This is a genomic window from Pseudomonas sp. RC10, from assembly GCF_038397775.1.
Taxonomy (GTDB): Bacteria; Pseudomonadota; Gammaproteobacteria; order Pseudomonadales; family Pseudomonadaceae; genus Aquipseudomonas; species Aquipseudomonas bambusae.
Genome location: NZ_CP151650.1, coordinates 5,704,364 through 5,762,034 on the forward strand (window position 1 = coordinate 5,704,364; position 57,671 = coordinate 5,762,034).

The 57,671-nt window shown below is 59.1% G+C and carries 46 protein-coding genes and 1 pseudogene (1 of these 47 cut by a window edge); 26 read left to right on the plus strand and 21 right to left on the minus strand.

All coding sequences use genetic code 11. The features are described from left to right. Nucleotides 1-29: 29 nt before the first annotated feature. The 5 genes from kdgD to AAEO81_RS25810 all read right to left on the minus strand — a co-directional run bounded on the left by kdgD (nucleotide 30) and on the right by AAEO81_RS25810 (nucleotide 5,956). Nucleotides 30-941, minus strand: coding sequence for a 5-dehydro-4-deoxyglucarate dehydratase (gene kdgD, locus AAEO81_RS25790; RefSeq protein WP_166593737.1), 912 nt, complete (start codon nucleotides 939-941; stop codon nucleotides 30-32). A gap of 492 nt (nucleotides 942-1,433) precedes the next feature. Further along, nucleotides 1,434-2,183, minus strand: coding sequence for a FadR/GntR family transcriptional regulator (locus AAEO81_RS25795; protein WP_166593738.1), 750 nt, complete (start codon nucleotides 2,181-2,183; stop codon nucleotides 1,434-1,436). A gap of 121 nt (nucleotides 2,184-2,304) precedes the next feature. Then, the gene (locus AAEO81_RS25800) at nucleotides 2,305-4,041 is read right to left on the minus strand and encodes an ABC transporter ATP-binding protein/permease (RefSeq protein WP_341959817.1); all 1,737 of its coding nucleotides are present in this window, start codon (nucleotides 4,039-4,041) and stop codon (nucleotides 2,305-2,307) included. A 98-nt stretch (nucleotides 4,042-4,139) separates the two neighbouring features. Beyond that, nucleotides 4,140-4,700, minus strand: a complete 561-nt coding sequence (locus tag AAEO81_RS25805; protein WP_166593740.1) for a response regulator transcription factor — start codon at nucleotides 4,698-4,700, stop codon at nucleotides 4,140-4,142. After that, nucleotides 4,697-5,956, minus strand: coding sequence for an ATP-binding protein (locus tag AAEO81_RS25810; protein ID WP_341959818.1), 1,260 nt, complete (start codon nucleotides 5,954-5,956; stop codon nucleotides 4,697-4,699). The genes AAEO81_RS25805 and AAEO81_RS25810 overlap by 4 nt, the downstream gene beginning before the upstream one ends. A 330-nt stretch (nucleotides 5,957-6,286) precedes the next feature. Here AAEO81_RS25810 and AAEO81_RS25815 point away from each other — a divergent pair, with 330 nt between their 5' ends. The 11 genes from AAEO81_RS25815 to AAEO81_RS25865 all read left to right on the plus strand — a co-directional run bounded on the left by AAEO81_RS25815 (nucleotide 6,287) and on the right by AAEO81_RS25865 (nucleotide 22,221). Then, nucleotides 6,287-7,003: an SIMPL domain-containing protein gene (locus AAEO81_RS25815; RefSeq protein ID WP_341959819.1), complete on the plus strand. Its 717-nt coding sequence runs from the start codon at nucleotides 6,287-6,289 to the stop codon at nucleotides 7,001-7,003. A 270-nt stretch (nucleotides 7,004-7,273) separates the two neighbouring features. Further along, nucleotides 7,274-9,445 (plus strand): HET-C-related protein, encoded by a 2,172-nt coding sequence (locus tag AAEO81_RS25820; RefSeq protein WP_341959820.1) that lies wholly within the window; start codon nucleotides 7,274-7,276, stop codon nucleotides 9,443-9,445. Between the two features lie 103 nt (nucleotides 9,446-9,548). Next, nucleotides 9,549-11,147, plus strand: a complete 1,599-nt coding sequence (locus AAEO81_RS25825) for an ABC transporter substrate-binding protein (RefSeq protein ID WP_341959821.1) — start codon at nucleotides 9,549-9,551, stop codon at nucleotides 11,145-11,147. 284 nt (nucleotides 11,148-11,431) lie between these two features. Further along, nucleotides 11,432-13,063, plus strand: a complete 1,632-nt coding sequence (locus AAEO81_RS25830) for an ABC transporter substrate-binding protein (protein ID WP_341959823.1) — start codon at nucleotides 11,432-11,434, stop codon at nucleotides 13,061-13,063. A 339-nt stretch (nucleotides 13,064-13,402) separates the two neighbouring features. After that, nucleotides 13,403-15,004, plus strand: a complete 1,602-nt coding sequence (locus AAEO81_RS25835) for an ABC transporter substrate-binding protein (protein WP_341959824.1) — start codon at nucleotides 13,403-13,405, stop codon at nucleotides 15,002-15,004. Nucleotides 15,005-15,160: 156 nt separating this feature from the next. Beyond that, nucleotides 15,161-16,543, plus strand: a complete 1,383-nt coding sequence (locus tag AAEO81_RS25840; protein ID WP_166593747.1) for an OprD family porin — start codon at nucleotides 15,161-15,163, stop codon at nucleotides 16,541-16,543. A gap of 154 nt (nucleotides 16,544-16,697) precedes the next feature. Next, on the plus strand, nucleotides 16,698-18,260 hold the full coding sequence (locus AAEO81_RS25845) for an ABC transporter substrate-binding protein (protein WP_341964621.1): 1,563 nt from the start codon (nucleotides 16,698-16,700) through the stop codon (nucleotides 18,258-18,260). Between the two features lie 74 nt (nucleotides 18,261-18,334). Then, on the plus strand, nucleotides 18,335-19,345 hold the full coding sequence (locus AAEO81_RS25850; protein WP_166593749.1) for an ABC transporter permease subunit: 1,011 nt from the start codon (nucleotides 18,335-18,337) through the stop codon (nucleotides 19,343-19,345). Nucleotides 19,346-19,356: 11 nt separating this feature from the next. Continuing rightward, nucleotides 19,357-20,268, plus strand: a complete 912-nt coding sequence (locus tag AAEO81_RS25855; RefSeq protein ID WP_341959826.1) for an ABC transporter permease subunit — start codon at nucleotides 19,357-19,359, stop codon at nucleotides 20,266-20,268. A gap of 10 nt (nucleotides 20,269-20,278) precedes the next feature. Beyond that, nucleotides 20,279-21,247, plus strand: coding sequence for an ABC transporter ATP-binding protein (locus tag AAEO81_RS25860; protein ID WP_341959827.1), 969 nt, complete (start codon nucleotides 20,279-20,281; stop codon nucleotides 21,245-21,247). Next, the gene (locus AAEO81_RS25865) at nucleotides 21,247-22,221 is read left to right on the plus strand and encodes a peptide ABC transporter ATP-binding protein (protein ID WP_166593752.1); all 975 of its coding nucleotides are present in this window, start codon (nucleotides 21,247-21,249) and stop codon (nucleotides 22,219-22,221) included. Before AAEO81_RS25860 ends, AAEO81_RS25865 begins: the two co-directional genes overlap by 1 nt. Nucleotides 22,222-22,484: 263 nt before the next feature. Here the strand turns inward: AAEO81_RS25865 and AAEO81_RS25870 are convergent, their stop codons facing one another. Further along, on the minus strand, nucleotides 22,485-25,049 hold the full coding sequence (locus AAEO81_RS25870; RefSeq protein ID WP_341964622.1) for a sulfite reductase flavoprotein subunit alpha: 2,565 nt from the start codon (nucleotides 25,047-25,049) through the stop codon (nucleotides 22,485-22,487). Between the two features lie 314 nt (nucleotides 25,050-25,363). Further along, the gene (locus AAEO81_RS25875) at nucleotides 25,364-27,616 is read right to left on the minus strand and encodes a TonB-dependent siderophore receptor (RefSeq protein ID WP_341959828.1); all 2,253 of its coding nucleotides are present in this window, start codon (nucleotides 27,614-27,616) and stop codon (nucleotides 25,364-25,366) included. A 193-nt stretch (nucleotides 27,617-27,809) separates the two neighbouring features. Here AAEO81_RS25875 and AAEO81_RS25880 point away from each other — a divergent pair, with 193 nt between their 5' ends. The 6 genes from AAEO81_RS25880 (at nucleotide 27,810) to AAEO81_RS25905 (ending at nucleotide 33,820) form a co-directional block, all read left to right on the plus strand. Continuing rightward, on the plus strand, nucleotides 27,810-28,490 hold the full coding sequence (locus tag AAEO81_RS25880; RefSeq protein WP_341959829.1) for a Fe2+-dependent dioxygenase: 681 nt from the start codon (nucleotides 27,810-27,812) through the stop codon (nucleotides 28,488-28,490). Between the two features lie 3 nt (nucleotides 28,491-28,493). After that, the gene (locus AAEO81_RS25885; RefSeq protein WP_341959831.1) at nucleotides 28,494-29,285 is read left to right on the plus strand and encodes a tetratricopeptide repeat protein; all 792 of its coding nucleotides are present in this window, start codon (nucleotides 28,494-28,496) and stop codon (nucleotides 29,283-29,285) included. A gap of 262 nt (nucleotides 29,286-29,547) precedes the next feature. Then, nucleotides 29,548-30,735, plus strand: a complete 1,188-nt coding sequence (locus tag AAEO81_RS25890; RefSeq protein ID WP_341959833.1) for an alpha-xenorhabdolysin family binary toxin subunit A — start codon at nucleotides 29,548-29,550, stop codon at nucleotides 30,733-30,735. Nucleotides 30,736-30,738: 3 nt separating this feature from the next. Then, nucleotides 30,739-31,737 (plus strand): alpha-xenorhabdolysin family binary toxin subunit B, encoded by a 999-nt coding sequence (locus AAEO81_RS25895; RefSeq protein ID WP_341959835.1) that lies wholly within the window; start codon nucleotides 30,739-30,741, stop codon nucleotides 31,735-31,737. Between the two features lie 210 nt (nucleotides 31,738-31,947). Continuing rightward, nucleotides 31,948-33,015 carry an alpha-xenorhabdolysin family binary toxin subunit A gene (locus tag AAEO81_RS25900; protein WP_341959837.1) on the plus strand — a complete coding sequence of 356 codons (1,068 nt, stop codon included), beginning with the start codon at nucleotides 31,948-31,950 and terminating at the stop codon, nucleotides 33,013-33,015. 28 nt (nucleotides 33,016-33,043) lie between these two features. Beyond that, nucleotides 33,044-33,820 (plus strand): hypothetical protein, encoded by a 777-nt coding sequence (locus tag AAEO81_RS25905; RefSeq protein ID WP_341959839.1) that lies wholly within the window; start codon nucleotides 33,044-33,046, stop codon nucleotides 33,818-33,820. A 54-nt stretch (nucleotides 33,821-33,874) separates the two neighbouring features. Here the strand turns inward: AAEO81_RS25905 and AAEO81_RS25910 are convergent, their stop codons facing one another. The 5 genes and pseudogenes from AAEO81_RS25910 to AAEO81_RS25930 form a co-directional block, all read right to left on the minus strand. Next, complete coding sequence (locus tag AAEO81_RS25910; protein ID WP_166593760.1) at nucleotides 33,875-35,038, minus strand: type III PLP-dependent enzyme; 1,164 nt, start codon at nucleotides 35,036-35,038, stop codon at nucleotides 33,875-33,877. A 625-nt stretch (nucleotides 35,039-35,663) separates the two neighbouring features. Beyond that, a complete protein-coding gene (locus AAEO81_RS25915) occupies nucleotides 35,664-36,833 on the minus strand; it encodes an ABC transporter ATP-binding protein (protein WP_341964623.1) in 1,170 nt (389 codons plus the stop codon). A gap of 11 nt (nucleotides 36,834-36,844) precedes the next feature. Then, complete coding sequence (locus AAEO81_RS25920; protein ID WP_166593761.1) at nucleotides 36,845-37,498, minus strand: ABC transporter permease; 654 nt, start codon at nucleotides 37,496-37,498, stop codon at nucleotides 36,845-36,847. Between the two features lie 59 nt (nucleotides 37,499-37,557). After that, nucleotides 37,558-38,451, minus strand: a pseudogene (locus AAEO81_RS25925) (glycine betaine ABC transporter substrate-binding protein); the annotation flags it as partial. Between the two features lie 26 nt (nucleotides 38,452-38,477). Beyond that, complete coding sequence (locus AAEO81_RS25930; RefSeq protein ID WP_341964624.1) at nucleotides 38,478-39,164, minus strand: ABC transporter permease; 687 nt, start codon at nucleotides 39,162-39,164, stop codon at nucleotides 38,478-38,480. A 358-nt stretch (nucleotides 39,165-39,522) separates the two neighbouring features. Here AAEO81_RS25930 and AAEO81_RS25935 point away from each other — a divergent pair, with 358 nt between their 5' ends. After that, nucleotides 39,523-41,106 (plus strand): peptide chain release factor 3, encoded by a 1,584-nt coding sequence (locus AAEO81_RS25935; RefSeq protein ID WP_166593764.1) that lies wholly within the window; start codon nucleotides 39,523-39,525, stop codon nucleotides 41,104-41,106. 187 nt (nucleotides 41,107-41,293) lie between these two features. On the opposite strand, the gene ggt is transcribed toward AAEO81_RS25935, so the two are convergent. Together ggt and AAEO81_RS25945 are read right to left on the minus strand one after the other, a co-directional pair. Beyond that, the gene (gene ggt, locus AAEO81_RS25940) at nucleotides 41,294-42,961 is read right to left on the minus strand and encodes a gamma-glutamyltransferase (RefSeq protein ID WP_341959840.1); all 1,668 of its coding nucleotides are present in this window, start codon (nucleotides 42,959-42,961) and stop codon (nucleotides 41,294-41,296) included. Nucleotides 42,962-43,122: 161 nt separating this feature from the next. Continuing rightward, on the minus strand, nucleotides 43,123-44,022 hold the full coding sequence (locus AAEO81_RS25945) for an NAD-dependent epimerase/dehydratase family protein (protein WP_341959841.1): 900 nt from the start codon (nucleotides 44,020-44,022) through the stop codon (nucleotides 43,123-43,125). 217 nt (nucleotides 44,023-44,239) lie between these two features. Between AAEO81_RS25945 and AAEO81_RS25950 the strand changes: the two genes are divergently transcribed. After that, on the plus strand, nucleotides 44,240-45,286 hold the full coding sequence (locus AAEO81_RS25950) for a hypothetical protein (RefSeq protein WP_341959843.1): 1,047 nt from the start codon (nucleotides 44,240-44,242) through the stop codon (nucleotides 45,284-45,286). Between the two features lie 24 nt (nucleotides 45,287-45,310). Here AAEO81_RS25950 and AAEO81_RS25955 read toward each other — a convergent pair whose 3' ends face one another. Both AAEO81_RS25955 and AAEO81_RS25960 read right to left on the minus strand, forming a co-directional pair. Then, nucleotides 45,311-46,207 carry a LysR family transcriptional regulator gene (locus AAEO81_RS25955; RefSeq protein WP_341959844.1) on the minus strand — a complete coding sequence of 299 codons (897 nt, stop codon included), beginning with the start codon at nucleotides 46,205-46,207 and terminating at the stop codon, nucleotides 45,311-45,313. Beyond that, on the minus strand, nucleotides 46,204-46,767 hold the full coding sequence (locus tag AAEO81_RS25960; RefSeq protein WP_341959845.1) for a TetR/AcrR family transcriptional regulator: 564 nt from the start codon (nucleotides 46,765-46,767) through the stop codon (nucleotides 46,204-46,206). The genes AAEO81_RS25955 and AAEO81_RS25960 overlap by 4 nt, the downstream gene beginning before the upstream one ends. Nucleotides 46,768-46,906: 139 nt before the next feature. Between AAEO81_RS25960 and AAEO81_RS25965 the strand changes: the two genes are divergently transcribed. After that, on the plus strand, nucleotides 46,907-47,551 hold the full coding sequence (locus tag AAEO81_RS25965) for a glutathione S-transferase (RefSeq protein WP_341959846.1): 645 nt from the start codon (nucleotides 46,907-46,909) through the stop codon (nucleotides 47,549-47,551). A gap of 81 nt (nucleotides 47,552-47,632) precedes the next feature. Further along, on the plus strand, nucleotides 47,633-48,604 hold the full coding sequence (locus tag AAEO81_RS25970) for an alpha/beta hydrolase (RefSeq protein ID WP_341959848.1): 972 nt from the start codon (nucleotides 47,633-47,635) through the stop codon (nucleotides 48,602-48,604). Nucleotides 48,605-48,643: 39 nt separating this feature from the next. Here the strand turns inward: AAEO81_RS25970 and AAEO81_RS25975 are convergent, their stop codons facing one another. Continuing rightward, on the minus strand, nucleotides 48,644-49,228 hold the full coding sequence (locus tag AAEO81_RS25975; RefSeq protein ID WP_341959850.1) for an NAD(P)H-dependent oxidoreductase: 585 nt from the start codon (nucleotides 49,226-49,228) through the stop codon (nucleotides 48,644-48,646). A gap of 227 nt (nucleotides 49,229-49,455) precedes the next feature. On the opposite strand from AAEO81_RS25975, the gene AAEO81_RS25980 reads away from it, so the two are divergent. Then, the gene (locus AAEO81_RS25980; protein ID WP_341959851.1) at nucleotides 49,456-49,770 is read left to right on the plus strand and encodes a putative quinol monooxygenase; all 315 of its coding nucleotides are present in this window, start codon (nucleotides 49,456-49,458) and stop codon (nucleotides 49,768-49,770) included. A 10-nt stretch (nucleotides 49,771-49,780) separates the two neighbouring features. On the opposite strand, the gene AAEO81_RS25985 is transcribed toward AAEO81_RS25980, so the two are convergent. Next, the gene (locus tag AAEO81_RS25985) at nucleotides 49,781-50,545 is read right to left on the minus strand and encodes a sulfite exporter TauE/SafE family protein (RefSeq protein ID WP_341959852.1); all 765 of its coding nucleotides are present in this window, start codon (nucleotides 50,543-50,545) and stop codon (nucleotides 49,781-49,783) included. A 253-nt stretch (nucleotides 50,546-50,798) separates the two neighbouring features. Between AAEO81_RS25985 and AAEO81_RS25990 the strand changes: the two genes are divergently transcribed. The 4 genes from AAEO81_RS25990 to argH all read left to right on the plus strand — a co-directional run bounded on the left by AAEO81_RS25990 (nucleotide 50,799) and on the right by argH (nucleotide 54,402). Then, nucleotides 50,799-51,737, plus strand: a complete 939-nt coding sequence (locus AAEO81_RS25990; RefSeq protein ID WP_341959853.1) for a LysR substrate-binding domain-containing protein — start codon at nucleotides 50,799-50,801, stop codon at nucleotides 51,735-51,737. A gap of 62 nt (nucleotides 51,738-51,799) precedes the next feature. Further along, nucleotides 51,800-52,144: a cupin domain-containing protein gene (locus AAEO81_RS25995; protein WP_166593775.1), complete on the plus strand. Its 345-nt coding sequence runs from the start codon at nucleotides 51,800-51,802 to the stop codon at nucleotides 52,142-52,144. Nucleotides 52,145-52,396: 252 nt separating this feature from the next. Next, on the plus strand, nucleotides 52,397-52,660 hold the full coding sequence (gene grxC / locus AAEO81_RS26000; RefSeq protein ID WP_166593776.1) for a glutaredoxin 3: 264 nt from the start codon (nucleotides 52,397-52,399) through the stop codon (nucleotides 52,658-52,660). Nucleotides 52,661-52,974: 314 nt separating this feature from the next. Further along, entirely contained in the window at nucleotides 52,975-54,402 is a 1,428-nt protein-coding gene (gene argH, locus AAEO81_RS26005; protein ID WP_341959855.1) for an argininosuccinate lyase, read from the plus strand. Nucleotides 54,403-54,574: 172 nt separating this feature from the next. On the opposite strand, the gene mmsB is transcribed toward argH, so the two are convergent. The 3 genes from mmsB to AAEO81_RS26020 form a co-directional block, all read right to left on the minus strand. After that, entirely contained in the window at nucleotides 54,575-55,462 is an 888-nt protein-coding gene (gene mmsB, locus AAEO81_RS26010) for a 3-hydroxyisobutyrate dehydrogenase (RefSeq protein ID WP_166593778.1), read from the minus strand. Between the two features lie 159 nt (nucleotides 55,463-55,621). Beyond that, on the minus strand, nucleotides 55,622-57,148 hold the full coding sequence (locus tag AAEO81_RS26015; protein ID WP_341959856.1) for a CoA-acylating methylmalonate-semialdehyde dehydrogenase: 1,527 nt from the start codon (nucleotides 57,146-57,148) through the stop codon (nucleotides 55,622-55,624). A gap of 55 nt (nucleotides 57,149-57,203) precedes the next feature. Next, on the minus strand, nucleotides 57,204-57,671 hold the final stretch of the coding sequence (locus AAEO81_RS26020) for an MFS transporter (RefSeq protein ID WP_341959857.1). 864 nt of this gene lie beyond the right edge of the window; 468 of the gene's 1,332 nt are visible here — the last part of the coding sequence; the start codon falls outside the window, past its right edge — the gene reads right to left on this strand; it ends in the stop codon at nucleotides 57,204-57,206.

Below are 57,671 nucleotides of genomic sequence, written 5' to 3' on the forward strand. Positions count from 1 at the left end.
CGCTCAGCGGTTTTGCGGCAGGTCGAGTGTTACTGCTGACCTTGCTTGTCCATCAGCGCAGCGAGCATTTCGAACTCTTCTGGCGTCAGGTCGGTCAATGGCGCACGCACCGGGCCTGCGTCGTAGCCAGCGATTTTCGCGCCCGCTTTCACGATGCTGACTGCGTAGCCGGCTTTGCGGTTACGGATGTCCAGGTACGGCAGGAAGAAGTCGTCGATCAGCTTGCCAACGGTGGCGTGATCGTCCTTGGCGATAGCGTGGTAGAAGTCCATCGCCAGCTTCGGTACGAAGTTGAACACCGCCGAGGAGTAGACCGGCACGCCCAGCGCCTTGTAAGCAGCGGCGTAGACTTCGGCAGTCGGCAGACCGCCCAGGTAGGAGAAACGGTCGCCCATGCGGCGGCGGATCGAAACCATCAGCTCAATGTCACCCAGACCGTCTTTGTAGCCGATCAGGTTCGGGCAGCGCTCAGCCAGTTGCTCCAGCAGCGCAGGGGTCAGGCGGCAGACGTTACGGTTGTAGACAACCACGCCGATCTTGACCGATTTGCAGACCGCTTCGACGTGAGCGGCAACGCCGTCCTGGCTGGCTTCAGTCAGGTAGTGAGGCAGCAGCAGCAGGCCTTTGGCGCCCAGACGTTCAGCTTCCTGAGCCTGTTGAATCGCTTGACGGGTCGGACCACCAACACCGGCCAGAATCGGTACGGTTTTCTCGCAGGTATCAACGGCGGTCTTGATGACGTCGGAATATTCGCTGCCGGTCAGGGAGAAGAACTCACCTGTACCGCCCGCGGCGAACAGTGCAGAGGCGCCGTACGGGGCCAGCCATTCGAGACGTTTGATGTAACCAGCGCGGTGGAAATCGCCCTGGGCATTGAAGTCGGTAACCGGGAAGGACAGCAGACCGTGGGAAAGGATGGACTTCAGTTCTTGTGGATTCATTATTCGAACACCCTGGGAAGCTAATTGTATGAATGGATCACCAGACCTGCGCTGATGTCGTAAGTCATCGTACAACTAGGAATGACATCTCTCAATAGGGAGGATGAATTATTTATGTCCGGACAGGATGAGTGGTGTTTGGGGGCTTTGCGGGTGATGAGGATAAACCTGTAGCGGCACGGCTTGGGGGCGGTGCGTCGTTGAAATTGCTGCTGACCGCACGCAATGCCCTTGTAGGAGCCGGCTTGCTGGCGAAAGCGTCGTGGCTAGAGCATCGGCATTGGTGGTCTGACGCATTCGCCAGCAAGCCGGCTCCTACAGAGGATGGTGTCGGGTCAGATAGGCCGTGCTAATGGCCGGCGCGTTCGCGGGCAAGCGCGCTCCTACAAACACGGTGACAGGGGCTGGCTCATTCACGGAGCTCCGGCACACCGCTCCTACAGATTTCGTGACACAGTGAACGATGCCTTGGCCATCGCAGGCCATACGACCTCAAGCCCGTTGCGACTCCGCCTCTTCATGGGCATGACGCAACCGCTCGCGGCTGTTGGTGAGGTGCAGGCGCATCGCGGCGCGGGCGGCGTCGGAGTCCTGGCGGGCGATGGCGTCGTAGATTTCTTCGTGTTCGCGGCTCAGACGGTTCATGTAATGCTGATGATCGTCATGGGCCAGACGCGCCGAATTCAAACGGGTGCGGGGAATGATGCTGGTGCCCAGGTGCGTCATGATGTCGGTGAAGTAGCGGTTGCCCGTGGACAGCGCAATCGCCATGTGGAACTGGAAATCCGCCCCGACTGCATCGCTGGCGTGGGAAGCACCTTCATTGAGGGCATCCAGCGCGGCACGCATGTCGGCCAGCTGTTCTGCGGAGCGACGTTGCGCCGCCAAGCCCGCCGATTCAACCTCAAGGCTGATGCGCAACTCCAGAATCGCCAACACATCACGCAGCGTGACGATGGTGGCCGGGTCGATGCGAAAGCCGCTTGGGCTTGGGGTGTCCAGAACGAAGGTGCCGATGCCGTGACGCGTCTCGACCAGCCCGGACGCCTGCAACCGGGAGATGGCTTCACGGACGACCGTACGGCTGACGCCCTGCTCTTCCATGATCGCGGATTCGGTCGGCAGTTTGTCGCCGCGCTTCAATTCGCCGTTGCGGATGCGCTCGGAGAGTTCGGTGACCAATTCTTGAGCCAGGCTGCGGTGCTTTCGACGTGCGCGAGGCGGAGCACTCTGATTTTCCATATCCAACAGGCATCTCTAAATACGGTGAAAGGCTAATGATAGCTCAACCGGGTTGTACGATCACATAACAAACCCGGCGTGTTCGTAGGTTTTTGCGGCAGATGGGCCCTTCGATGCCGTATCAGATTGCCGTTTCGGTAAGGGATTGTTCCTTCAACTGGCCCTCGTCGATGCGCACATGGCGGCGATGGAAACGCTTGAGGCTGCTGCGGTGGCCGATGCTGAGCAATGTCACCCCTGGCATCTCGTCGATTAACGCCTGATACAGCGCCGCTTCGTCTTCCTCGTCCATGGCCGAGGTGGCCTCGTCGAGGTACAGCCAGTCTGGCGCGAACAGCAGCGCACGGGCAAACGCCACACGTTGTTGCTCGCCCGGCGACAGCATGCGCTGCCAGTGATTGCTCTCGTCCAGACGCGGCACCAGATGGCTCAAACGGCACGTTTCCAGGACCTGCGCGAAACGCTCGGCGGGATAGACCTCTGGTGCCTGTGGATAGCTCAGGGCTTCGCGCAGGGTGCCAATCGGCAGATACGGTTTTTGCGGCAGGAAGAACGCACGCTTGGCGGGCAGTTTCACCGCGCCATGGCCTTCGTTCCACAGCCCGCCCATCGCCCGCAGCAGCGTACTCTTGCCGCTGCCGGAGCGACCGCTGAGCATGACTTTCTCGCCTGCGGCGATGTCGATGTTGGCGTTGTTCAGCAACTGGCGACCGCCGATCAATGACAAGTCCAAGCCCTGGACGTGCAGGGCATTGCTCTGGTGTGTCACTTCAATTGATGGCACGCGGGCTTCGTTTTCGTCCATGGCCTGACGGAAGCTGAGCAGACGATCACAGGTGGCGCGCCACGACGCCAATTGGGTGTACGCGTCGATGAACCAGCTGAAGTTCTCTTGTACGTTGCCGAACGCCGAGTTGATTTGCATCAGCTCGCCCAGTTCGATCTTGCCGGCAAAATAGCGCGGCGCAGCGACGACGAAAGCAAACACGATAGCGATCTGTGAGTAACCGGCGGTGAAGAACGTCAGGCGCTTCTGCACTTTCATGATGGTCCAGAAGTTACTCCAGACCATGCCAAATCGTGCGCTGAGACGCTGGTTTTCGTTGGCTTCACCTTCGGACAAGGCGATGCTTTCAGCGTTTTCGCGAACCCGCACCAGCGAGAAACGCATGTCGGCTTCGTAACGCTGTTGTTGGTTGCTCAGCACGATCAACTTTTTGCCGATCAGGTGAGTCAGCCAACTGCCGACAGCGGCGTAGAGCAGCGCGGCCCAGAACATGTAACCGGGGATGGTGATGCCGAACAGCTCGATGCTGCCGGACACGCCCCACAGGATCACCGAGAACGACACCAGACTCACGACAGTGCGCAGCAAGCCGAGGCTCAGACTCAGGGTGTCAGAAGTGAAATTATTGAGGTCTTCCGACAGACGTTGGTCCGGGTTATCGGTGTAACCGCCCTGCTCAAGCCGGTAATAATTCTTGTGGGCGAGCCATTTGGTGAAATGCTTTTCGGTGAGCCAGCGACGCCAGCGGATGGTCAGCATTTGCGTGAGGTAAAGGCGATACACCGCGCCGAGAATGGCGATGGCGGCGATGCCGCAGAAGTACAGAATCAGGTGGGTAAATGCCCCCAGATCCTTGTTTTGCAGCGCGTTGTAGAAATCCCGGTACCAGCTGTTGACCAGCACGGAGATAAAGACACTGAACAGCGAGAGCACGATCACTGCAATCAGCAGCACCCAGGCCATGCCCTTTTCTTCGCTACGCCAGTACGGCGTGACCAGTTTCCAGACTCGGGAAAAAAAGCTCCCGTTCACAGCGTCATTGACCCTGGATTCATCGATATCAACATTCATGGCAACGGCTCGGCGGCAGGCATTTAGTAGCGTTGACACCAATGTGCCAGACGCTACACGCGGTCTTCCATGAAAAAACTTTAACTGGCAATCCTCGCTCAGCGGCGAACCGGTCGCTTCTGCAACTTGCGCTGCAACGTACGCCGATGCATCCCCAAGGCCCGCGCCGTGGCCGAAATGTTGCCCTCATGTTCAGTCAGCACCCGCTGGATGTGCTCCCACTGCAGGCGGTCCACGGACATCGGGTTTTCCGGCACCAGCGTGTCCAGATCGGCGTGCTCGGACAGCAGCGCAGCCAATACGTCATCTGCGTCCGCCGGTTTGCACAGGTAGTTGCAGGCGCCGCGCTTGATGGCCTCGACAGCGGTGGCGATGCTCGAATAACCGGTCAGTATCAGGACACGCATTTCCGGGTCCAGTTCCAACAGCTTGGGCAGCAGCACCAGCCCCGAGTCCCCTTCCATTTTCAGATCGACCGTGGCGTAGTCGGGAATGTCCTGCTGCGCGAGCACCAGGCCTTCCTCGGCGGAACTGGCAGTGCTGACACGAAAACCACGGCGTGCCATCGCACGGGCCATCACGCGAGTGAAGGTGGCGTCGTCGTCCACCAGCAACAGGTGCGGCAGTTCTTCGCCCTCGACCTGGATGTCATCAGTCATGCTTCATCTCCTGTTGCGTTCCGGGGCAGGCGCAGCTCGGTGAGCGTGCCGCCTTCCTCGTGAGGATAGAGTTTCACCGAGCCACCGGCGCGGGTCACGCTGGCCTTGCTCAAGAACAGGCCCAAGCCGAAGCCTTTGCCCTTGGTGGTAAAAAACGGTTTGCCGATCTGCTCGGCGACCGCCAGCGGCACCCCGGCCCCGTGGTCGCGAATGGTGATGCTGATTTCCACGGCGCTCCAGTCCAGGCTCACCTCCAGCCCTTCCGGACAGGCATCGGCGGCGTTGTTCAGCAAGTTCAGCAGGGCCTGGGTCAGATCGGGAGGCGGCGCGACCATCGGTACGTCGCCTTGCCCCAGACGTTGAAAACGGTAGCTGGCTTCGGGCCGCATCAGGTGCCAGCGATTGAGCGCCTGATCGAGCCAGTGGGTGACGGTCTGCTCCTGCACGGCGAGACGGCGATTGGCCTCGGCGGCGCGCACCAGCTGTTGCAGGGTTTCCTTGCACAGTTTGACCTGGTCTTGAAGCACCGACAGGTCTTCTTGCAGCGCCGGGTCTTTGTGGTCCTGCTGCATTTCCTTGAGAAGCACGCTCATGGTCGCCAGCGGCGTACCCAATTCGTGGGCAGCGCCAGCAGCTTCAGTCGCGACAGCCAGCAGTTGCTGATCGCGAGCGCCTTCTTCTCGGCGTAGGGCGCGCATCTGTTCCTGACGGCGCAGTTCTTCGGCCATCCGCGCCGCGAAGAAGGTGATCACCCCCGCTGCCAGCGCAAAACTCAGCCACATGCCGTAGATCTGCATCTTCTCCCGCGCGATGGCGAAGGCCTCGACGGGGTAGAAGTTGGCAAGCATCAAGGTGTACAGCGCCAGAGCGATGCCCGAGAGAATGAGCGAATAGCGCCACGGCAGGGTCACGGCGGCAATCGTCAGCGGCACAAGATAATAAGAGACGAACGGGTTGGTCGACCCGCCGGAGAAAAACAGCAGCGCGCTGTGAATGAACAAGTCGAACGCCAGTTGCACCGCGTATTCCAGTTCGGTCACGGGCCAGGACGTGCGAAGTCTGATCGCCGTCAAAAGGCAAACGATGGCGGAAAAGCCCAAGGTGATGTCCAACTGGAGCCAAGGCAAAGGCAGCAGGTTGAACAGGTAGGCGAACCCTACCGAACCGGCTTGGGCACCGAGCACCAGAATGCGGATGAACGTCAGTCGCCAGAGATTCTGGCGCGTGGCAGACAGCAATTGAACGGGGGCGAGCATGAGCTCTCCTGATGAGCGCTCCAGGGGAATCCGAGCGAGTATAACCAATGCGACAGCGGTTTCCGTCAATGTGCGTCAAAGCGCCACAGCGATTGAGGGATCTTCAGACTGCAAACGCTTTCTGTGGGAGCGAATTCATTCGCGAATGGACAGTCAACCCGACGTATCCCTGTCGCCTGAGCCATTTTTTCGCGAATGAATTCGCTCCCACAGTGAGGTTCTGCGTTTGTTCCTCGCTGGAACAAGATCCCGGAAACACAGTCTGATGGGCATCCGTCCAGCAACGCTCCAACCTGCGCTCAGGACGGTTCGCCCAACAAGGAGTTTCACATGTTCAGCCTTCGCCCCACTGCCACTGCCCTTACCTTTGGCGCCGCCGCTGTGGCCAGCGCCTGCGTCATGGCCGAAGACGTTCATTACAATCAGGTGTCCGTGCGCGCCGAGGTCAATCAGGAAGTCCAGCGCGACCTGATGACCGTCACCGTGTACACCGAATCGCAGAATACCGATCCGGCCAAGCTCGCCGCCGGGATCACCGATTCCCTCAACAAAGCCCTCGGCGAGGCCCGCCAGGTCAAGGAAGTGACGATTCGCCAAGGCAGCCGCAACAGCTACCCCATCTATGATGACAAAGGTCAGAAAATCACCGGCTGGCGTGAGCGCGCTGAACTGCGACTGGAAAGCCCCGACTTCGCTGCGCTCTCCAAACTCACCGGAGAACTGCTCGGCAGCGATATGAAAATGGGCGGCATGGACTTCTCCATCTCCGACCCGGCGCGCAAAACCAGCGAAGACACCTTGCTGAAAAACGCCGTCACCGCATTCAAAGCCCGCGCGCAACTGGTCACTGATGCTCTGGGTGGCAGCGGCTATAAACTGGTGAACCTGAACCTCAACACCTCGGGCTACCCACAGCCTTATATGCGTGCGCCGGTCATGATGATGAAAGCGGCCCGCGCCGATGCCGCGCCAACGCCGGATGTCGAGGCCGGGACCAGCCAGGTCAGCGTGACCGCCGATGGCGTGATCGAAGTCGCGATTCCCTGATCCTCGCCCGCGGCAGCCAAGGGCTGCCGCGGTTTCCTCCCCCCTGCTGCACTCTTTTCCAGACGATCTGTCGCCCCTTCCCTTGCGACGCGCTAGCGCATCCTACACACCTCCGCGCCCTGTCCGATTTCCACGGCCCGTGCAATCCGTACACTCGACACCCGTACCACCAACAACACCTTCACGACTGGAGCGTCGGATGGGTCGGGATATTCCCGGACCCGCAACGCCAGACCGGTCGTTTATTACTGATTCAAGGAAGAATCCATCATGGCTTTTCAACCCGCGACAACCCGTTTCCTCGACCAACCCGACCTGACAGAGGCGCTCGTGCACAGCACGTTTGCCCTGGACCTGCTGACCCGGGTGGCGACGACACTTTCAGCCGATGGGTTCATTGAGAACATGGCGCGCATCTTTGGCCAGGACATTCCCGAAAGCATTTACTGCGCCCTGCAAGACCGGCTGATTGCCGGAGAAATCGACAACCCGGCCATCTTCATCGAGGACGGCGATCATCTCGCCGACTACAGCAACAGCGAGCGGGTCATCCGCATTCATTCCTCAATGATCGACAACGCCCTGAGCGACGTTCGGGTCGCCGAGTTTCTGGATATTCTTCTGCACGAGTTCGGCCATCACATCGATAACGTGCTGCGCCAGGACTTCGCCGATTATCTGGAAGAGGGTTCGACCCCTCTCGCCAAGGATGCCAACGGTGAAGAGGGCACTCGTTTCTCCCTCGCGATGGCTACGCTCGGCCAGTTCGACACCGATCGCGTGCGCATTGCCAGCTACCGGTCCGGGTCAGCCCGCCCGCTGGATATCGAAACCCAGTGGAGCAAAGTGCGCGTACGCATCGTGTGGCGCCACTCGAACCTCAACGAAACCTCAAACTCTCCCGACCCGCACCCAGAGCGTGAACGCTTTGAAGCAGGTGATGGCGATGAACATCACCATACCCACGAGACGATCGAGGCCGTGCTGTACGACCTGGAGATGAGCCCCTATGAACTGAACACCATCTATTTTGGCAACTGGCTGCGGGATTATTCGCAGCTGCTCGATCCCAAGGTCATTCGGGCCGCCGATACGCCCAAGGACTTCCCCGACGTACTGTCCCGTGACGCCCTTACCCGGATCGTCGACGTGCTTTCCCTTAAACGATTCGGGCCCATCAGGCAGGCTGGCGGGGATTTATACAGAGTGACTCCCGATGTGCTCGGTGTGTACCGCCCCAGTGAGCACATCGACAACCCGCGCGTCGTCGACCGAAACACCCCAGACCCGAAGTCAAGGGACCAGGATTTCGAATCGCTGGTATTCGACGGCGATCCGCTGCTGCTAATTGACTACACGACATCGATGAAGCACTACATCGGACGGTCCGTTGACTTCATGGCACGCCAGCTGCAATTCGCCATGGATCACCCGCGCAAGCCCTGGGGTTTGCGCGCCTTTGGCTCGGCATTGCACATACTCGAAGACTTTTTCGCTCACTCCAACTTCGTGGAACTGGCGCTGATCAAAAATGGCCACTCCCAGGTGCTGCCATGGACCTCCCCCGCCGACTGTGAAGCGGGCCTGCCGCTCGTGACCGGGATGTTCGGCTCTTCCGATGTCCTGGCCAGTGTGGCCGGCCCACTGGGCAAGATTCTTTTCTCGCTCGACGACATCTCCTATATGCCGACCAAACCGGGTGACCGAAGCCCTCGCGAGCAGGTGCTGTTGATTCTTCTCGAAGAGCACGAGAACCCTGACTACCTCAAGCATTTCCAGGCCTTTCTGAACGCTCGTGATGAATGGGTCAGCCTGCCCATCGCGGAGTTCATTCAGCGAAGCGTGGCCTATCTGACAGGACCTGCCTCGGTGCTGGGTAATGCGCTCGGCATCATCATGCAAGGTGTGCTGACGCGATTCGGGGAAAACATCAAGGACTGGCAGACCCGGTATGGGGAGGATCCGCACGACAATGGCTCGACTGATCCAACTCACTCACAGCTGGCCAAGGACCATGCAGAACACCCACTGCACCTGCTGGCAAGCAGTCTGGCGTCCGAAGCCGTGAGAGCGGTAGGCACCGCAATGGTCAATCATTGGAACGGCGACACCCAGGCCGACCCCGTTGCTATCGCTATCGACTATTTCAAGCATCCCCACAACAGTGAGTGGCAGGATGCACAAGTCGCTGAATGGGCGACGAAAAACCCCGAAAACGTACGCCGCGCCACCTCGAAGCTCGACCTGCGCGCCATTCATGAGCACCTCGCTGATACAGGACAGGCCTCGCTCGATCGCCTGTCCAAAGATGGCGCTGCGTATCTGAACTTCATGAGAGGTGAGTTCCTGGATAAGCAGTCACCGCTCTGGGCATTGATACGACTCACGCCCGCTGGCGCTGCGTTTTATGCTCTCTACCAGTCATTAGGCATCATCAAATAGGTCTAACGGTTTTCTTGTAGGAACGCTCAACGCTGCGGCATTCTGCGCGGTCTATCATCCGTCGATGATCCCGGCATGAATGCCGCACTTGCATGAGGTTCACATGGAGAAAACCTTCAAACCGCTGCTTCTGGCTGCCGCCGTGGCGTTGTGCGTGCCGTCTGTGCATGCCGCCAGCACGCTGGTCTATTGCTCCGAAGCCAGCCCAGCCGGCTTCGATCCCAGCCAGTACACCAGCGGTACGGAGTTCGATGCGTCGGCTGAAACCGTGTTCAACCGCCTGACCCAGTTCAAGCGCGGCGGTACGGAAGTCGAGCCAGGCCTGGCAACAAAATGGGACGTTTCCGAGGACGGCCTCACCTACACGTTTCATCTGCGCGACGGGGTGAAATTCCACACCACGGACTACTTCAAGCCGACGCGGGACCTCAATGCCGACGACGTGCTGTTCACCTTCAATCGCCTGCTCAACGCCGACGATCCGTTCCGCAAGGCTTACCCGTCCGAGTCGCCGTACTTCACCGACATGGACATGAACAAGACCATCAAACAGGTGGAGAAGGTTGACGACCACACCGTCAAATTTCACCTGAACAACATCGACGCCGCGTTCATCCAGAACCTGGCCATGAGCTTCGCCTCGATTCAGTCCGCTGAATACGCCGCGCAGCTACTCAAACAAGGCAAGGCCGAAGAGATCAACCAGAAGCCGATCGGAACCGGCCCCTTCGTGTTCAAGCGTTACCAGAAAGACGCGCAAATCCGCTTTACCGGCAACAAGGATTACTGGAAGCCGGAGGACGTGAAGCTCGACAACCTGATCTTCTCGATCAACACCGACGCGGGCACCCGCCTGCAGAAACTCAAGACCGGCGAATGCCAGATCAGCGGCTATCCGCGTCCGCAGGACATCGAGGAAGCGCAGAAGGACCCGGACCTGAAAGTGCTGAGCCAACCCGGCTTCAACCTCGGTTTCCTGGCCTATAACGTGACCCACCCGCCGCTGGACCAACTCAAGGTACGTCAGGCGCTGGACATGGCCATCGACAAGCCGGCGATCATCAAGGCGGTGTACCAAGGGGCCGGTCAACTGGCGCAAAACGCGCTGCCGCCTGCGCAATGGGGTTATGACCCGAACATCAAGGACGCGCCTTATAACCCGGACAAGGCGAAACAGCTGCTCAAGGAAGCAGGCGTCGCGCCGGGCACGCAGATCAACCTGTGGGCCATGACCGTGCAACGCGCGTCCAACCCGAACGCACGGATGTCAGCGCAGATGATTCAGTCCGACTGGGCGAAGATCGGCATCAAGGCCAACATTGTCAGCTACGAATGGGGCGAGTACATCAAGCGCGCCAAGGCTGGCGAACACGACGTGATGATCTATGGTTGGACAGGTGACAACGGTGACCCGGACAACTGGCTCGGCGTGCTCTATAGCTGTGCGGCGGTGAAAGGCAGCAACTACGCCAAATGGTGCAACCCGAGCTACGACAAACTGGTGACCCAGGCCAAGCTGACCAGCAACCGCGACGAGCGAATCAAGCTGTATCAGCAGGCGCAGAACATCCTGAAAAACGACGTGCCGATTACGCCAATCGCCAACTCCAAGGTGTTTCAGCCCATGCGCAAGGAGGTGCAGGACTTCAAACTCAGCCCGTTTGGCCTGACGCCCTTTTATGGGGTGAGCGTGGCCAAATAGCACCATCGCTTATCAACAGCGAAGTAACACTTGCGGGACATTCGGGTGCATTTGCCACGGCGCGATGCACCAGAATCGCGCAACAAAGATACCGATATGCGACACGCAAACGTTCAACCGCGTCAAAAATTATACTTTTGCGACATTCGTGTACGTTCGTGCCACTCTTTGACACTTGTTTGGCGCCAGCATCTTGCTTTGGGTATGGCGCCTGCATAAGTATCCGCGGGACCGACCCATAAGGTCGTACCCTCAACTAAAAAATGACAACAACTGAGGCCACCATGCTCAAAAAAGCGGTCATTCCGTTTCTCCTCGGCGCAGGTTTGATCGCCAGCGCTCCCTTCGCTCAAGCAGCATCGAACCTGGTGTTCTGCTCCGAAGGCAGCCCCGCTGGTTTCGACCCAGGTCAGTACACCACCGGCACCGACTTCGACGCTTCGGCCGAGACCGTTTTCAACCGTCTGAGCCAGTTCGAACGCGGCGGCACCGCCGTCATTCCAGGCCTGGCCACTAGCTGGGACGTGTCCCCGGACGGCCTGACCTACACCTTCCATCTGCGTGAAGGTGTCAAGTTCCACACCACGCCGTACTTCAAACCGACCCGTACCTTCAATGCCGATGACGTGCTGTTCACGTTCAACCGCATGATCAACAAGGACGATCCGTTCCGTAAGGCGTACCCGACCGAATTCCCGTACTTCACCGACATGGCGATGGACACCAACATCACCAAGATCGAGAAAGTCGACGATCACACCGTCAAGATGACCCTGGGCGTGGTCGATGCCGCGTTCATCCAGAACCTGGCGATGAGCTTCGCGTCCATTCAGTCCGCTGAATACGCCGCCCAACTGCTCAAGGAAGGCAAGCCGGAAGACATCAACCAGAAGCCGATCGGCACTGGCCCGTTCGTGTTCAAGAGCTACCAGAAGGACTCCAACATCCGTTTCACCGGAAACAAGGACTACTGGAAGCCTGAAGACGTCAAAGTCGACAACCTGATTTTCGCGATCACCACCGACGCCTCGGTTCGCGCTCAGAAGCTGAAGAAAGGCGAATGCCAGATCACCGCTTACCCGCGTCCCGCCGACCTGGCACCGCTGAAGGCCGACCCTGCGCTGAAGATGCCTGATCAGGCGGGCTTCAACCTGGGCTACATCGCCTACAACGTGATGCCGGAAATCAAAGGCGAGTCCAAGCCTAACCCACTGGCCAAACTGGAAGTGCGTCAGGCGCTGGACATGGCGGTCGACAAGAAAGCCATCATCGACGCCGTTTACCAAGGTGCAGGCCAACTGGCGGTGAACGCTATGCCGCCGACCCAGTGGTCCTACGACACCACCATCAAGGATGCGCCGTACGACGTCGCCAAGGCCAAGGAACTGCTGAAAAAGGCAGGCGTGGCCGACGGCACCGAAATCACCCTGTGGGCGATGCCGGTTCAGCGTCCGTACAACCCGAACGCCAAGCTGATGGCTGAAATGCTGCAGAACGATTGGAAGAAGATTGGCATCAACGCCAAGATCGTTTCCTACGAGTGGGGCGAGTACATCAAGCGCGCCAAAAACGGCGAAAACGGCGCGATGCTGATTGGCTGGAGCGGCGACAACGGTGACCCGGATAACTGGCTGGGCACCCTGTTCGGTTGCGACGCGGTCAACGGTAACAACTTCGCCAAATGGTGCGACAAGGACGGCTTCGACAAGCTGATCCACCAGGCCAAGGAAACCACCGACCAGTCCAAGCGCACCGAGCTGTACAAACAGGCTCAGCACTTACTCAAGGCCGCCGTCCCTATGACCCCTATTGCGCACTCGACTGTTTACCAGCCGATGCGTAAAGAAGTTCAGGACTTCAAGATCAGCCCATTCGGTCTGAACTCGTTCTACGGCGTGAGCGTCAGCGGTAAGTAATAACCCTCTGTGACTGCACGGTCGCGATACCTTCGGGTGTCGCGACCGTGTCGTCTTGTGCGTGATTCAGAAACGAAAATGAATATCGTTAGACGAGTAAGTGTGCAGCTGAAAGAAATTGCCTACTAACGATATGCACTTTTCCTACAAACATTGAAGAAGTCTGAAGTATTTACTGTGCGGCCGGACGGACATACCGTTCTGAGTTCCCGTACCTGATAGTTATCGTTTTCCCGTCGGTCGGTTTATCTGATCGGACAGTTCCATTTGCGCAAACGATTGCCCCGGAATTTTCCGCATCATCAAAAGTGATACACGCCCCAGACGATAAGGATTGTCATGCGTAAAAACATTGCTGTGTCTTCGTTAATCACTGCTGGGCTATTAGCCACTATTCCAACCGTACAAGCGGCTACCAACAGTCTGGTGTTTTGTTCGGAAGGCAGCCCCGCCGGTTTCGACATCGCCCAATACACGTCGGGCACTGACAACGACGCCGCCGAGCCGATCTACAACCGCCTCGCGGAGTTCGAACGCGGCGAGACCAGCGTGGTGCCTGCGCTTGCGACGAGCTGGGATATCTCGCCCGATGGCCTGACTTACACGTTCCACCTGCGCCCTGGCGTGAAATTCCACAGCAACAAGCTGTTCACGCCGACCCGCGACTTCAATGCCGACGACGTGCTGTTCACCTTCAATCGCATGTTGCAGAAGGATCATCCCTTCCGCGTCGCTTACCCGACGGAGTTCCCGTACTTCACCAGCATGGGCCTGGACAAGAACATCAAGTCAGTGGAAAAGACTGACACCATGACGGTCGTATTCACACTGAACAAAGTGGACGCGGCCTTCATCCAAAATATTGCAATGAACTTCGCCTCTATTCTGTCGGCTGAATATGCTGACAAACTGATGGCATCGGGTAATGTTCGCGAGATCAATAATTCGCCCATTGGTACAGGCCCGTTTGCATTCCAGCGTTATCAGAAAGATTCGCAAATTCGCTACGTCGCTAATAAACACTTCTGGGACCCGAGCCGCGTGAAGATCGATCAACTGATCTTCGCCATCAATACCGATGCCTCGGTGCGTGTGCAGAAGCTCAAGAAAAACGAGTGTCAGGTGACACTCAATCCCCGCCCCGCCGACGTCGAGTCCATCAAGGCAGACAAGAATCTTCAGGTGATCGAGAAACCCGGCTTCAACCTCGGTTACATCGCCTACAACGTGCGCCATGCGCCGCTGGACAACTTGCAGGTTCGTCAGGCGCTGGACATGGCGGTGGACAAGAAGGCGATCATCGACGCGGTGTATCAGGGTGCGGGCCAACTGGCGCAGAACGCCATGCCGCCGACCCAGTGGTCCTACGATGAAACCGTCAAGGACGCCCCCTACAATCCGGAAAAGGCACGCGAGCTGCTGCGTGCTGCCGGTGTCAAGGAAGGCACCGAACTGACCCTCTGGGCCATGCCCGTGCAACGGCCGTACAACCCGAACGCCAAGCTGATGGCGCAAATGCTTCAGGCTGACTGGGCCAAGGTGGGCATCAAGGCCACCATCGTCAGCTACGAATGGGGCGAGTACCTCAAGCGCAGCAAGAACGGCGAGCACGACATCTCGCTGATCGGCTGGACCGGCGACAACGGTGACCCCGACAACTGGATGGGCACGCTGTACAGCTGCGCCTCCATTGGCGGCAACAACTACTCGATGTGGTGCGACGAGAAGTACGACGCGCTGATCAAGTCGGCCGTGTCCACGGCGGACAAGAACCAGCGCATCGACCTCTACAAGCAAGCCCAGCACTACCTCAAGAGCCAGGTGCCGATCACGCCGATCGCTCACTCCACGGTCATTCAGCCGTTGCGTAAAAACGTTCAGGGGTTTCAGGTCAGTCCGTTCAATCGCAACAACTTCTCCGGCGTCAGCATCGCCGACTAACCCGAGCAACTGTGCCACAGGTGAATGTTCGCCTTTGGCACTGCTTTATCCGCAATCCGCGGAACGAGCGAAAAAAGGCCCACAAGGCCGCTTCATCAAAGCCGGTCCTCCATAAAAACCGGCCTCTATAAAAGATGTAAAAGGGAGCTTCAACACGTGAAAAAAGCCAGCACCGCTGTATTCGCCCTCTCCGCCCTCGCCTTGAGCGTCGCGGCCCAGGCAGAGCCAACCAGTCAGGAATTCGTCCCGACGACACTGGCCACCACCAACGCCCAGAGCGAAGCCAAAGGCTTTCTGGAAGACTCGAAAATCACCGGTTCGACCAAGAACTGGTACGCCAATGAACTGCTGCGTCGCGGCGGCAATTTCAGCCGCAGCGAGAACGGCGTCGTGGTCGATCGCGACCCACGTCGTATCAACTGGGTGCAAGGCACCATCGTTGACTACAGCTCGGGCTTCACTCAGGGCACCGTCGGGTTCGCCACGCAGATGGCGGTCTACAACGCCGTTGCGCTGGACCGCGACAAGGATGACCTGATGGGCGGCGCCAACCGCACGTTGACCAAGAACAACGGCGACCCCGTTGGCCAGTGGAGCAAGCTGGGCCTGGGCAACATCAAGGCTCGCATCTCCAACACCACGCTGACCGCCGGCCGCCAGTCGCTGAACACGCCGGTACTGGCCTACATCGGTAACCGTGCGCTGCCGTCGAGCTTCGAAGGTGTGAGCATCCTCAGCGAAGAATTCAACAACCTGTCGTTCACCGCTGGCAGCTTCGACCGCGTCTCACCGCGTTCCGAGCAGAGCCTGACCAAGTTCCGCTCCGAGTACACCGCCAACGCGAACATCGAAGCCGACCGCGTGGACATGGCCGGTGTCGACTACAAGCCGTTCAAAAGCCTGACGACCAGCTTCTACGCTTCGAACGTCCAGGATTTCTGGCACCAGTACTATTTCTCGTTCCTGCACGAGCTGGGCGACACCGACGTCCTGGGCCTGAGCACCAACCTGAACTACTACAAAACCAAAGATTCCGGCTCGAAGAAAATGGGCCCGATCGACAACGACACCTACTCCCTGTCGTTGACCGCGACCCACAAGGCGCACAGCTTCAGCATCGCCTATCAGGAAGTCGAGGGTGACACCTACTTCGACTACGTGCATGACAGCAACGCCATCTTCCTCGCCAACTCCCTGCTCTCGGACTTCAACGGACCGAACGAGAAGTCGGTGCAGCTGAGCTACCTGCTGAATATGGCCGACTATGGCGTGCCAGGCCTGAAGTTCAACGTCTATCAAGCCCGCGGCTTCGACATCGACGGTACGCACTACAAAGGCACCGCCTATGACGTGCGCAGCATGGACGGCGAAACTCACTACGAATACGGCGTCGGCGCGTCGTACACCCTGCAGTCCGGCCCGCTGAAGGCCTCGACCATGCGCGGCACGTACACCACCCACCGCGCGAGTGCGAACCAGGCTGACGGCAACATCAACGAGTTCCGTCTGGTGACCACCATCCCGTTCAACATCCTTTAATCAACCGCTGGGCAGTTTCGGGGCAAGGTTCATACAGAACTTAATGCCCCGAAGCACCCACTGAGTAATGGCTTCATCACTTGCGGAGGGCGTTTTCTTGAAATCGACATTCAAACTCGCAACATTGCGCAACGCAGTCGCATTGGCACTGGGAATGACACTGCTCAGCGCCGCGGTCGGCGTTCAGGCCAAACCTCTTGTGGTCTGCACCGAAGCCAGCCCGGAAGGGTTTGACATTGCGCTGTACACCACCGCCGTCACTGGGGATGCTGCGTCGGAAACCATTTACAACCGTCTGGTGGACTTCAAGCCCGGCACCACTGACATCCAGCCGGCTCTGGCCGAGTCGTGGGAAATCAGCGAAGACGGCCTCAATTACACGTTCCACCTGCGCAAAGGTGTCAAGTTCCACACCACCGATTACTTCAAACCAACGCGCGACATGAATGCCGACGACGTGGTCTGGAGCTTCCAACGCCAGTTGGACCCGAACCATCCGTGGCACAAACAATCGACCGTGGGTTTCCCGTACTTCGAAAGCATGGGCTTCAAGGACCTGCTCAAGAACGTCGAGAAGGTTGACGACAACACCGTCAAATTCACCCTGACCCGTCGCGAAGCACCGTTCCTGGCGGACGTTGCCATGGCCTTCTCCTCGATCTACTCGGCCGAATACGCCGATCAATTGCTCAAGAGCAATAAACTCGAAGGCCTGAACAGCCAGCCGATCGGCACCGGCCCCTTTGTATTCCAGCGCTACGCCAAGGATGCACAGGTGCGTTTCAAGGCCAACCCGGATTACTTCCGTGGCAAACCGCCAGCGGACACCCTGATTCTGGCCATCGCCACCGACAACAACGTGCGCCTGCAAAAGCTCAAGGCCAACGAGTGTCAGGTCGCGCTGTATCCCAAGCCAGATGACATCCCGAGCATCAAGAACGACCCGAACCTCAAGGTCGATGAGCTGAACGCGATGACCACTTCCTACATCGGGATGAACACCACCCACAAGTACATGAGCGACGTGCGGGTGCGGAAGGCCATCGACATCGCCTTCGACAAGGAAGCCTACGTCAACGCGCTGTTCGGCAAGGGCAACGCCACGGTAGGGGTCAACCCGTACCCGGACACCCTGCTGGGCTACAACAAAACCCTGAAGAATCCGGCCCACGATCTGGACAAGGCACGTGCCTTGCTTAAGGAAGCAGGCGTGCCGGACGGCACCGTGCTGACCCTGTTCACCCGCAACGGCGGCGGTCCAACCAACCCGAACCCGATGCTGGGCGCGCAGATGATGCAGTCGGATTTGGCGAAAGTCGGCATTAAGTTAGATATTCGCGTCATGGAATGGGGCGAAATGCTCAAACGTGCCAAAAACGGCGAGCACGACATGGTGTCGGCGGGCTGGGCAGGTGACAATGGCGACCCTGATAACTTCCTGACGCCGAACCTCAGCTGCGAAGCCGCCAAAAACGGCGAAAACTACGCCCGCTGGTGCAATGAGAAGTTCCAGACCCTGATCGATCAGGCACGGGAAAAAACCGACCCGGCCGAACGTGCTGCGCTCTATGAGCAGGCACAAGTGATCTTCAATCAGGATCAGCCATGGATCAGCATGGCGCACACCAAGATGTTCACGGCAATGCGCAAGAACGTAGAGGGCTACCACATTAGCCCCCTCACCACTAATAACTTCGCCACCACCCAGGTGAAGTAGAAGAAGAATCTGGCGGGCTCCAAACCGGAGACCCGCCGGAACACGCCTAACCGGCAGATGAGGTACACGAGAAGATGTTTAGTTTTATCGCTCGCCGAGTGGGGTTACTGATACCCACCTTCTTCGGCATCACCTTGCTGACCTTCGCACTGATTCGCCTGATTCCGGGCGACCCGGTCGAAGTCATGATGGGTGAACGCCGGGTCGATCCGGAAATGCACGCCCAAGCCATGGAACGTCTTGGCCTGAACAAGCCCCTTTATGCGCAATACATCGATTACGTCGGCAAGCTCGCCCATGGCGACCTCGGCGAATCGCTGCGGACGCGCACGAGCGTGTGGACCGAATTCACTTCGCTGTTCCCGGCGACGCTGGAACTGTCGATTGCGGCGCTGATATTCGCTGGCATCATCGGGCTTCTGGCCGGTGTCATCGCGGCCTTGCGACGAGGGTCCCTGTTCGACCATGGGGTGATGGGCATCTCCCTGGCGGGGTACTCGATGCCGATCTTCTGGTGGGGCCTGATCCTGATCATGTTCTTCTCGGTATCGCTGGGCTGGACCCCGGTATCGGGACGTATCGACCTGCTGTACGACATTCCGCCGAAAACCGGCTTCATGCTGATCGACACCCTGCTCAGCGATGAAGAAGGCTCGTTCATCGACGCCCTGCGTCACTTGATTCTGCCGGCCATCGTGCTGGGCACCATTCCGCTGGCGGTGATCGCCCGGATGACCCGCTCCTCGATGCTCGAAGTGCTGCGTGAAGACTACGTGCGTACCGCCCGCGCCAAAGGCCTGTCGCCTGCCCGCGTGGTGTTCGTCCACGGCCTGCGCAACGCGCTGATCCCTGTTCTGACCGTGTTCGGCCTGCAAGTGGGCACGCTACTCGCCGGTGCAGTGCTGACCGAAACGATCTTCTCCTGGCCGGGTATCGGCAAATGGCTGATCGAAGCCATTGGCGCCCGTGACTACCCTGTCGTGCAGAACGGCATCCTGTTAATCGCCTGCCTGGTGATTCTGGTCAACTTCGTGGTGGACATCCTCTACGGCTTTGCCAACCCACGCATTCGTCACCAGCGCTGAGATCACTTTTTATGAGCACACCTACTCCCGTAGTAGCAGTCGATCAAAGCCTGCTCTACCCGTCCGTTTACAAAGAGTTCTGGCAGCATTTCTCAAAGAACAAAGGCGCCGTCGCGGGCCTGGCGTTCATGCTGCTGATCGTTTTCTGCGCCCTGTTCGCGCCATGGGTCGCCCCTCACGATCCGAGCGAGCAATACCGTGACTTCCTGCTGACCCCACCGGTCTGGCTCGAAGGCGGTCAATGGCGGTTCCTGCTGGGCACCGATGAGCTGGGTCGCGACCTGCTGTCGCGTCTGATCCAGGGTTCGCGCCTGTCGCTGCTGATCGGCCTTTCGTCGGTGGTGATGTCGCTGATTCCAGGGATTCTCATGGGCCTGCTGGCCGGTTTCTTCCCGAAAATCCTCGGCCCGACCATCATGCGTCTGATGGACATCATGCTGGCCCTGCCGTCGCTGCTGCTGGCTGTGGCGATCGTCGCGATCCTCGGCCCTGGCCTGATCAACACCGTGATCGCCATCGCCATCGTTTCGCTGCCGTCCTACGTGCGTCTGACCCGTGCTGCTGTCATGGGTGAGCTGAACCGCGACTACGTGACCGCCGCCCGCCTGGCCGGTGCGACCCTGCCGCGCCTGATGTTCATCACCGTACTGCCGAACTGCATGGCACCGCTGATCGTTCAAGCGACCTTGAGTTTTTCCTCGGCGATTCTCGACGCTGCGGCGTTGGGCTTCCTCGGTCTGGGTGTACAACCGCCAACGCCTGAGTGGGGCACCATGCTCGCTTCGGCCCGCGACTACATCGAACGCGCCTGGTGGGTGGTGAGCCTTCCAGGTCTGACCATTTTGCTCAGCGTGCTGGCAATCAACCTGATGGGCGACGGTCTGCGCGATGCGCTGGACCCGAAACTCAAGAACGCCGCCTGAGGACGTCCGAATGCCACTTTTAGAAATCAAAAACCTCAACGTTCGCTTCGGCGATGCGACCGCCACCCCGGTCGTCGACGGCCTGGACTTGGCCGTGGACAAGGGCGAAGTCCTGGCCATTGTGGGCGAATCCGGCTCGGGCAAATCCGTGACCATGATGGCGCTGATGGGCCTGATCGATCACCCCGGCATCGTCACCGCCGACTCCCTGATTTTCGACGGCAAGGACATGCTCAAGTTGAGCCCGCGCCAGCGTCGGCAGATCGTCGGCAAAGACCTGTCGATGGTCTTCCAGGACCCGATGACCGCGTTGAACCCCAGCTACACCGTGGGTTTCCAGATCGAGGAAGTGCTGCGCGCCCACCTCGGCATGTCGGGCCGCGCTGCGCGCCAACGTGCGCTGGAGCTGCTGCAGAAGGTTGAAATCCCGGGCGCCGCACAGCGTCTGGAGGCTTACCCGCACCAACTTTCGGGCGGTATGAGCCAGCGTGTTGCGATTGCCATGGCGATTGCCGGGGAACCGAAACTGCTGATCGCCGACGAACCGACCACTGCGCTCGACGTGACCATTCAAGCTCAGATCATGGACCTGTTGCTCGCCCTGCAAAAAGAGCAGGACATGGGCCTGGTGCTCATTACTCACGACCTTGCTGTCGTGGCCGAGACCGCCCAGCGTGTGTGCGTGATGTATGCAGGGCAAGCGGTGGAAGTCGGTCAGGTGCCCGGTCTGTTCGACGTGCCTGCGCACCCGTACAGCGAAGCCCTGCTGGCCGCGATTCCCGAACACAGCATGGGCGCCGCGCGCCTCTCGACGCTGCCGGGTATCGTCCCTGGCCGTTACGACCGTCCGAGCGGCTGCCTGCTGTCGCCGCGCTGCCCGTACGTTCAAGAGACCTGCCGCCAACAGCGCCCTGCGCTGGACCCTAAAGCCAACAGCCTCGCCCGCTGCTTCTACCCGCTGAATCAGGAGGTGGCGTAATGAGCGAAATCGTATTGACCGCCCGTGACCTCACCCGTCACTACGATGTATCCCAGGGTTTCTTCAAACCCCACGCCACCGTTCGCGCCCTCAACGGCGTGTCGTTCGAACTGGAAGCGGGCAAGACGCTGGCGGTGGTCGGTGAATCCGGCTGCGGCAAGTCCACACTCGCCCGCGCCCTGACATTGATCGAAGAGCCTTCGTCGGGTTCATTGAAGATCGCCGGGCAGGAAGTGAATGGCGCGACCAAGGAGCAACGCAAGCAACTGCGCAAAGACGTGCAGATGGTGTTCCAAAGCCCGTACGCCTCGCTGAACCCACGCCAGAAGATCGGCGATCAACTGGGCGAGCCCCTGCTGATCAACACCAAGCTGTCGGCGGCCGAACGCCGCGAGAAAGTGCAGGCGATGATGAAGCAGGTCGGCCTGCGCCCTGAGCATTACCAGCGCTACCCGCACATGTTTTCGGGCGGTCAACGTCAGCGTATTGCCCTGGCGCGCGCGATGATGCTGCAACCGAAAGTACTGGTGGCGGACGAACCGACGTCGGCGCTGGACGTGTCGATTCAGGCGCAGGTGCTGAACCTGTTCATGGATTTGCAGCAGGAATTCAACACCGGTTACGTGTTCATCTCGCACAACCTCGCGGTGGTGCGGCATGTGGCGGACACGGTACTGGTGATGTACCTGGGTCGTCCTGCCGAGATGGGGCCGAAGGAGGAGATTTATAACCGCCCTCTGCACCCGTACACCCAGGCGCTGCTGTCAGCGACCCCAACGATTCACCCGGACCCGCTGAAGCCGAAGATCAAGATCGTCGGCGAACTGCCCAACCCGCTGAACCCCCCATCAGGCTGCGCCTTCCACAAGCGCTGCCCGTACGCGACCGAACGCTGCAGCACCGAGATTCCGGAACTGCGCACCGTGGATAATCGTCAGGTGGCTTGCCACTATGCGGAGCAGTTTGTGGCGTGAGCCACGTTTGATCGATAAATGAGAAAGGCCGTTACGCTTGAGCGTAACGGCCTTTTTTGTTTGGTCTGAATCGAGGTAGGGGTGTTGATCAGAATTGCAATCTGAAGATTGGCACCGAAACCTGTAGGAGACGCCGGAGGTTACGACGGCAGCGATTGCGGTGTATCAGGGACAGATGAGTGACCTGACCTACCGTTTTCGCTGCCGTCGTAACCTCCGGCGTCTCCCACATGAGTTATGGCAGGACACAGATCTGCGTCCTGTTAATAGACGTCCCGGCGATAGCGACCCTGTTCGATCAGCGCCTGAACCGCCTGCTCTCCCAACAACGCCTTCAACGTCTCATCCACGCCCGTCGCCATGCCTTCCAGACTGCCGCAAATGTAAATCGCGGCGCCCTCGGCCAGCCAGACGCGCAGCTCTTCGGCGGCTTCCCGCAGGCGATCCTGCACGTAGACTTTCTGCGCCTGATCACGGGAGAACGCCAGGTCCAGCCGCGCCAGATCACCCGACGCCAGCCAGCCGTTCAGCTCTTCGCCACAATGAAAATCGTGAGCAAGATGACGCTCGCCAAACAGCAGCCAGTTGCGCGGCTCCCCTTGGGCAATGCGGGCCTTGAGTAAACTGCGCAGCCCCGCCAGTCCTGTTCCGTTGCCGATCAGAATCATAGGGACCGACTCGACCGGCAAGTGGAAACCACTGTTACGACGTACCCGCAGACTGATCGCGTCTCCCACGGCCGCGTGCTCGGTGAGCCAGCCAGAACCCAAGCCAAGGCTGCCGTCAGGATGAATCTCTTGACGAACGATCAGTTGCAGCGAGCCCTCTTCGGGGATCGACGCAATCGAGTATTCGCGCATGGCCAACGGCACCAGCGCGTCGGCCAGCGCCTGCGCGTGCAGTCCGACCAAATGGCTGCGGTTGGCAGGCAACTGACGGCTGCTCAACGCCTGCGCCAGCGTTTCATTCAAACCATCGACCGTGACCGGCGTGTCCGCCGCGATGCCCAACCCGGCCAGAAATCGCTCGACCGCCAAGGGTGCGTTGCGTGGCAACACTTCGATCAGATCACCGGCCTGCCACTGCGTGCCGGAAGCTGAAATCAGACCGAGCAGAAACACCTTCGAACCAACGCTGCCAGGGTTCAGCCAATCCCGTTGCGCCAGCACCCAGTTTTCGTACTCCGGCGCTGTCCACGCGTTGGCCGGTGTCGAGCCGGTCAGCTCTCCCAACTGTTGCTGCCAATGTTGCAGGGCGGCGCTGTCGCCGCTATCCACCTCAACGGGGGCAAACAGCGTGTTGCCGCCACGTTCGGTCAACCAGTCGTGCAGGCGCTGAGCGAACCCGCAGAAATGTTGATATTGACGATCCCCCAACCCCAGGACTGCGTAATTGAGGTTTTCCAGGTCCAACGGGCGACCCAACAACTTGCGCTCGAACCCCCGTGCGCTGTCAGGCGCCTCGCCGTCGCCAAACGTGCTGACCACGAACAAGGCGTTGCGGCTTTGATTCAGGTCTTGCTCCGTCACGTCTGCCAGCCGTTGCACGCGCACCGGCAAACCCGCCGACTGCAACTGCCCCGCCGTCTGCCACGCCAGTTGCTCGGCGAAACCGCTCTGGCTGGCGAAGCCAATCAGCCACGCCGGGCCTTGACTGCCATAAGCGCCAGGTGTCGATACACCGACCTCGCCCCGAGCATTGCGGATGTCACGCTTCTTGCGACGTCGGTCCAGATATAACAACCAGCCGGTGATGAAAAACAGCGGCATCATCAGCGCGGCGACAGTGATGACGAGACGCCCGGTCAGGCCCCAGTAACTGCCCGTGTGCAGCGCGTAGTTGCTCACCAACAGTTGCGCGCCATAGCCCTTGTCGGTGTAGCGCGTGTTGGCTTTGAGTTGGCCGTTTACCGGGTCGAGGGTGATCTGGTTCAGCGCACGCGGGTGCGGCGCTGTTTTGAGAAGGTAGAAGACCGTTGCCATCTGACCCGGCGCCTGCGGCATGCGCAGGTTGTAGGTCTTGAGGTCCGGGCCAGCGGCTTTCTGGATCGTGTCCCAGATGGCGGCGTAGTCCGGCGCCGGAGCAGCGACAGGTGTCGCGTCTTTCGGGCCCGGCCCAGGTCGCGGCCCTCCCCCGCCACGGCGTTGTTCGCCCGCCACGGGAGGGTCGCCGATGAGTGTGTTCAGGCCATTGCTCACCCAGTCGTAGGACCAGTTGAGGCCCGTGATCGCCAGCAGCAGGTAAACGATCAGGCACCAGGTGCCGAACACCGAGTGCAAGTCCCAATTGAAACTGCGTCCCTTCTTCGCCCAGTCCAGCGTCAGCCAGACGCGCCAGTTCAACGCTTGGCGGGGCCAGCGCAGGTACAAGCCGGACAGGCAGAAGAACAGCAGGATCAGTGTGCACGCGGCGGTGACTTGCTTGCCGTATTCACCGGCGGCCAGGAAGCGGTGCAGGTTGAGAATGAAGCCAAAGACATCCTGACCGACCGCGTCTTCCTTGAACGCGCCGGTGAAGGGGTCGAAGTTGTGCATCACACCCCGACGTTCGCCGGGGGCGGGTTTGAACCAGACCTGTGCGACCCGATTGCCCTCGGTTTCGATACGAAACATCGAGACCGTGTCATGGCCTTGGGCTTCGACTTTGCTGACCATCTCGGCCAGTGACAGACGATGTTCGCCCGGCTGCACGAACAGCGTGTCGGGATTGAGCGCATCGATGATTTCCTCTTGAAAGGAATACAGCGCCCCGGTGATGCCCATCAGCGCCAACACCAGACCCGCCGTGATCCCGAAGAACCAATGCACTTGAAACAGGACCTTCTTCAACACCCTCGATCACCTCAATAACCCGCTGCAGCGCGCATTATGCGCAGAAACGGCATGCATTCTCATCCGTGGCTGATTCTTTATTCGGTCACAACCCCAGCACATATTGCGTCTAGCCTCGACTGCCGCCTTGGCCCCCCTCCTGTAGGAGTGAGCTTGCTCGCGATGGGAGTCTGCATGACACATAGGACATAACTGACACACGGCCATCGCGAGCAAGCTCACTCCTACAGGACTGTGGATTGCAAAGGGCCGTCTCGCACAAATACCCCACCCGCCAACGGCAGGTGGGGCTTCTTGATTCCGCTTCTTTATCAGAAGTGGAAGTTGGCGCTCATCAGTGCTGTACGACCCGCCGCCATGTGCGCGTAGTGCGTCGTGAACACCTGATCGTAGTAACGCTTGTCCGTCAGGTTCTGCACGTTCAGCTGCAGATCAACGTTCTTGGTCAGGGCGTAAGTCGCCATGGCGTCGTAGCGCCAGTAGGACGGAACCTCGACCGAATTGGCTTCGTTGCCAAAGCGCGAATCCACGAAGGTCGCACCCGCGCCGACGGTCAGCTTCGGAACCAGTTCATACGTGGACCAGAAGTTGAAGTTGTTACGCGGCGTGCTCGGCATGTGATTGCCTTCGTCAGCCTTGTTGGTGGCCTTGACGATTTCGCTCTCCATATAGGTGTAACCGCCATAGACCTTCCATTTGCGGGTGATGTTGCCCGCGTAGGTCAGCTCAAGGCCATCGACACGTTGCTCACCATCGAGCACCTGGAAAGTAGCGTTGTCAGGATCGGTGATTCGGGCGTTGGTTTTCTCGGTGCGAAACAACGCGGCGGTCAGCGACAGGTTGTCGTCGAAGAAGTCCCACTTGGTGCCGATCTCGTAGTTGCGGTTCTTTTCCGGATCGAGATCAGTGTTGTTGGCAGCGAGTTCCAGACCGCCGTTACCGCTGGTTTCACCCGACGGGTTGCTGGAGGTCGACCAGGCGGCGTAGACGCTGCCGTTCGGCAACGGCTTGTACGTCAGGCCGACCTGGTAGTTCCAGAGCTGGCTGGTGTTTTCGCGCTTGAACGTCCCGGCCACCGTGCCACGGCCACCGGTGCTGTAGCCACTGGACTTGACCTCATAGTCGTCGTAGCGCAGCCCAAGGTTCAGCGACCATTGATCGTTGAATTTCAGCGTATCGAACACATAAGCGGCGCTGGTCTTGGTGTCTGTGTCGGTGAACGCCTGGCTGTCGGTAATGGTGCCGTTCCACGCGTCCTTAGGGCTTGGGTCATACAGGCTGGTGCAGTCGCCAGACCTCAACAACGCCGCATTGCACGTCGATCCGATAGTGCCTCCCGTCGCGCTCAATACGTTATACGCGCGGTTGTGGGTGTCCTGGTACGAGAACTCAACGCCTGTCACCAAACTGTGCTCAACAAAGCCTGTGTTGAATTTCGCTTGCAGGTCGGTCTGGTTGACGAAGCCACTGGACGTCGAATTACGGCTCTTCGCCGAGCGCGACACCAGGCCATTGGCGACGTTGCCGCGGCTGTCATCGGGGTTGGTGACGATGTAGTCCAGCGTCGAACGCGACATCCGGAAGCTGTTGGAGAGGGTCAGGTTGTCGTTCAGGTCATGCTCGACCCGGAACGTACCGCTGTCATTGACGCTCTTGCGGTAATCGCGCCCGGTGAGGCCGTAGAAATTGTTCTCGTTGACGTGCGCCGGCTTGTCGACGACGTACTTGCTGCGCCCAGTCGTGCTGGTCAACGGGATGCCGTAGTCAGGCATGTCGTCGGTGGACAAGTGGTAGTAGTCAACCTTGACGCGCGTATCAGTGCCCAGGCCGAACGCGAAGGACGGCGCGAACCCCCAGCGGCTGACATCGACGTCGTTACGGCCAGCGACATTGGCGTCATGCTTCATGAGGTTCAGGCGTACCGCCGAGGTGTCGGTCATCTGCTGGTTGACGTCCAGCGTGTAGCGTTGGGTCTGATCCGAGCCAAAGGTGTAGCCGCCGTTGTAGGCATTGCCCAGATGCGCACCTTTGGTGACCAGGTTCAGGCTGCCGCCCGTGGAACCTGCACCCGTGAACGCAGAGCCCGGCCCCTTGCTGATCTCGACGGATTCGACGTTGAAGATCTCGCGGCTTTGGGCCGCCACGTCGCGCATTCCGTCGATGAACACATCACTCTCAGCGTTGAAACCGCGAATGATCGGGCGGTCGGCGTTCGGGTTGCCGCCTTCGCCGGCGCCGAACGTAATGCCAGGGGTGGTGCGCAGGGCGTCCGCCAGGCTGGTGGCGGCGGTGTCGCGAATCACTTGCTGCGGGATGACCGTGACGCTCTTTGGCGTGTCGCGCAAAGGCGCGGTGTACTTCTTGGACGTCGACTCCTCGGTCTTGTACGCCGTGTCGACCGCCTCGCCATCGATCGTAGTGGCACCCAGATTCAGCGCTTTATCCGAAGTGGCTTCAGCAGCGTGTACCCAATGACTGGCAGACATGGCAGCGATAGCGACGCCCACAGCGCCTGCGATTGAGCGCTGCGAATGTGCGGATGACGGTTGTGATTGGCGCGACATTTTCCTTCCCCAAGGAATGTTGAGGTCGCGGAATATAGTTGGGAATCATTTGTATTCGCATAAAACTTACAATCTTTACAATTTAGCTTTACGGATTTTCGTCGCTCATTCGTCTACAGGGGCTCGCAGGGTTTTACACGACCAATAAGAATCACTACCATTCGTTACCTTTTTGCACCTGAGCGCTTTGGCCATGCTTCTACACATTCCCGCCCTGTTCACCCGCGAGGAAGTGCTGCGCATCCGCGAAGCCCTGGAGCAGACCGAATGGGCGGACGGCAAGATCACGGCAGGTCACCAGTCGGCCAAGGCCAAACACAATCTGCAACTGCCCGAAGGTCATCCGCTGGCCAAGGAAATCGGCGCCGCGATGCTTGAGCGGCTGTGGCAGAACCCGCTGTTCATGTCCGCCGCCCTGCCCCATAAAGTGTTTCCCCCATTGGTGAATTGCTACACCGGCGGCGGCAGTTTTGATTTCCACATCGACAATTCCGTGCGTCAGGCCAAGGGCAGCATCGAGCGCGTGCGCACTGATCTGTCGTCGACGCTGTTCTTCAGCGACCCGGACGACTATGACGGCGGCGAACTGGTGATTCAGGACACGTTCGGCACCCGCTCGGTCAAACTGCCTGCGGGCGACATGCTGCTCTACCCCGCCACCAGCCTGCACAAAGTCAACGCCGTGACACGGGGCGCTCGCTACGCATCGTTTTTCTGGACCCAAAGCCTGGTGCGCGACGACGGTCATCGCACGTTGTTGTTCGAAATGGACACGGCCATTCAACAGCTCAGCCGTGACGTGCCCGATCACCCGTCATTGATTCAACTCACAGGCACTTACCACAACCTGCTGCGCCAATGGGTCGAGGTCTGACTCATGAGCTGGACACTGCGACGGGAAGACGTGCTGAGCGGCCAACAACTGCGTGACATGCTTCAGGAAAACCCTGCAAGCGCAGCGCGGGCAATCCTGATTGCGGCGCAGGAGAACATGGTCGATGCCCAAGCGCTACTAGGCCAGATCCTGCTCGACGGCACCGGCATCGAACAGGACGCGGCACTGGCCCTGACCTGGTTTCAGATTGCCTCGCGTAACGGTCACGCGATGGCCACCAACATGGCTGGGCGTTGCCACGAGCACGGGTGGGGCTGCGAACCCGATGCCACCAAGGCTGCCGAGTATTACCGGCAAGCCGCAGAAGTCGAACTGGATTGGGGCTTTTATAACTACGGCAACCTGCTGGCAACCGGCCGGGGCGTCAACAAAGATCAGGCCCGCGCGCTGGCGTGTTACCGCAAGGCTGCGCACATGGGTCACGCCAAATCAATGAACCTGCTGGGCCGCTATCTCGAAGAAGGCGTGAGTTGTGAACAGGACGTGCAGGCCGCGCACGACTGGTATCGCCGCTCGGCAGAGGCTGGTGATTTTCGCGGGCAGTTCAGCCATGCCGCCGTGCTGGCCGATCATGGGCGAATCGAAGAAGCGGTCGTTTGGCTAAGAACAGCCCTTCAAATAGGCAACCTCAACTACTTGCGCGTGAGCCGCAAGACGCTGCTGCAAGCGAGGCACCCGGAGGTTCGCGCCTTGGCACTGGATTACCATCAACGTGCGGCAGAGATGGGCAATCGGGAAGACGCTGCGGAATATCGTGCACTTTTAAACGATTAAGGGGCGAAATGTGTAACTCGCTTTGCCTGAATGAAATTTCAAAACACCTGCAAGCACATCTTCCCCCCCTGATTTAATTGAGCGAACTCGACTCTCTCTTTCACAAGCCTGAATTATCCTACAGGCACAGACTATTTTTCCGCTTTGACCTCTTCAAAAGCACAACTTACTCTCCTTCTCGTGCAGACACATTCAACACTCTGCATCTGAAGTATTTATTAACTTCAGAAATGTAACGCGACATCATTAAAGGACTAATGATATGTCTCAATTCACAGCAAACCTTGCGACCGACGCGGCGAACGATCCTGCGAGACTGTTTGGCTCATCGGTAGCGACCCCGCAAGACGATGCCCGAGACACCGGGCTGATCCTGACCAAAGAGCAGGTCAAAAACCTCAAGAAATACGAGATTGCCGGCCTGGCACTCCCCACCGTTCTGAAAGACGTCATTGCCTATCTGGGTTACGAAAGGGGCGCGGGCCGTGGCCTGGAGGCTGCTGACTTTCAGCATACGTTCACACTCATCAACGGCCACGCCCGACTGTGGAATCCTCTGCGCACAGACCTGCTGACCGTTAACACCAAACTCGTGGTGTTCGCCGGCTCCATCCAGGTCTATGGCGCAAGCATGCAAGAGGTCTTCGACGACATAAAGACACTGGGTCTGATCGAAAAATACAACATCAAGACACTTGAAGACCTGCGCAAAGTCGAACTTCAGCTGGGCAAAAAATTCCCGGGCATTGAGGCCGAAGATCGCAATGACCTGGGTTATTACCTGGACCAGATTCTCAATAAAGTAAAAGAGCAGGAAACGGAAGCCCTTCGTATCAAACAGCGTCTTGACGCGTTTGGCAGACAATTGTCTGAACAAGTAGGCCCGGCCATCGAGTTCAAGCTGTCACTCATTGACAACAACAAGCTGGGTAGCGAAATCAAAGCACTGCAAGTAAAAATCGATAACCGCGCACTGGCCATCGAAGAGAAAAACAAAGAATACAAAGAACTGGTCAAGCAGGCGATCGGTGCCGTCGCGGGCAATCTGGTCATGATGATTTACTCCAGTGTTCAAGCCGAAAAGATCCGAAAAGAACGCAATAAGTTGACCGAAGAGCAGGAAAAGGACATCGCGCTGATGGCGCAAAAGAACCGGATCCTGGCGTCGCTTGGCCGGGTTCGGATGGACTTTCAGAACCTTGACCTCATCGTGATTGACGCTGACATCGCCACCAAGAACCTGATCAGTGTCTGGAACTCGCTGGGCACATTCATCGCCAGTTCCGCAGCCGAAGTCAAAGGCATCAACGACGCGCTGTCCATGCGCCGGTTCAGAAATCAATTCAACCTGGTGGTTAAACCGTGGGAAACCATCGAGGTGGACGCCAAAAAATTAGAACGCGTGTTTGCTGAAGCAGATCGCGAATTCAAAGAAGATTACGGAGTTTAAACCATGAGCACTATTGCCCGATTCCCGACCCGCGCCGATTACCCCGAATTAGACATCCACGCGCTGCAACAGGCGAAGACCCAAGCATCGAACGCCACCATCGAGGTGAAGCGGCTTTTCATTCAGACGCAGTACTTGCCCTCATTGCATGGACGAATCTGTGATCTGGATCGTTCGCTACGTAACGCACATTCCAAGCTTCGCGACATCGCCCAATCAATGGATATCCTGTTAGGCATCAACGTTGGCACACTCCGCGAACTTCATGAGGAATTCCAGAGCGCCCCGGAGTCCGATAAGGAAGAAATCATTGAGGACATCGTTCATCGAGTTGAAACCATCCTGGGTGTCGTCGGCAAGAAAGAGATGACGCTCAGCAATCTGATGACCGCCCTCGCAAGTCCCATTGACCGCGCCACCACCCAGTCGTACGTCAAGCAACTCGAAGACGATCAAGCGCGTTTGCCGTCGGAAGTGCTGGAAATCAAGGAACGCCAGACTGCGCTGGAAGAAAAGCGAAAAGCGCTGACAGACGCAATGGCGGTGATCGAAGCCAAGGGTTTCAGCGCATTGGCGAAAGACACAGCGTTGACCGCGCAGGAGCTGGTGAAACTGGGCATGACACCACCGCAACTGATTGCCGTGGAAGGCGCCATCGAACTGGTGCAACAGATCCTGGAAAAAGCCGAAGGCCTGATCAACTACCTCGGCATGGTCGAAGCCCGCAACGCGCTGCGTAAGCAGATCGATGCGCTGATCGCCAGCACGCAGGAAAAGGCCCATGAACTGCGTCTGGTCACGTCCAAAAAAGAGCTGATCGTCGCATGCCATGATTTCGACGATCACCGCGCGCAGTACATCGCCGAGTTCGAAAAAATCGTTGCAGCCAAGCGCTCTTTCCTGAGCACGCACAGCGCTGTCAATGCTGAGAATCAGGACACTATCGCTCAACTCATCGTGGACGCGCTGGCACTGGCGAAACATCTGAAAGTGATCCCCTGACATTCATCTTCAGCGCTGAACAGCGCCGGCCGGGAAGAGCGAAGCCTGTTCGTCCCGGCTTCTTACCTGAGGCCGCTGGACTCACACCAGCTCTGCCTCTCTCGCACTTCCTCTCATGACAGGATCAACATGATGAACCCTTCCAATGGACTGGATGACGCACCCCTTCGCACTGAGAAACTTGATCGGGCGCAACGCCTGCCTGGCACATTGATCGCTGCGGCGGCGGGCACGGATAAAGAAGCCGTTCGCGCGCCCGGCCTCATTCTGACGAAAGAACAATTGATCAATTTGAAGCGCTATGAAACCTATGGCCTCGCGCTGCCGACGACGCTTAAAGAGGTTGTCGGGTATCTCGGTTACGAAAAAGGTGCTGGCCCTAATCTCGAAGCCAAGGATTTTCAGGCAAGTTTCAGCCGCATTCATCGTCATGCATCACAATGGAATCCGCTTCGCACCGACCTCATGAACGTCGGCAGTGAGTTGTGGGTATTCGCCGATCAGATGCAGGTGTATGGAAAAGCGGCCCAACAGCTTTACGACGAGATCAAGGCCAAGCCTGCCGAAGCATTGGCTCCGGAAGATCACGCGGATTTCCTGCATTACGTTCAAGAGGTGGCTACCCTCGTCCTGCACCGCCAGGATGCGACAGCGGCACTCAAACGTCGCCTCGATACTTTCTCCGATCAATTGTCGGCAGACGTGATACGTGATTTGACGGGCAAGTTAAAAAGCATCGACACCCACTCTATGCCTCAGGACATTCGGGACCTGAACAACGCTATCAATCGGCGGGCCACGGACATCGAGGAGAAGCAGCGGGAATACCAGACCTTGGTCAAGAAATCGGTTGGCGCAAGTTTTGCGCTGGTTGGCCTGGGCATCTACTACGGCATCGATGCCGACAAGGTGCGCAAACAGATCAATGCGCTGCGCCTGCAACAAGAGAAAAGCATCGATCTGTTGTCGCAGAAAAACACTATTCACGCCTCATTGCAGCGGGTACGCAATGATGTGCAGGACCTCAATCTGGTCATTGGCGACGCCTACACTGCGACCACGAACTTGGCGGTCGTATGGGTGGCCCTGGACACGTACCTGAAACATTCGGTTCAAGAGGCAGGCAAGATCGATAGCACGCTGGCTCTTCGTCGTTTGCTGAACGCTTTCAAACAGGTCGCCAAGCCCTGGGAGCAAATCAAAATCCAAGCGGACCTGTTGCTCAAGGTGTTCAAAGACGCCGACCGTGAGTTCCGCAGAGATTACGGGCATCAATGACCATCTGTAACGCCAAGGAGGGCGCACTATGACAACCCATCTCATCGATTCCGAAGACGTCGCTTATCTTGGATTCAACATCGGCTATCTCGATAAGCTTCCTCAGTACATCGAAGCCTTCAAGATCAAACTCGACCTGGTGCCACAGGCCGAGTACGGCAAATACAAAGAGCCCGCGATGGATCAGACCGTTGCGACGGCGCGGCAGGGCGCTCCGCTCTGGCGCAACAGTGCGACGCAGATTCGCGCGATCCACCAGGACACCAAGAAGACACTGAACGAGGTGATGTCCCTGTTGGACAGCAACCCGTTCGACAGCCGGATCAGGCAAATCACGCAGGACCTGTCACGTCACGAAGAGGCATTCAGACGACAACAGGCAGAATGCGAGCGCATCATCGTTTGCGCCAAACAGACCATTCCTCGGTTCATGGACTTCATGAACATGAGGACGTACGAATACGCGAAACGAAAAGGGCTGCTGATCAAAGGAGCCTCCAAAACACTTCCGGAGACACTCAACAGCGCGCTAAGAGATGAGAGCCGTCTGGCCTCGGCAAGAAGCAGCCTTGAATGGCATCGACGCGCCTACAACACGACGATTCTCTCGGCAGGCAATATGGGCGCTTATTGCTCACGCCTGTCTGGCCTTCTGAACGCCACGGTTCGGGAAGTCCAGGGTTTGAAGGCGAATCAGTCGCCTCGGCGTATGAAGGTGTCCTGTCAATCGGCTGCCAGTTCTGCCCGTGAGGCGCAACGTCTGGTGGACTACACGTTCGCCCATATCCTGCGATTCAGTTTTTGAAATGCAAAAAAAACGGCATCTCAATGGATGCCGTTTTCTTATGAGCGCTGACGCTTAGATGTAGAACGATTTCAGCGGCGGGAAGCCGTTGAATTCAACAGCGCTGTAGCTGGTGGTGTACGCACCCGTGGACAGCCAGTACAAGCGGTCGCCGATGGCCAGGTTCAGTGGCAAGCCGTACTTGTAATTCTCGTACATGATGTCGGCGCTGTCGCACGTTGGACCGGCGATCACGACTTCTTCGACTTCGCCTTTCTTCTCGGTCCAGATCGGGAACTTGATGGCTTCGTCCATGGTTTCGATCAGGCCGGAGAACTTGCCCACGTCGGTGTAGACCCAACGCTCGACGGCGGTACGCGACTTGCGCGCAACCAGTACGACTTCGCTGACCAGGATACCGGCGTTGGCGATCAACGAACGGCCCGGTTCCAGAATGATTTCCGGCAGGTCATCACCGAAGTCTTCCTTCAGGAAGCGGATGATTTCTTCTGCGTAGGTTTCCAGGCTGTTGGTGCGGGTGATGTAGTTGGCCGGGAAGCCGCCACCCATGTTGATCAGCTTGAGTTCGATGCCGTCTTCTTCTTTCAGGCGTTCGAAGATCACCTTCACTTTGGCAATCGCGGCGTCCCACACGGAGATGTCGCGCTGTTGCGAACCCACGTGGAAAGAGATGCCGTAAGGCACCAGACCCAGGTCACGGGCGAGGATCAGCAGGTCCATCGCCATGTCGGTCTGGCAGCCGAATTTGCGCGACAGAGGCCAGTCAGCGGTGGTCGAGCCTTCGGTCAGAATGCGCACATAGACTTTCGAACCCGGTGCGGCCTTGGCGATGTTGCGCAGGTCGGCTTCGGAGTCGGTCGCGTACAGACGCACGCCCTTCTCGTAGAAGTAGCGGATGTCCTTGGATTTCTTGATGGTGTTGCCGTAGCTGATGCGATCCGGGCCAACACCACGGTCCATCACTTTATCCAGCTCGTAGATCGAGGCGATGTCGAAGCTCGAACCTTTCTCTTTGAGCAGGTCGATGATTTCGACGGCCGGGTTGGCCTTGACCGCGTAGTAAACCTTGGCGAATTCGAAACCGGCGCGCAGGTCATCGTAGGCCTGACTGATCATGGCGGTATCGATGAGCACGAACGGGGTTTCTTGCTTGTCGGCGAACGCCTTCATTTTGGCGAAGGTGCTTTTCTCGAAATAGTCTTCGACCTGGATCGACATGCGGGGGACTCCTGTTGGCAAACGGTAAAAAACAATGGGTGCAAATGAACGTCCTCCGTATCCCCACTTTGGTTCGCCTACTTCCCAAGGCCGTTGACCGAAAGCAAAAAGGCCATCCGGTCATGCATCCCCGGTTGGCCTTGCTGTCTCGTCGTCAGTACTTGAGCCGGATGGATCGTTTCCAGCATGGACGTTCGGCGCGAACTTTAGGACCTGAAGGGCTGGAGATCAACAAAAAATGTCGCGTTTCTGCCCGTTTTTGCCAGACGGGCCAGTACGCTCGTTCAATCACCCTGTAGTAACCGACCGATGTGACAGGCTGATGTTCCCGCTGATCGAACAGGCAGACGAACGCACGTAGCGGCACGGCTTGCCAGCGGCTGTGATTGCAATGGCGCTGCCTTGGGAAGCCGTGCGGCGAAAGAGATGGGTTTCAGGCGAGAGAGAAGCGTTGTCGGTGCCATCCCTTCGCGAATGAATTCGCTCCCACAGGTCGATTGCATTTCGACCGTCAGACGGTGGCAAGTCGTGCTGCAATAGAGGCTGAACGCGGGCTGACTGTGGGAGCGAATTCATTCGCGAAGGCGTGGGATCAGGCACCGCGGCTGCGCCTGATCCCGTTACCTTAAACCGACGCCGCCTGCTCCGCCGCTTCCGCAGGCGAAACAATGCTGGTTTTCTTGCCCCGCGATTGCCCCGAACTCAGGTACGCCGCGATCGACTCTTGCGTCACTTCGCCCAGGAACACGTTCTCGGCGTCCAGCACCGGCAGCCACGCGCGGTTGAACTCGTACATGCGCGACAGCAGGATGCGCAGGTGTTCGTCGTAGGCGGCGGTGGCGTTGAACGGACGCAGGTATTGCTCGCAGGTGCCGGTCTGACGGTGCAGGTCGCGGCGACGCACGTAACCCATGGCCTTGTTCGCGGCATCGGTGACGACCACGTAGCGGCGGTCGTTCTCGTCCATCGCTTCCAGTGCGTCGGCCACGGGGGTTTCCGGGCTGACGCTCGGCGCGTTGTCGGCGGCGTCTTCGGCTTTCACCAACAACAGACGCTTGAGGGTGCTGTCCTGCCCGACGAAGTTGCTGACGAAATCGTCTGCCGGGTGCGCCAGCAGCGTGTCCGGGTGATCGATCTGCAGCAGTTTTCCCGCACGGAAAATCGCGATCTTGTCACCCAGCTTGATAGCTTCGTCGATGTCGTGGCTGACCATGATCACGGTCTTGTTCAGCGCACGCTGCATCTCGAAGAATTCGTTCTGGATCATCTCGCGGTTGATCGGGTCGACCGCACCGAACGGCTCGTCCATCAGCAGCAACGGCGCATCGGCCGCCAGCGCGCGAATCACACCGATCCGCTGCTGCTGGCCACCCGACAATTCACGCGGATAGCGATGCAAATACTGCTTCGGCTCCAGCTTGATCATGCTCATCAGCTCGCGGGCGCGGTCGTGGCATTTCTGCTTGTCCCAGCCCAGCAATTTGGGCACGACCACGATGTTCTCCTCGATGGTCATGTTGGGGAAGAGGCCGATCTGCTGAATCACGTAACCGATGTTGCGGCGCAGGGTCACTTCGTCGAGCTGAGTGGTGTCTTCGCCGTTGATCAACACCTTGCCGGAGGTCGGCATGATCAGGCGGTTGATCATTTTCAGCGTCGTACTTTTGCCGCAACCCGACGGGCCGAGGAATACGCAGATTTCGCCTTCATTGACCGTCAGGCTCACGGAGTCGACGGCTTTCACTTCCTTGCCGTTGCTCTGGAACGTCTTGGTGAGGTCTTGCAGTTCGATCATGGTCTTGGCAGTCATTTGAGCAATCCTTTTGGAGTCAGCGAGCGTTGCAGCCATTGCAGAAGCAGGTCAGCGAAGATGGCCAGAATGCTGACCAGAACGGCGCCGACGATGAGCATCGACATGTCGCTGCGGCTGATGGAAGCGAGGATGAGGACGCCGAGGCCACCGGCACCGATGGTGGCGGCGATGGTCATGACGCCGATGTTCATGACCACGGCGGTGCGCACACCGGCGAGGATCACCGGCACGGCGATGGGCAGCTCGACCATGCGCAGGCGCTGGCCAAAGGTCATGCCGATGCCGCGGGCGGCTTCGCGAATGCCGGGTTCGACGCCGGTCAGGGCGAGGTAGGTGTTGCGCATGATCGGCAGCAGCGAATAAAGGAAAACCGCCGTGATCGCAGGCAATGGCCCAAGGCCCTGGCCGAACTTGGAGTAGAACGGCAGCAGCAGGCCGAACAGCGCGATGGACGGCACGGTCAGCAGCACGGTCGCACTGGCTTGCAGCGGGCCGGCGAGCGCCGGGAAGCGGGTCATGACCACGCCCAACGGCACGCCCACCAGAATCGCCAGGGTTACCGCGATGCCGACGAGGGTGATGTGTTGCAGGGTCAAGTGAAACACCTGATTCCAGTCCAGATGCGAAAAAGCGCTGAAGAAGCTCATAGTTTCTTCTCCTGTTGCTCTACCGGCGTCTGTTTGATCGGCACGCTGTCAGCGGAAGGATTGATCGGATGGCTGCGTAGGAAATCGGCCGCCACGACGGTAGGACTTTCGTGATTGACGTCAATGCGCGCGTTCAGGTCGATCATGGTCTGGTTATCCAGCAGCGCAGCCAGCGGCTTGAGCTGTTCGGCCAGTTGCGGGTGCTTGTCCAGATACTCTTTGCGAATCACCGGCGCGGCGGTGTAGTCCGGGAAGTAGTGCTTGTCGTCGTCCAGCACCTTGAGTTTGAAAGCATTCAAGCGACCATCGGTGGTGTAGACCAGACCGGCGAACACTTGCCCGTTCTTCAAGGCGGTGTACACCAGACCGGCGTCCATCTGGCGCGTGTTCTCGCGGCCCAAGTTCATATCGTAGTGCTTGACCAGCCCCACCAGACCGTCGGAACGGTTAGCAAACTCGGTGTCGAGCGCGACGATATGACCCTGTTTGGCTTCGTCTTTCAGCACAGCCGTCAGGCCTGAAACATTGGTGATCTGCGGGTATTGCTGCGCGACCTTGTCCGGCAACGCCAGCGCATAGGTGTTGTTGAACTTGGACGGCGACAGCCACACCAGGCCCTTCTTCGCGTCCAGTTCCTTGACCCGCTGATAGGTCTGCTCACTGTTGAGCTTTTCGTCGATGTGGTTGTACGAAACCAGCGACACCCCGGTGTATTCCCAGAGCATGTCGAGCTGACCGGATTCCTGCGCACTGCGCGCCAGGTTGCTACCCAGGCCGCCGGTGATCTGGACCTGATAGCCTTTGTCGCGCAGGTATTGCGCGGTCAGTTCGGCGAGAATCGTCTGTTCGGTAAAGACCCGTGCGCCGATGCGCAACACCGGCATCTCGGCCGCCTGGGCGAACCCGGACAGCAGCAGACCCGCGCCCACTATTAATGTGCATAACTTCTTCATGCGAATTCCTTTCTCTGCGCGGCCCGTTATCGAGCCAGGCCACGTTCCAGCCAAAGACGACTCGCCAGGGTCACGGCGCCATCGAGCAACAGGGCCAGCAGTGCGGTACACGCGGCGCCCAGCACCAGTTGCGGCTGATTGTTCAGGGCGATGCCGGGGAAGATCAGGCTGCCAAGGCTGTTGGCGCCGATCAGGAACGCCAGTGGCGCGGTCCCGACGTTGATCGCCAGCGCGACCCGCACACCACCGATGATGATCGGCACGGCATTGGGCAGCTCGACGCGCCACAACACCTGACGCGGTGTCATGCCGATGCCGGTGGCGGCTTCTTTAAGGGAACCCTGAACGTTTTTCAGGCCTTCGTAGGTGTTGCGCACGATGGGCAACAGTGAGGCGAGGAACAGCGCGAAGATCGCAGGTCCGCTGCCAATACCCAGGACGCCCAGGGCGATGGCCAGCACTGCAAGAGGGGGAACGGTGTTACCGATGTTGAAGATCTGCATGAAACGTTCGGCGCGGCCAACCATGTTCGGTCGGCTAAGCACAATGCCGGTCGGGATTCCGACCACCAGTGCCGCCACCATGGACGCCAGCACCAACATGACGTGGGCTTGCAGGTAGAACAGCAGATCATCCTGATACTGCTTGAGTGTATCGATGCCGATCCAATGGATCAGCAGGGCCAGGAGTACGACAGCGGTCGCACCTCCCATCAGCCCCTTGCCATAGCGATTAGCCACGGGCGGACTCCTTATTTCAGTCGGCGAACGCCTCGCGTGAACGGCCATTTCTGACCATCTGCGAACGTTCGCGAAGAGCAGCGGGTGGGTCGCCGGAAAGGGTTGAACCTCGGCGAAAACACGAGCCATGAGCGCAGCTTCGTCAAGCTAACTTGCTGATTTTGCGTCCCTTGGCGGTTTGCATTGCCAGGGAGTGGACGTCTCCGGAACCGCAAAGGTTCCCACGCGAGATGCTATTTGGCCACCCTTGATTGACTGAACGGTTCGGATATTGCTTTCGTTTGGGCTATAATCGCCGCCCTTTTTTGAATCACCTCTCGGGCGATTTCCCATGACCAGACAGGCCGCCGAAGTCGCGAAACGCCGCACTTTCGCCATTATTTCTCACCCCGACGCCGGTAAGACCACCATCACTGAAAAGCTTTTGCTGATGGGTAAGGCGATTGCCGTCGCCGGTACGGTGAAATCCCGCAAATCCGACCGCCATGCCACGTCCGACTGGATGGAGATGGAAAAGCAACGGGGTATTTCCATTACCACGTCGGTCATGCAGTTCCCGTATCGCGAACACATGATCAACCTGCTCGACACCCCGGGCCACGAAGACTTCTCGGAAGACACCTACCGCACCCTGACCGCCGTGGACTCCGCGCTGATGGTGCTCGACGGCGGTAAGGGTGTAGAGCCGCGGACCATCGCCCTGATGGACGTCTGCCGTCTGCGCGACACGCCAATCGTCAGCTTCATCAACAAGCTCGACCGCGACATCCGCGACCCGATCGAACTGCTCGACGAAATCGAAGCGGTCCTGAAGATCAAGGCCGCGCCGATCACCTGGCCGATTGGCTGCTACCGGGACTTCAAGGGCGTTTACCACCTGGCCGACGACTACATCATCGTCTACACCGCCGGTCATGGTCATGAGCGTACCGAAACCAAAATCATCGAGAAGCTGGACTCCGACGAAGCCCGCGCCCACTTGGGCGACGAGTACGAGCGCTTCATCGAGCAACTGGAACTGGTGCAGGGCGCCTGCCACACCTTCGATCAACAGGAATTTCTCGACGGCCAGTTGACCCCGGTGTTCTTCGGGACTGCGTTGGGCAACTTCGGTGTCGATCACGTGCTCGACGCCGTGGTGGACTGGGCGCCGAAACCGTTGGCACGGGTGGCCAATGAGCGCACCGTCGAGCCGGTGGAAGAGAAGTTCTCGGGCTTCGTGTTCAAGATTCAGGCGAACATGGACCCTAAACACCGCGACCGCATCGCGTTCATGCGCATCTGCTCGGGCAAGTACGACAAGGGCATGAAAATGCGCCATGTGCGGACCGGCAAGGACGTGCGCATCGGCGACGCGCTGACGTTCTTCTCCAGTGAGCGTGAACAGCTGGAAGAAGCCTACGCGGGCGACATCATCGGTCTGCACAACCACGGCACGATCCAGATTGGCGACACCTTCACTGAAGGCGAAGGCCTGGGCTTTACCGGTATTCCGCACTTCGCACCGGAACTGTTCCGCCGCGTTCGTCTACGTGATCCGCTGAAATCCAAGCAACTGCGTCAGGGTTTGCAGCAACTGGCCGAAGAAGGCGCCACCCAGGTGTTCTTCCCGCAGCGCAGCAACGACATTATTCTCGGCGCGGTCGGTGTGCTGCAGTTCGACGTGGTCGCGAGCCGCCTGAAGGAAGAATACAAGGTGGAATGCTCCTACGAGCCGATCACCGTGTGGTCAGCCCGCTGGATCGATTCGAGCGACAAGAAGAAGCTCGAAGAATTCGAGAACAAGGCGGTGGAAAACCTGGCACTGGACGGCGGCGGTCACCTGACCTACCTCGCGCCAACGCGGGTCAACCTGAGCCTGATGGAAGAGCGCTGGCCAGACGTGAAATTCCGTGCGACCCGTGAGCATCACTAAGCAACTGACCTGAAGGCCTGATGGTTTTCACACTGTGGGAGCGAATTCATTCGCAAGACTCACGCTCAGACGATAATTTTCTGTCGTCTGTACCGGCGTCTCGCGGATGAATCCGCTCCCACAGTGGTTTGCGGGGCTGACTGGCTCTGCTCAAGGCACAAAACCGTAAGACCGCGCTGATCCTGCCCTACTTCACCACCTTCCCCACGCCTCGCCCTCTCGGGTCCGACGCGGTTTCGACTTTCGTGCCGTCGATCTTGATCGCCTGAATGTTGCCCATCGACCAGCCCTGATCTTTCAGCGCGTAGCCCATTGCCTTGAGTTCGTCGGCGACTTTCTCGTTCAGCGGCGCAAATTTCTCGGTGTAGATCGTGTCCTTCGGCAGCAATTGATGGTGAACCCGCTGCGCGGCGACGGCGTCTTTCAGGGGCATGTGGAAGTCATAGAGGTTATTCAGCACCTGAAACACGGTGGTGAAAATCCGTGAGCCGCCCGGCGTGCCCAACACCAGTATGACGGCGCCGTCCCGAGTCACCAGACTCGGGCTCATGGACGACAGCATTCGCTTGCCCGGTTCGATGGCGTTGGCGTCACCACCGACTACGCCGAACGCATTCGCCACACCGGGTTTGGAACTGAAATCGTCCATCTCGTCGTTCATCAAAAAACCCGCGCCCTTGACCACCACGCCGCTGCCGTAATCCCAATTCAGCGTGTAGGTGTTGCTGACGGCGTTGCCTTTGGCATCGACGATGGAGAAGTGGGTGGTCTGGTGCGACTCAAGCCCGGCCTTCACGTTCTCGGTGGGTGAAATGGCGGTCGGGTTGATCTCGCGAGCGCGATCGGCCAGGTACACATGATCAATCAGCTCGTTGACCGGCGCCTTTGAAAAGTCCGGATCGCCCAAATAATTCGCACGATCGGCGAACACACGTTTTTCAATTTCAGCGAGCAAGTGAATGTAACGCGCCGAGTTCAATGGCACGCCCTTGAAGTCATCGGCCAACTGCTCCTTGATGCCGATCAGTTGCGCCAGCGCCACGCCGCCCGAGCTGGGCAGCGGCGCGGTGTAGAGGGTGTTGCCGTTGAAATTGACGTGCAGCGGCTTGCGCCACACGGCTTTGTAATCGGCCAGGTCCTGTTTGGTGATCAGGCCATTGTCAGCTTGCATTTGTGCAACGAGCAGGTCGGCGGTCTGGCCCTTGTAGAACTCGTCTGCGCCCTTATCGGCGATGCGCTCCAGAGTTTTGGCAAGTTCGGGCTGGCGGAAGGTTTCGCCTTTTTTCATGTTGCCGAAATAGTCGCCGAAGTTGGTCTTACCGTTGAGCTGCTTGATCGCTTCAGCGCCGTACATGTTCTGTTTCTCGGCGACGGTGAAGCCGTTCTTCGCGTAGCCGATGGCGGGGGTCAGCAGTTCAGACCACGGCAACTTGCCGAATTTCTGGTGTGCCTCCCACAACCCCATGACCGTGCCCGGCACGCCGGAAGCACGGGCGCCGATCAGGCTCATGCCGGGAATCACGTTGCCCTTCTCGTCAAGGTACATGTCGCGGCTGGCGGCCTTGGGCGCGGTTTCGCGGTAGTCGATGAAGTACGGTTTGCCATTCATGAAGAGGGTCATGAAGCCCCCACCACCGATGTTGCCCGCTTCGGGATAGGTCACGGCCAGGGTGAACGCCGTGGCGACTGCGGCATCAACAGCATTGCCGCCTTTTTTCAGGATTTGCGCGGCCACTTCAGCGCCGTACTGGTCGGGTGAGGCCACGGCGCCGCCCTCCAGCGCAATGGCGTACACCGGAGAACTGACGGCGAAAATCACCGACAAGGCGAGGGTTTTGAACGTCGCGACTCGCATGGAGCTTCCTTGTGAATGAACAAAGGTATCAGCTTGTGACAGCCGGGCTGTCTGAATGCTGACCAGACTAGCGCTCTGTGCTCTGCGATGTGCGGTAAATATTGCTCAAACGCAAACGGCCACCCGTAGGTGGCCGCTAAACATCGTTGGAGCGCGCTCATTCAAGCGCGGATCATTTCATTGCGAATCCACTCGACCACCGACGTGGTTTTCGGCACCCAGCCCAGCAGCTCACGCGCGTGTTTGCCACGGACCCGGCTGTTGGAGCCCAGACCGTAATTGGCCATTTCATAACCCCATTCGGCCTCGGCGTCTTTCAGCGGCCAGTCCTGCGCTTTGCCCAGCCCCATGGCGTCGGCAATGGCGTTGCTCATGTCGAGGAAGGACGCTTCGCCACTTTCGACAAAATAGAAAGTCCCGGCCGGGTTCTTCTCCAGCGCCAGTGCGTACAGCTCAACCACGTCGTTGATGTGCACGTTGGACCAAATGTTGCCGCCGGTGCCGACGTGACGTACGACGCCGCTCTTGCGTGCTTGTTTAACCAATCGTGGCAACTGCACGCTGTCGCGGTTCACACCCAGGCTGTGGCCGTAGATCAGCGTGTTGCAGAGGACCGCCGAACGCACGCCCTTCTCGGCAGACGCCAACACCAAATCGTCGATGGCCATGCGGGCGGCCTTGTCCGGTGTCGCGGCAGGCAACTGGTCTTCGTAGTAAATCTTGTCGGTGCCTTTGCCGCCCGATGCGTCGCCGACGATGCTCGATCCGCTGGTATGCAAGAAAGGCTTGTTCGAACCTTTCAGGCCTTCGATCAACGCTTCGACGGCACCGCGATGATCGCTGCTGGCCGCGTTGATGACGCCGTCCGCCTGGCGGGCTTGCTCGGTGAGCAGGGCGTTATCGTCAAGTGTGCCAATGACCGGGACGATGCCCAGCGCCTTGAGTTCTTCTGCCTGTTCCGCGCTGCGCACCAGACCGGTGACCTGATGGCCCTTACGAGCCAGGCCCGTTGCAATGGAGCCACCGATAAAACCTGCGGCGCCGGTAATGAATATGTTCATGAGGTGACTCCCGTTCGTGGTAAGCGATAGCGGTCAGTATCGGCCTGGGATTCGTTACGAAAAAGGCAGGGCATACCAAATGCCTTTTGACCTGTGCGCACGAATCATCGCGATAAGCACGGCGCGTTTGATTTCGAATCGATCAGTTGGCGGCAGGTTGACGTGGCTAAGGTAAAGAGACGCATGGCTGCGAATACCGTTGCACGGAGCATTGTTCATGAAAGTGATTTCGACCCTGATGGCGATCCTGGTGATCACCCTCGCCGCGCTTTTCTTCAGGAACCTGGAAGGTCAGTCCTTCCTCGGGGCAGCACCTGATCCCATTCAGGCTGACGTTGCCTTTCAAAAAGCCTTGAAGACGATCGAGGCATTCCCCGCCACACAAAGCGTGCAGGAAGTCAGCGTCGATCCCCACGCCATCACCCTGAATCAGAAGATGCTGAAACTCACTCTGATCGACCATCCGATTACCGCCACCAAAGTGCGGACCGAGGAGGTGACGAATCCCGATGGCTCACAAAGCATCCTGTGGTTCGGCAACCTGGAACCTTACGCCAGCGTTCAACCCGAGATCCCGCAATGGCAGGACCCGCTTAATTTCATCACCTTGGTGAAATCGGGACAAACCATCACCGGCACGATCAGGCAGGGTTCAAAGTTGTTTGAAATCCGCCCGGTCGGACCAGATCGCCATGTGGTGATTGTTTTGGACGGCACGAAAATGCCTCCTGAACGGGAAGAGCCGTTGCTTGCGAAACCTCCCTCGGGCAAGAAGACGACCGCGTCTTCGAGGTCGCTCGTGCCCTCCGCTGATCCCACGCTCACCCACATCGAGGTGATGACGGTCGTGCCGCAGAACACAGTGGCTGAGTATCAGGGCGACATGGTGGCCTTGATGCAACTGGCCGTGGCCCTCGCCAATCAGAGCTACATCAACAGCATGGTTGGCATCAGACTGCGACTGGTCGCCTATCAGGTGACCGACGACATGCCGAAAGCAAGGCGTCCCGGTGCAGAACCCATGCGCCCGCAGAACTTCAAGGATGAGCAGATGGACGACTTGATCGCACTGCGCAACAAAAGCAGCGCAGATGTCGTCGTGTACATTTTTCGGGCGTCCCCGACCGGGGACGGAGCGCTCAGCTGTGGTCAGACGCTGCGAAACGGCTCAGCCGCCGACACGGCCTTCGCGATGGTGAATTACAAGTGCATCGCCAATTTCGCCTTCACTCGCGGGATCGGGCGTTTGCAGTCGCTCCGCTAGCAAACGATGGTCGGCCACAGGTCCTCACGCCGCATAATTCGCCAGCTTCTCCTGAATGAAATCCAGAAAGCACTGAATCCTCAGCGCGAGTTGCGAGTTGCGGTAATAGACCGCGTGAATCGGCTGGCGATAGCCGCTGTTGGCCTGTGACAGGACAACTTTCAAACGGCCTAGGCGGATGTCTTCGTGGGTCATGAAGTGCGACAGGCAGACAATGCCCTCCCCCGCCAACGCCAACTGACGCAAGGTCTCGCCACTGGATGCAGAGACCGTCGGCTGAATGAACAGCCGGTCACCCTCGCTGTGCCGCAAGGGCCAGTGATTCAGGGTTTCGGTCTGCGTGAAGCCCAGCAACGAATGCCCGCTCAACGCTTCGACTGTCTTGGGCGTGCCGTGTTTTTTCAGGTAATCGGGGCTGGCAAGGATGTTCAGCGGGCTGGAACCGAGTGATCGCGCATGCAACGTCGAATCGGCCAACGCGCCGATGCGGATTGCCACATCGGTGCTCTGTTCCAACAGGTCGATGATCAGATCGTTGCTGTTCAATTCCAGCTGGATATCCGGGTAGAGCGTCCGGAATTCGGCCACGTAAGGCACGATGGAATGCAGCATGAACGGCGACGCGGCGTTGATTCGCAGGCGTCCGGACGGTGTCTGTTGCCGCAGCGACATGCGCTCTTCCAGCTCTTCCATTTGCCCGAGGATCTGCTTGGCGCGTTCGAGGAAAAACTTGCCCTCTTCGGTCAGGTCCATGCGCCGCGTGGTGCGGTTGATCAGCGTGGTGCCGAGCTTGGCTTCGAGCCGTGACAAGGTGCGGCTGATGGCCGAAGGCGTCTGGCCGATCTGCTCGGCGGCGGCGGAAATCGAGCCGCTTTCGATCACTGAAACGAAGACCTGCAACTCATCGGACCGGGCCTTCATGGCAGCAGACCCGCCGCGCGGTAGGCCAGGATGGTGGTGTCGAACACGCCGATGTCGCCCCTTCCACGCGCCACCAATTGTGCGCCTTCCACTGCCGCGTAAATCGCCATCGCCTGCTGCTGCGCTTCGTCTTCGGACAGCTGCGGACGACAGGTGGCCAGCACTTCGCTCAGCCACTTCACATTGACGTCGGTGAAGTGATCAACCTCGACCCGCACCTCCGGCGGCAGGTCGTCGTATTCGGCGGCCATGATCCCGCACAGGCACATGCGGTTGTCGTTGACCAACGCCGCACGAAAGATCCCGGTGTAACCCTGTATCCACGTCTCCAGGTCGTCGGAATTGGCGCGCAAATCGCTCAGATAGGCGAAACCGTCTTCGGTGTAGCGCTTGGCCAAGGCACTGCCCAGATCGCCCTTGGTGGGGAAGTGGTAGTGAATGCTCGCGCTCTTGATGCCGACTTCCTTGGCCAGTTCACGAAAGCTCAAGCCGTTGTAACCACGGGTCTGCACCATTTTGCGGGCGACCGTCATGATCGTTTCTCGGGTGTCCATGTTCATGTTCTGTTACCCCCTTGGCGGGCGACGCCCAACTCACGCCCGGCAAAAAAATTCTGCCTATCGATAGATAGGCATTGACAGCAAATTTCATCTGCGCGCATTGTATACCTACCGATAGATAGACAACTATGGAGCTCGCATGAAAGTTTTCGACATTCCCGGTTTCCCCAATCCCCTTCGCATCCGCATCGTGCTGGCCGAAAAAGGCCTGGCCTCCAATGTGGAGTTCGTGAAGATCGACCTGCCCGCAGCGGAACACAAGCAACCGACGTTTCTGGCCATCAACCCGACGGGCACGGTACCTGTTTTGCAGCTGGATGATGGCACCTATATTTCCGAATGCACGGCCATCACTGAATACCTCGACAACCTCGACGGCAACCCGACCCTGACCGGCAAGACACCGAAGGAAAAGGCCGTCATCCACATGATGCAGAAACGTGCGGAATCCGAACTGGCCGACCCGGTGGGCTTTTACTTCCACCACGCCACTCCCGGTCTGGGCGCAGGCTTGCAGCCGTACAAGAGCCCGGAATGGGAAGGTCGCGTGGACTGGGGCAATCGTCAACGGGACAAAGCCGTCGCCGGCATGAAGTATTTCAACCAGGTCCTGAGCAGCCAGCCATACGTGGCAGGCGATGCGTTTTCCATGGCCGACATCACGGTCCTCGCGGGTCTGGTGTTCGCGGGTTTTGCCAGCATCGACATCCCTGAAGAATGCACGGCGCTGAAGTCCTGGCAAGCCAACGTGCAGCAGCGCCCCAGCGTCAGAAGCCCGGCCTGACCACGTGTGCGCCCCGGCCTGCAAAGGGTCGGGGCATTCTCTGAATCCACTGATCTTTCAGCTCTTTTCGAGTACACCCACATGACCGTTTTCAACACCCATTGGGCGTTGCGCCAGACCCTGGCCATCGCCGCGCTGAGCGCCGCCTGTTCGTTTCTGCCCGCTCACGCGAGCACCACCCCGGCAGGCCATCAGGCCGCGCACAGCTACACCCATCAAACCGCGCCGACCCAATTCGTCGACGTGAACGGCGCACACCTGGCTTACCGTCGTTTCGGCAAAACCGGGGGCATACCGTTGGTGTTTCTTCAGCACTTTGTCGGCAACCTCGACAGCTGGGACCCGAAGGTCATCGACGGTTTTGCCAAGGATCGCGAAGTCATCCTCTTCGATAACGCAGGCGTCGCCAGTTCGAGCGGTGAAGTGCCGAACAACATTCAGGACATGGCCAAGTACGCTGCCGGTCTGCTTCAGGCGCTGGGTGTGAAGAAGGCTGACTTGTTGGGCTTCTCGATGGGCAGCCTGATTGCTCAGCAAGTGGCACTCGACCATCCAGACGTGGTGCGTCGCCTGATTCTGGTGGGCTCATCGCCACAGGGCGGTGTGGGCATGGCATCACTGACGCCTGAATTTCAGGGCTATCTGGCGAAGAAACGCGACGTGCCGGACGAGTTGCTGCTGGACGTGTTCTTCACCCAGAGCGCTGAAAGCCAGGCTTCCGGTCGCGAGTTCCTGACCCGTCTGCGTGCCCGCAAGGTCAACCGCGACGTCAACGTCAGCGACAAGACGGCCCCCGCGCAAGCCGCCGCCATCGCGGGTTGGGGTGCGCCATCGGACCACGCCAACGACTATCTGAAAAACATCAAGCAACCGACGCTGGTGGTCGCGGGCAGCCACGACATCGTGTTCTACACCGCCAACGACGTGACCCTGCAACAGAACCTGCCGAACGCTCAGCTGGAGATCTACCCCGATTCGAACCACGGGGCGATCTACCAATACCCGGACTTGTTCGTCAAACACGCCACGCTGTTTCTCAACGGCGTGAAGTGATCCCCAAACGCTGCGTTGTCTTCCGACACGCAGCGTTGTTCAGACGCCGAACACCGACGCAAGATGCGCTTCGTAGCGTTTCACGTCAGCCTCGATGTTCGGCACTTTCATCACGTCCACCGCCAGGAAAGTCGGCAGGCCGGTCATGCCGAGGAACTGATTGGCCTTGTGGAACGGGAAGTACACCGCGTCCACGCCTTTGCCTTCGAAGAAATCGGTCGGGTCATCGAATGCTTGCTGCGGCGCATTCCACGTCGCCGAAATCATGTACTGCTTGCCCTGCAACAGACCGCCGCTGCCGTATTTCTGCGAGGCGTCGGAGCGGGTGCGGCCGTCGTTGGCGTACAGGCTGCCGTGGCCTTCTGTGAAGACTTCGTCGATGTATTTTTTCACGGTCCACGGCGCGCCCATCCACCAGCCCGGCATCTGCCAGACGATCACGTCAGCCCAAAGGAATTTCTGCACTTCTTCAGCGACGTCGTAACCGCCGTCGATGAACGTCTGCTGCACGTCAAAACCGGCGCGGTCCATGAAGGCCAGCGCAGCGTCGTGCAGGGTGGCGTTGTAGCGGCCGTCGGAGTGCGCGAATTGCTTGCCGCCGTTGATGAACAGAACCTTCTTCACTGAAAACCTCGTCGTGACTCGATGTCGGGCCGCTTGCGAAAAAACGCCGCTGTCGAGCATTCATAAATGGGATGGAATGTTGGAATAGAGCGTTGGAATGGACGGCAGAGTACCGATCCCGCAGCCGTTGACCAAGCCATGACGAGGCAAAACGCTTTTGCCTTAGACGCACAAATGAACGGCTTATTGTTGACTTAGAATGCCGCCACTTTCATTCAGGAGGCGTTATGAGCGACATGCACGGTTTCATTCTCCATGCCCAGACCAAGCCGGAAAAAGCGGCTGAATTCGAAGCGCTGTTCAGCGGTTATGTCGCGGCCAGCCGCAGCGAAGAAGGCTGCATCGAGTACCACATGCTGCGCGATCAGCAGGACCCGACGCTGTTCATTTTCTATGAGATCTGGCAATCCAAGGCGCACCTGGACGTGCACTCGGCGCTGCCGCACATGGCCGCGTTTTTTGAGAAACGCATGGAGTATCTGGAACGGGATTTCGACGTTCGTCGCGTGGACATGCTCAGCCCGTCGTCTGCGGTTCGCTGATTTCCAACGCTCAACCGGCGATCATCAGGTGCAGCCCGAGCAGCGCCATGCCGATGAAGAACACGCGCTTGAAGGTCACGGCGCTGATGCGCTGCCGCAGCCATTGGCCGATCATCATGCCCAGCAACGCCGGAATGACCGCCAGCAACGAGGCACTCATTTCGGCGCTGCCCAGAGCACCGTTCCAGAACAGGCCCGCGCCCAGCGCGAGGCTCGACACGGTGAACGACAACCCCAGCGCCTGCACCAGTTGATTGCGATCCAGCCCGAGGCCTTGAAGATAAGGCACGGCCGGAATCACGAACACGCCGGTGGCTGACGTGATCAGGCCGGTGATGAGCCCACATAGAGGCCCCAGCCAGACTTCCGCGCGGGGCGGTACCTTGAGCGTCGGCAGAAACAGCCCGCACAGTGCGTAGACAAACAGCGCGCCGCCCAACGCCCTGCCCATGCTGTGCGCGCCGCCCATACCCAGCACATACGAACCCAACCCCGTGCCGACGACAATCATCGCCAACAGTGGCCACAGCCGTTTGCAGATATCGCGCAGATGCCCGCCCGCCGCCAGTTGCCAAACGTTGGTGAAGGTTGAGGGAATCAGCAACAGCGCCGCAGCCTGCGTCGGCAACATAGCCACGCCCAATAACCCCATGGCGACCGTCGGCAGCCCCATGCCGATCACCCCCTTGACGGTGCCTGCCAGCAGAAACGCGAACAGCACGAGAGCGGTCAGGCTCCAGCCGATGTTTTGATAGAGCGAAAAGAAAGTATTCATGGGCGGATGATGAGCCGATCGGGCAGGGTTTTGAATCTGCGATATATTGAATCAGCCTTTGCCTGAAACAGAGCCTTGTGCAAACCGGTTGTCATGCCTGGCGGCGGTCACCTGAGGGAGCGAACTCATTCGCGAAAGAGGTTCAGGCAACAGAGGTGTATCGCTTGTACGTCTGCTTCGCGAATGAATTCGCTCCTACAGGGGATCTGCGTCAGGCCAGGAAATCCCGTTCGATTCGGAAAAACAAGCAACCATGCACTTCGACCTGATCGACCTGAAGCTTTTCCTCAACGTGACCGAAGCCGGCAATATCACTGCCGGGGCCGCTCGCAGTCATTTGTCGCTGCCATCGGCCAGTGCGCGGATTCGTGGGTTGGAGTCGTCGCTGGGCGTCGCGCTGCTGGAACGCGGGCGACGGGGGGTTACGCCGACGGCAGCGGGGAAGGCGCTGGCGCAGCATGCGCGGCTGATTCTGCAACAGGTCGAGCGCCTGCAAACCGACCTCACCGATTACGCCCAAGGCTTCAAAGGCCAGATCCGCCTGCTGTGCAATACCTCGGCGCTCAGTGAATACCTCCCGGAAAAGCTGGCTGATTTTCTCGCCCGCCACCCGAACATCGACATCAGCCTCGAAGAACACCCCAGCCTGCGCATCCTTCACGCCGTGCGCCACGGCGCAGCGGACATCGGCATCATCTCCAATGCCGTCGATGCCAGTGATCTGCAGACCCTGCCGTTTTGCGCCGACCCGCTGACCCTGATCATGCCGCTCGATCATCCCCTCACCGAACAAATCGATGATTCGCTTGAGGGTTTGCGATTCAGCCAGACATTGGCCTACGAGTTCGTCGGGCTGGGGGTCAACAGCGCCATGGCGATTTACCTTGAAGAACAGGCGTTGCATTTGGGCCGACGCATCAAGACCCGCGTGCGCGCCGAGAGCTTCGACGGGGTGTTGCGCATGGTCTTGCGCGGGGCGGGTCTAGGGGTCGTGCCCCAAGCCGCGGTCGAACGCTTTCAACAGGCCGGCCAGCTGAAAAGCGTACCGCTGATCGACCGGTGGGCAGACCGCGAACTGCTGCTGTGCGCGCCTGACTTTGCCGTGCTGCCGGAATACGCCAAGGCGCTGGTACTTCATTTGGCCGGAGAAACTGCGTTTCTGGACACCTCGATGTCGAGCCCAGACAACTGACCCGCGTCAGACACCCCTAAGGTGGGCGAGCGCAATTCCCGCCACCCCTTTCTGGAGCTGTCATGAGCGACTCGATCATCCTTCTTCGCGACACCACCCCACTGCCCGTCGTCGACGCCTGCAAATGGGAGCGCATCGGCGGCGACCCACACACCGTCAACCTGAACGCCTACACCAGCGCCGACGGCGAAAAGATCATGGGCACCTGGATCTGCACGCCGGGCAAATGGTACGTCGAGTACACGAAGTGGGAATACTGCGACTTCCAGGAAGGCTATTGCATCATCACCCCTGAAGGCAAGGAGCCGATCCACTTGAAAGCCGGCGACAAATTCATCATCGAGCCGGGCATGAAAGGCACGTGGGAAGTGGTTGAAACCGTGCGTAAGTATTTCGTATTTGCGTGATCGCTGACGCCGTCAACGACCAAAGGAGCTGCCCATCGCAGCTCTTTTTTTTTTTGCAAAAATGGAAGGCAACGGGCAGTAGATGCCACGAGTGATTCAGACGATCTATCGACCCCATAGCGCGAATTTGCGCGGACATTTCCAGAAACAGGAATAGTATTGCGTTCGTCATGAATGGTCCTGCCAAGCATCGAGCCATTCGAATATTCCTCCAGGGCTGCCACACAAGGCCCGACCGCGGAGTTCATTGTCATGTCCGAAGTCACCCTCTACACGACCAACAGCTGCCCCTACTGCGTCGCCGCCAAGAATCTGCTCAAAGCGAAAGGCGTGGAATACAACGAGATCAACGTTCAGGCCTCGATGGAACAGCGCACCATCATGATGGAACGCAGCGGCCGTCGCACCGTGCCACAGATTTTCATCGGTGACATTCACGTCGGCGGCTTTGACGACATGGCGCTGCTGGAGCGCAAAGGCGAGTTGAACGCACTGTTGGCCGGTTCGCCCGCCTGATTGATAACCGACCACGCCTTACTTTGTTTCGGTCCGGTCGTTACCCACTGTAGGGGCGAATTTATTCTGGGCGGCATTCCGACGAAGAGGGTCCGGCGCTGGAGATGTGTCAGCAATACTGGCCTCTCGCGAATGAACTCGCGCCTACAGAGGCATCGCGGTTGTCATCGCGAATCCCGAGCTGACGATCCGGACAGCTTTCCATTTCTGCCAAGTCCACTTGCCATTTGTAACATTCCCCTGATCCCGGCTATTTCCTAGGATTCCTCGACGTCTGGCTTGCCAGCAATCAACGTACCCGAGGGAAATGGCTTATGTCTGATGCTACCGAGCGCCTGTGGGGCGCGCGATTCAAATCCGGGCCCGCTGCGGCCATGGCCAACCTGTCGCGCTCGCCTGCCGTCTACTTCCGCATGACGCCGTACGACATCGCCGGTTCCAAGGCCCATGCCCATGAGCTCGAACGTGCAGGCCTGCTGACCGCTGACGAAACCCGCGACATCATCGCCACCCTCGAAGCGATCAACGATGACTTCGCCGCCGGGCAGATCCAGCCCATCCCGGCCGACGAGGACGTGCACACCTTCATCGAGCGCCTGCTGACCGAACGCCTCGGCGCACTGGGCGGCAAGCTGCGCGCCGGTCGCTCGCGCAACGACCAGACCGCCAACGACATGCGCCTGTTTCTGCGCGATCAGATTCGCCTGCTCACCCTGTCGATCCTTGACCTGCAGGATGCGCTCGTGACCCAGGCCGAGCAGCACGTGAACACCATCGCGCCCGGGTTCACCCATTTGCAGCAGGCCCAGCCCATCGTCTTCGCTCATCATTTGATGGCCCACGCCCAAGCGATTCATCGCGACATTCTGCGGCTTCAGGATTGGGACAAGCGCTTCAACCTGTCGCCGTTGGGCGCCGCCGCCATGGCGGGTTCGGCGATTGCCCGCGACCTGCAAAGCTCCGCCGCAGAGCTGGGCTACGCAGGGCCCTGCGAGAACTCCATTGATGCCGTCGCCAGCCGCGATCACGTCGCCGAATTCCTGTTCTGCGCCAGCATGCTCGGCATCAACATTTCGCGCATGGCCGAAGAATTCTGCATCTGGACCTCGCGGCAGTTTCGCTGGGTGGAGCTCGATGATGCCTACGCCACTGGCAGCTCAATCATGCCGCAGAAGAAAAACCCGGACATCGCGGAACTGGCGCGGGGCAAATCGGGGCGCTTGATCGGTTCGCTGACGGCGATTCTGTCAGTCCTCAAGGCGCAGCCGCTGTCCTACAACCGCGATTTGAGCGAAGACAAACACGCGATTTTCGACGCCGTGGACACACTGAATCTGGTGTTGCCCGCGTTTGCGGGGATGGTGCGAACGATGACGGTGCGCAAGGATGAATTGCTGCGTCAGGCGCCCTTGGGTTTCACCCTCGCCACCGAAGTCGCAGACTGGCTGGCCGTGCGTGGCGTGCCGTTCAAGGAAGCCCACGAAATCACCGGGCAACTGGTGCAACTGTGTGAAGCGCAGGAGATCGGGCTGGAAGAACTGACCCCGGCCATGCTCGCGCAAACCGATGCGCGGCTGACGCCGGATGTGCTGGAGGCTTTGACGCTCGACGCAGCCTTGGCGGCGCGCAGCGGCTGGGGCGGGACATCGCCGACGCGTGTGGCTGAGCAGATTACGCGGTTCAAGCAGCACTTGGTCACGCAGGAGAAATGGGCCAAGGATTACAGCGGGCCAAGGGGGTAACCCCTCTCAAACCTGCCTTCCACAGTCAGTCGCTGGGTTGAAACCCAATCCCTGTAGGAGTGAGCTTGCTCGCGATGGCGTCAGATCAGACACCCCCTAGTGCCCGATCCATCGCTATCGCGAGCAAGCTCACTCCTACAGTGAAAGGCGTGCATCAGACGCGATACAGCCATCAATCCTTCTTCAAATACCCCTCAACCACCGCCGAGAAGTCCTTCCCGCCATCGCCCCGCAAGCTCATCGCCTGATACAGCTGATGCGCCAGCGCGCCAAGGATCACCGGCTGACGCGCCACTTTTGCCGCTTCGGTCGCCAGCCCCAAATCCTTGAGCATCAAATCCGCACCGAATCCACCGGTGTAGCCACGAGAAGCAGGCGCGGTTTCGACGACGCCCGGCCACGGGTTGTACATTTCCGAACTCCAGCAACGGCCTGTCGAGCTGTTGATGATGTTGGCGAGCACGCCGGTATCGATCCCCAACGTGTTGCCCAAGGCCATCGCCTCGGCCACGCCGATCATGGAAATCCCCAACAGCATGTTGTTGCAGATCTTGGCGATCTGGCCGGTGCCGACATCGCCGCAATGCACGATGTTGCGGCCCATCTGCGCCAGGATCGGTTTGAGTACATTGAAGTGCTCGACACTGGCGCCCACCATGAACGTCAACGTGCCCGCTTGAGCACCGCCCGTCCCTCCGGACACCGGCGCATCGCCCAGGGTCACGCCCTGTTTGGTGGCCGCCGCCGCCACGTCGCGGATGGTCTGCGGGTCGATGGTGCTGCAATCCACGGCGGGCACGCCCGCGCGGATGCCGGCCAGCACGCCGTCTTCGTTCAGGTAGACAGCACGCACGTGAGCGGCGGCCGGCAGCATGGTGATGACCAGCTCGGCTTCTTGCGCTGCGTGTTTGGGCGAGTCGCTGATGAGGCCGCCCTGTTCGGCGAGTTCGGCCAGCACTTGCTGGTTGAGGTCGAACAGGTGCAACTGATGCCCGGCGCGAATCAGGTTGCGCGCCATCGGCGCCCCCATGTTGCCCAGACCGATGAATGCGATTTTCATTGTTGTTCTCCTTGTCAGATTCAGATCCGAACGCCGCCTCCCCCTGTAGGAGTGAGCTTGCTCGCGATGAGGTGTTTTCAGTCAGAACATCTGCAACTGACAGATTGCTATCGCGAGCAAGCTCACTCCTATAAGGGTTGCGCTGCCCGCGATGGCGGCTCAACGCAAATTGATCGTCGTGTTCACCCCGTCATTCACGCTGTCGTCGTCGAACCAGCGACTGGTGACGGTCTTGGTCTGAGTGTAGAACTGCACCACTTGTTTGCCGTACGGGCCAAGGTCGCCGAGCTTGGAGCCACGCGAACCGGTGAAGCTGAAGTACGGGACCGGCACGGGGATCGGGATGTTGATGCCGACTTGGCCGATGTCGATGGCGTTCTGGAATTTGCGCGCCGCCGCCCCGCTCTGGGTGAACAGGCCCACGCCGTTGCCGAACGGGTTGCTGTTGACCAGCTCGATGGCCTGATCCAGCGTGTCGACTTCCAGCACCACCAGCACCGGGCCGAAGATTTCCTGAGTGTAAATCTGCATCTGCGTCGTCACGCCGGTGAACAGGGTCGGGCCGACGAAGTTGCCTTCTTCATACCCCGGCACTGTCACGCCACGGCCGTCCAGCTCCAGCGTTGCCCCTTCTTTCACGCCGCTTTCGATGAGGTCGAGAATTCGCTGCTTGGCGCGCTTGGAGATGACCGGGCCGACATCGGTGCCAGCCTCGCTGCCCGCGTTGACTTTGAGCTTCTGCGCCAGCGCTTTCAGATCCGGCACCCACTGCTTCGCGGCACCGACCAGCACCACCACCGACGTCGCCATGCAGCGTTGCCCGGCAGCACCAAAACCCGCGCCGACCAGGGCGTTGAGCGTCTGCTCACGGTTGGCGTCCGGCAGCACCACGGCGTGGTTTTTCGCGCCCATCATCGATTGCACGCGTTTGCCGTGCTTGCCTGCCAGGTCGTACACGTGAGTGCCGACAGCGGTCGAACCGACAAAGGAAATGGCCTTGATGTCTTTGTGGGTGCAGATCGCGTCCACCACGTCCTTGCCGCCGTGCACAACGTTGAGCACGCCCGCTGGCACGCCCGCCTCCACTGCCAGCTCGACCAGCAGCATCGTGGACATCGGGTCCTGCTCGGACGGTTTCAGAACGAACGTGTTGCCGCAGGCGATGGCCATCGGGAACATCCACAGCGGAATCATCGCCGGAAAGTTGAACGGCGTGATGCCCGCGCAGACACCGATCGGTTGGCGCAAGGTGTAGGTGTCAACGCCGCCTGCGACGTTCTCCGCGAACTCGCCCATTTGCAGTGTGCCGATGGAGCAGGCGTGCTCGACCACTTCCAGACCTCGGAAAATATCGCCTTCGGCGTCGGCAATGGTCTTGCCCTGCTCAGCGCTGAGGACAGTGGCGATGCGCTTCGAGTGTTCGCGAATCAGCGCTTGCAGCTTGAGCATGATGCGCAGACGGGCGCCAATCGGGGTGTCACGCCACGTCTTGAACGCGGCCTGTGCAGCAGCGACGGCAGCATCCACCTCAGCGGCAGTGGCCAGCGGCACTTTGGCCAACACTTCCTGGGTCGCTGGGTTGACGACATCCAGCCACTCGCTGGTTTGCGAATCGACCCATTCTCCGTTAATCAGCAGTTTCACGTGAGCGACAGCGGTGTTGTTTTTATTCAGTGACGCGTTCATTACAGGACTCTCCGTTCAGTTGGCGATCTTGCACGACCGCCGAAAAAAGCAGCACTCAGGCGGACGTACGGCGCGACGGATCGCGCTTCATCAATGCCGTACACACCAGCGCAATCAACGCCATGCCGATCAGATACACGATCACGTAATGCGGATTGCCGTCGCCCATGGCCAGCAGTTGCGTGGCGATCATCGGTGCGAAACCGCCCCCCAGCACGCCGGCCAGTTGGACCGACACCGAGATGCCGCTGTAGCGGATTTCGGCGGGGAACTGCCGGGCGAACAGCAGCGATTCAGGGGCGTACAGAATCGGGAACACCACGCCCACCGCCAGTACCATTGCCCACCACACCAGCACCGGATCGCGGGTGCCGAGCATCGCGAAAAACGGGTAGATGAAAGCGCAAAGCAACAGCAGGCCTGCGAAGTAAAGACGCTTCTGGCCGACCAGGTCAGAGATATGCCCGCACAGCGGCATCGTCACCAGCGACAAGGCCGCGCCTGCGGTAATCGCGCCCAACAC

Bases quoted from the DNA above. Each gene is read 5' to 3' on its own strand.
- AAEO81_RS25830 (WP_341959823.1), top strand. From the start codon at position 11,432: ATGCTCAAAAAAGCGGTCATTCCGTTTCTCCTCGGCGCAGGTTTGATC.
- ggt (WP_341959840.1), bottom strand. From the start codon at position 42,961: ATGCGAGTCGCGACGTTCAAAACCCTCGCCTTGTCGGTGATTTTCGCC.
- AAEO81_RS25835 (WP_341959824.1), top strand. From the start codon at position 13,403: ATGCGTAAAAACATTGCTGTGTCTTCGTTAATCACTGCTGGGCTATTA.
- AAEO81_RS25910 (WP_166593760.1), bottom strand. From the start codon at position 35,038: ATGTCGATCCAGGTCGAAGACTATTTCGAGAAAAGCACCTTCGCCAAA.
- AAEO81_RS25950 (WP_341959843.1), top strand. From the start codon at position 44,240: ATGAAAGTGATTTCGACCCTGATGGCGATCCTGGTGATCACCCTCGCC.
- AAEO81_RS25960 (WP_341959845.1), bottom strand. From the start codon at position 46,767: ATGAACATGGACACCCGAGAAACGATCATGACGGTCGCCCGCAAAATG.
- AAEO81_RS25875 (WP_341959828.1), bottom strand. From the start codon at position 27,616: ATGTCGCGCCAATCACAACCGTCATCCGCACATTCGCAGCGCTCAATC.
- AAEO81_RS25795 (WP_166593738.1), bottom strand. From the start codon at position 2,183: ATGGAAAATCAGAGTGCTCCGCCTCGCGCACGTCGAAAGCACCGCAGC.
- AAEO81_RS25825 (WP_341959821.1), top strand. From the start codon at position 9,549: ATGGAGAAAACCTTCAAACCGCTGCTTCTGGCTGCCGCCGTGGCGTTG.
- AAEO81_RS25930 (WP_341964624.1), bottom strand. From the start codon at position 39,164: ATGGGAGGTGCGACCGCTGTCGTACTCCTGGCCCTGCTGATCCATTGG.
- AAEO81_RS25990 (WP_341959853.1), top strand. From the start codon at position 50,799: ATGCACTTCGACCTGATCGACCTGAAGCTTTTCCTCAACGTGACCGAA.
- AAEO81_RS25850 (WP_166593749.1), top strand. From the start codon at position 18,335: ATGTTTAGTTTTATCGCTCGCCGAGTGGGGTTACTGATACCCACCTTC.
- argH (WP_341959855.1), top strand. From the start codon at position 52,975: ATGTCTGATGCTACCGAGCGCCTGTGGGGCGCGCGATTCAAATCCGGG.
- AAEO81_RS25860 (WP_341959827.1), top strand. From the start codon at position 20,279: ATGCCACTTTTAGAAATCAAAAACCTCAACGTTCGCTTCGGCGATGCG.
- AAEO81_RS25920 (WP_166593761.1), bottom strand. From the start codon at position 37,498: ATGAGCTTCTTCAGCGCTTTTTCGCATCTGGACTGGAATCAGGTGTTT.
- AAEO81_RS25845 (WP_341964621.1), top strand. From the start codon at position 16,698: ATGACACTGCTCAGCGCCGCGGTCGGCGTTCAGGCCAAACCTCTTGTG.
- AAEO81_RS25885 (WP_341959831.1), top strand. From the start codon at position 28,494: ATGAGCTGGACACTGCGACGGGAAGACGTGCTGAGCGGCCAACAACTG.
- AAEO81_RS25805 (WP_166593740.1), bottom strand. From the start codon at position 4,700: ATGACTGATGACATCCAGGTCGAGGGCGAAGAACTGCCGCACCTGTTG.
- grxC (WP_166593776.1), top strand. From the start codon at position 52,397: ATGTCCGAAGTCACCCTCTACACGACCAACAGCTGCCCCTACTGCGTC.
- AAEO81_RS25810 (WP_341959818.1), bottom strand. From the start codon at position 5,956: ATGCTCGCCCCCGTTCAATTGCTGTCTGCCACGCGCCAGAATCTCTGG.
- AAEO81_RS25995 (WP_166593775.1), top strand. From the start codon at position 51,800: ATGAGCGACTCGATCATCCTTCTTCGCGACACCACCCCACTGCCCGTC.
- AAEO81_RS25985 (WP_341959852.1), bottom strand. From the start codon at position 50,545: ATGAATACTTTCTTTTCGCTCTATCAAAACATCGGCTGGAGCCTGACC.
- AAEO81_RS25815 (WP_341959819.1), top strand. From the start codon at position 6,287: ATGTTCAGCCTTCGCCCCACTGCCACTGCCCTTACCTTTGGCGCCGCC.
- AAEO81_RS25890 (WP_341959833.1), top strand. From the start codon at position 29,548: ATGTCTCAATTCACAGCAAACCTTGCGACCGACGCGGCGAACGATCCT.
- AAEO81_RS25800 (WP_341959817.1), bottom strand. From the start codon at position 4,041: ATGAATGTTGATATCGATGAATCCAGGGTCAATGACGCTGTGAACGGG.
- AAEO81_RS25855 (WP_341959826.1), top strand. From the start codon at position 19,357: ATGAGCACACCTACTCCCGTAGTAGCAGTCGATCAAAGCCTGCTCTAC.
- AAEO81_RS25955 (WP_341959844.1), bottom strand. From the start codon at position 46,207: ATGAAGGCCCGGTCCGATGAGTTGCAGGTCTTCGTTTCAGTGATCGAA.
- mmsB (WP_166593778.1), bottom strand. From the start codon at position 55,462: ATGAAAATCGCATTCATCGGTCTGGGCAACATGGGGGCGCCGATGGCG.
- kdgD (WP_166593737.1), bottom strand. From the start codon at position 941: ATGAATCCACAAGAACTGAAGTCCATCCTTTCCCACGGTCTGCTGTCC.
- AAEO81_RS25820 (WP_341959820.1), top strand. From the start codon at position 7,274: ATGGCTTTTCAACCCGCGACAACCCGTTTCCTCGACCAACCCGACCTG.
- AAEO81_RS25905 (WP_341959839.1), top strand. From the start codon at position 33,044: ATGACAACCCATCTCATCGATTCCGAAGACGTCGCTTATCTTGGATTC.
- AAEO81_RS25980 (WP_341959851.1), top strand. From the start codon at position 49,456: ATGAGCGACATGCACGGTTTCATTCTCCATGCCCAGACCAAGCCGGAA.
- AAEO81_RS26015 (WP_341959856.1), bottom strand. From the start codon at position 57,148: ATGAACGCGTCACTGAATAAAAACAACACCGCTGTCGCTCACGTGAAA.
- AAEO81_RS25915 (WP_341964623.1), bottom strand. From the start codon at position 36,833: ATGATCGAACTGCAAGACCTCACCAAGACGTTCCAGAGCAACGGCAAG.
- AAEO81_RS25965 (WP_341959846.1), top strand. From the start codon at position 46,907: ATGAAAGTTTTCGACATTCCCGGTTTCCCCAATCCCCTTCGCATCCGC.
- AAEO81_RS25880 (WP_341959829.1), top strand. From the start codon at position 27,810: ATGCTTCTACACATTCCCGCCCTGTTCACCCGCGAGGAAGTGCTGCGC.
- AAEO81_RS25895 (WP_341959835.1), top strand. From the start codon at position 30,739: ATGAGCACTATTGCCCGATTCCCGACCCGCGCCGATTACCCCGAATTA.
- AAEO81_RS25865 (WP_166593752.1), top strand. From the start codon at position 21,247: ATGAGCGAAATCGTATTGACCGCCCGTGACCTCACCCGTCACTACGAT.
- AAEO81_RS25935 (WP_166593764.1), top strand. From the start codon at position 39,523: ATGACCAGACAGGCCGCCGAAGTCGCGAAACGCCGCACTTTCGCCATT.
- AAEO81_RS25945 (WP_341959841.1), bottom strand. From the start codon at position 44,022: ATGAACATATTCATTACCGGCGCCGCAGGTTTTATCGGTGGCTCCATT.
- AAEO81_RS25970 (WP_341959848.1), top strand. From the start codon at position 47,633: ATGACCGTTTTCAACACCCATTGGGCGTTGCGCCAGACCCTGGCCATC.